At 58.1% G+C, this 48,384-nt stretch carries 41 protein-coding genes and 2 pseudogenes; 18 read left to right on the top strand and 25 right to left on the bottom strand.

Annotation, left to right across the window (positions count from 1 at the left end; genetic code table 11):
* Window positions 1-196: hypothetical protein (locus A477_RS23820; RefSeq protein ID WP_237715843.1), on the top strand; the 196-nt coding region annotated here is incomplete at its 5' end.
* A 170-nt stretch (window positions 197-366) separates the two neighbouring features.
* On the opposite strand, the gene A477_RS0119430 is transcribed toward A477_RS23820, so the two are convergent.
* From A477_RS0119430 to A477_RS0119415, 4 genes are all read right to left on the bottom strand, one after another.
* Window positions 367-1,518, bottom strand: a complete 1,152-nt coding sequence (locus A477_RS0119430) for a GGDEF domain-containing protein (protein ID WP_017200545.1) — start codon at window positions 1,516-1,518, stop codon at window positions 367-369.
* Between the two features lie 85 nt (window positions 1,519-1,603).
* Window positions 1,604-1,840 carry a hypothetical protein gene (locus A477_RS0119425; protein WP_017200544.1) on the bottom strand — a complete coding sequence of 79 codons (237 nt, stop codon included), beginning with the start codon at window positions 1,838-1,840 and terminating at the stop codon, window positions 1,604-1,606.
* Window positions 1,841-2,195: 355 nt separating this feature from the next.
* Window positions 2,196-3,371 (bottom strand): ATP-binding protein, encoded by a 1,176-nt coding sequence (locus tag A477_RS0119420; RefSeq protein WP_017200543.1) that lies wholly within the window; start codon window positions 3,369-3,371, stop codon window positions 2,196-2,198.
* A gap of 969 nt (window positions 3,372-4,340) precedes the next feature.
* Window positions 4,341-4,907 carry a recombinase family protein gene (locus tag A477_RS0119415; RefSeq protein ID WP_017200542.1) on the bottom strand — a complete coding sequence of 189 codons (567 nt, stop codon included), beginning with the start codon at window positions 4,905-4,907 and terminating at the stop codon, window positions 4,341-4,343.
* Between the two features lie 1,354 nt (window positions 4,908-6,261).
* On the opposite strand from A477_RS0119415, the gene A477_RS22575 reads away from it, so the two are divergent.
* The 6 genes and pseudogenes from A477_RS22575 (at window position 6,262) to A477_RS0119385 (ending at window position 11,590) form a co-directional block, all read left to right on the top strand.
* On the top strand, window positions 6,262-7,281 hold the full coding sequence (locus tag A477_RS22575; protein ID WP_017200541.1) for a tyrosine-type recombinase/integrase: 1,020 nt from the start codon (window positions 6,262-6,264) through the stop codon (window positions 7,279-7,281).
* A pseudogene (locus A477_RS22570) lies at window positions 7,241-8,347 on the top strand (tyrosine-type recombinase/integrase). The gene A477_RS22575 and the pseudogene A477_RS22570 overlap by 41 nt, the downstream one beginning before the upstream one ends.
* Window positions 8,344-10,545 (top strand): tyrosine-type recombinase/integrase, encoded by a 2,202-nt coding sequence (locus A477_RS0119400; protein ID WP_017200538.1) that lies wholly within the window; start codon window positions 8,344-8,346, stop codon window positions 10,543-10,545. Before A477_RS22570 ends, A477_RS0119400 begins: the two are co-directional and overlap by 4 nt.
* Window positions 10,546-10,558: 13 nt before the next feature.
* Window positions 10,559-10,996, top strand: coding sequence for a DUF6262 family protein (locus A477_RS23115; RefSeq protein ID WP_237715842.1), 438 nt, complete (start codon window positions 10,559-10,561; stop codon window positions 10,994-10,996).
* Window positions 10,997-11,108: 112 nt separating this feature from the next.
* A complete protein-coding gene (locus A477_RS23925) occupies window positions 11,109-11,243 on the top strand; it encodes a hypothetical protein (RefSeq protein ID WP_017200536.1) in 135 nt (44 codons plus the stop codon).
* Window positions 11,244-11,284: 41 nt separating this feature from the next.
* On the top strand, window positions 11,285-11,590 hold the full coding sequence (locus A477_RS0119385; protein ID WP_026005781.1) for a helix-turn-helix domain-containing protein: 306 nt from the start codon (window positions 11,285-11,287) through the stop codon (window positions 11,588-11,590).
* A 514-nt stretch (window positions 11,591-12,104) separates the two neighbouring features.
* Here A477_RS0119385 and A477_RS0119380 read toward each other — a convergent pair.
* From A477_RS0119380 to A477_RS0119375, 3 genes are all read right to left on the bottom strand, one after another.
* The gene (locus A477_RS0119380) at window positions 12,105-12,719 is read right to left on the bottom strand and encodes an NADPH-dependent FMN reductase (RefSeq protein ID WP_016359423.1); all 615 of its coding nucleotides are present in this window, start codon (window positions 12,717-12,719) and stop codon (window positions 12,105-12,107) included.
* Between the two features lie 381 nt (window positions 12,720-13,100).
* A complete protein-coding gene (locus A477_RS23105; protein WP_082038920.1) occupies window positions 13,101-13,445 on the bottom strand; it encodes a cupin domain-containing protein in 345 nt (114 codons plus the stop codon).
* A complete protein-coding gene (locus tag A477_RS0119375; RefSeq protein WP_017200535.1) occupies window positions 13,442-14,707 on the bottom strand; it encodes a flavin monoamine oxidase family protein in 1,266 nt (421 codons plus the stop codon). Before A477_RS0119375 ends, A477_RS23105 begins: the two co-directional genes overlap by 4 nt.
* Before the next feature lie 216 nt (window positions 14,708-14,923).
* Here A477_RS0119375 and A477_RS23920 point away from each other — a divergent pair, with 216 nt between their 5' ends.
* The 3 genes from A477_RS23920 to A477_RS0119360 all read left to right on the top strand — a co-directional run bounded on the left by A477_RS23920 (window position 14,924) and on the right by A477_RS0119360 (window position 17,918).
* Entirely contained in the window at window positions 14,924-15,049 is a 126-nt protein-coding gene (locus A477_RS23920) for a hypothetical protein (RefSeq protein WP_017200534.1), read from the top strand.
* A 584-nt stretch (window positions 15,050-15,633) separates the two neighbouring features.
* Window positions 15,634-17,139, top strand: a complete 1,506-nt coding sequence (locus tag A477_RS0119365) for an NAD-dependent succinate-semialdehyde dehydrogenase (protein ID WP_017200533.1) — start codon at window positions 15,634-15,636, stop codon at window positions 17,137-17,139.
* Between the two features lie 41 nt (window positions 17,140-17,180).
* Window positions 17,181-17,918 (top strand): fumarylacetoacetate hydrolase family protein, encoded by a 738-nt coding sequence (locus A477_RS0119360; protein ID WP_020372854.1) that lies wholly within the window; start codon window positions 17,181-17,183, stop codon window positions 17,916-17,918.
* A gap of 199 nt (window positions 17,919-18,117) precedes the next feature.
* Here A477_RS0119360 and A477_RS24040 read toward each other — a convergent pair whose 3' ends face one another.
* From A477_RS24040 to A477_RS0119330, 6 genes are all read right to left on the bottom strand, one after another.
* On the bottom strand, window positions 18,118-18,618 hold the full coding sequence (locus A477_RS24040) for a DMT family transporter (protein ID WP_353579778.1): 501 nt from the start codon (window positions 18,616-18,618) through the stop codon (window positions 18,118-18,120).
* Between the two features lie 49 nt (window positions 18,619-18,667).
* The gene (locus tag A477_RS0119350; protein ID WP_237715841.1) at window positions 18,668-19,018 is read right to left on the bottom strand and encodes a DMT family transporter; all 351 of its coding nucleotides are present in this window, start codon (window positions 19,016-19,018) and stop codon (window positions 18,668-18,670) included.
* A gap of 27 nt (window positions 19,019-19,045) precedes the next feature.
* A complete protein-coding gene (locus A477_RS0119345) occupies window positions 19,046-19,972 on the bottom strand; it encodes a bifunctional methylenetetrahydrofolate dehydrogenase/methenyltetrahydrofolate cyclohydrolase (RefSeq protein ID WP_016359431.1) in 927 nt (308 codons plus the stop codon).
* Between the two features lie 96 nt (window positions 19,973-20,068).
* Complete coding sequence (locus tag A477_RS0119340) at window positions 20,069-22,507, bottom strand: GcvT family protein (protein ID WP_044569276.1); 2,439 nt, start codon at window positions 22,505-22,507, stop codon at window positions 20,069-20,071.
* A gap of 91 nt (window positions 22,508-22,598) precedes the next feature.
* Window positions 22,599-23,462: a formyltetrahydrofolate deformylase gene (purU, locus tag A477_RS0119335; protein WP_016359433.1), complete on the bottom strand. Its 864-nt coding sequence runs from the start codon at window positions 23,460-23,462 to the stop codon at window positions 22,599-22,601.
* 821 nt (window positions 23,463-24,283) lie between these two features.
* Window positions 24,284-25,729, bottom strand: coding sequence for an APC family permease (locus tag A477_RS0119330; protein ID WP_225740119.1), 1,446 nt, complete (start codon window positions 25,727-25,729; stop codon window positions 24,284-24,286).
* 481 nt (window positions 25,730-26,210) lie between these two features.
* On the opposite strand from A477_RS0119330, the gene pmfR reads away from it, so the two are divergent.
* The 3 genes and pseudogenes from pmfR to A477_RS23095 all read left to right on the top strand — a co-directional run.
* On the top strand, window positions 26,211-27,623 hold the full coding sequence (gene pmfR, locus A477_RS0119325; protein ID WP_020372852.1) for a transcciptional activator PmfR: 1,413 nt from the start codon (window positions 26,211-26,213) through the stop codon (window positions 27,621-27,623).
* 1,243 nt (window positions 27,624-28,866) lie between these two features.
* On the top strand, window positions 28,867-29,553 hold the full coding sequence (locus tag A477_RS0119320) for a hypothetical protein (RefSeq protein ID WP_020372851.1): 687 nt from the start codon (window positions 28,867-28,869) through the stop codon (window positions 29,551-29,553).
* Between the two features lie 167 nt (window positions 29,554-29,720).
* Window positions 29,721-29,924 (top strand): annotated as a pseudogene (locus A477_RS23095) (DUF4193 domain-containing protein); the annotation flags it as partial.
* 807 nt (window positions 29,925-30,731) lie between these two features.
* On the opposite strand, the gene nboR reads toward A477_RS23095, so the two are convergent.
* From nboR to kdhC, 11 genes are all read right to left on the bottom strand, one after another.
* Entirely contained in the window at window positions 30,732-31,346 is a 615-nt protein-coding gene (nboR, locus tag A477_RS22560; RefSeq protein ID WP_017200526.1) for a nicotine blue oxidoreductase, read from the bottom strand.
* Window positions 31,339-31,716 (bottom strand): hypothetical protein, encoded by a 378-nt coding sequence (locus A477_RS0119310; protein WP_043426458.1) that lies wholly within the window; start codon window positions 31,714-31,716, stop codon window positions 31,339-31,341. Before A477_RS0119310 ends, nboR begins: the two co-directional genes overlap by 8 nt.
* A 2-nt stretch (window positions 31,717-31,718) precedes the next feature.
* Window positions 31,719-32,852, bottom strand: a complete 1,134-nt coding sequence (locus A477_RS0119305; protein WP_016359443.1) for an XdhC family protein — start codon at window positions 32,850-32,852, stop codon at window positions 31,719-31,721.
* Window positions 32,845-33,936, bottom strand: a complete 1,092-nt coding sequence (locus A477_RS0119300; protein ID WP_031217298.1) for a vWA domain-containing protein — start codon at window positions 33,934-33,936, stop codon at window positions 32,845-32,847. The genes A477_RS0119305 and A477_RS0119300 overlap by 8 nt, the downstream gene beginning before the upstream one ends.
* A 17-nt stretch (window positions 33,937-33,953) precedes the next feature.
* Window positions 33,954-34,847: an AAA family ATPase gene (locus A477_RS0119295; RefSeq protein ID WP_016359445.1), complete on the bottom strand. Its 894-nt coding sequence runs from the start codon at window positions 34,845-34,847 to the stop codon at window positions 33,954-33,956.
* A 202-nt stretch (window positions 34,848-35,049) separates the two neighbouring features.
* Window positions 35,050-35,925 carry a carbon-nitrogen family hydrolase gene (locus A477_RS0119290; protein WP_021474599.1) on the bottom strand — a complete coding sequence of 292 codons (876 nt, stop codon included), beginning with the start codon at window positions 35,923-35,925 and terminating at the stop codon, window positions 35,050-35,052.
* 5 nt (window positions 35,926-35,930) lie between these two features.
* Window positions 35,931-36,638, bottom strand: a complete 708-nt coding sequence (locus A477_RS0119285) for an SRPBCC family protein (protein ID WP_016359447.1) — start codon at window positions 36,636-36,638, stop codon at window positions 35,931-35,933.
* A 15-nt stretch (window positions 36,639-36,653) separates the two neighbouring features.
* Window positions 36,654-37,847, bottom strand: coding sequence for a 2,6-dihydroxypyridine 3-monooxygenase (gene dhpH, locus A477_RS0119280; protein ID WP_016359448.1), 1,194 nt, complete (start codon window positions 37,845-37,847; stop codon window positions 36,654-36,656).
* Window positions 37,844-38,776, bottom strand: a complete 933-nt coding sequence (locus tag A477_RS0119275; protein ID WP_016359449.1) for a cyclase family protein — start codon at window positions 38,774-38,776, stop codon at window positions 37,844-37,846. The genes dhpH and A477_RS0119275 overlap by 4 nt, the downstream gene beginning before the upstream one ends.
* Window positions 38,776-39,081, bottom strand: a complete 306-nt coding sequence (locus tag A477_RS0119270; RefSeq protein WP_017200523.1) for a Dabb family protein — start codon at window positions 39,079-39,081, stop codon at window positions 38,776-38,778. Before A477_RS0119270 ends, A477_RS0119275 begins: the two co-directional genes overlap by 1 nt.
* A 97-nt stretch (window positions 39,082-39,178) precedes the next feature.
* Window positions 39,179-41,563: a 6-hydroxypseudooxynicotine dehydrogenase complex subunit gamma gene (kdhC, locus tag A477_RS0119265; RefSeq protein ID WP_017200522.1), complete on the bottom strand. Its 2,385-nt coding sequence runs from the start codon at window positions 41,561-41,563 to the stop codon at window positions 39,179-39,181.
* A 167-nt stretch (window positions 41,564-41,730) separates the two neighbouring features.
* Between kdhC and A477_RS0119260 the strand changes: the two genes are divergently transcribed.
* Window positions 41,731-42,834 carry a 2,6-dihydropseudooxynicotine hydrolase gene (locus A477_RS0119260; RefSeq protein ID WP_016359452.1) on the top strand — a complete coding sequence of 368 codons (1,104 nt, stop codon included), beginning with the start codon at window positions 41,731-41,733 and terminating at the stop codon, window positions 42,832-42,834.
* On the top strand, window positions 42,827-43,177 hold the full coding sequence (locus tag A477_RS0119255) for a cupin domain-containing protein (protein WP_016359453.1): 351 nt from the start codon (window positions 42,827-42,829) through the stop codon (window positions 43,175-43,177). The genes A477_RS0119260 and A477_RS0119255 overlap by 8 nt, the downstream gene beginning before the upstream one ends.
* 34 nt (window positions 43,178-43,211) lie before the next feature.
* On the opposite strand, the gene A477_RS0119250 is transcribed toward A477_RS0119255, so the two are convergent.
* On the bottom strand, window positions 43,212-44,435 hold the full coding sequence (locus A477_RS0119250) for a PucR family transcriptional regulator (protein WP_017200521.1): 1,224 nt from the start codon (window positions 44,433-44,435) through the stop codon (window positions 43,212-43,214).
* A 63-nt stretch (window positions 44,436-44,498) separates the two neighbouring features.
* On the opposite strand from A477_RS0119250, the gene A477_RS0119245 reads away from it, so the two are divergent.
* The 3 genes from A477_RS0119245 (at window position 44,499) to kdhB (ending at window position 47,204) form a co-directional block, all read left to right on the top strand.
* Window positions 44,499-45,683, top strand: a complete 1,185-nt coding sequence (locus A477_RS0119245; RefSeq protein WP_017200520.1) for a PucR family transcriptional regulator — start codon at window positions 44,499-44,501, stop codon at window positions 45,681-45,683.
* 148 nt (window positions 45,684-45,831) lie between these two features.
* The gene (gene kdhA / locus A477_RS0119240) at window positions 45,832-46,722 is read left to right on the top strand and encodes a 6-hydroxypseudooxynicotine dehydrogenase complex subunit alpha (RefSeq protein WP_017200519.1); all 891 of its coding nucleotides are present in this window, start codon (window positions 45,832-45,834) and stop codon (window positions 46,720-46,722) included.
* The gene (kdhB, locus tag A477_RS0119235; protein ID WP_016359457.1) at window positions 46,722-47,204 is read left to right on the top strand and encodes a 6-hydroxypseudooxynicotine dehydrogenase complex subunit beta; all 483 of its coding nucleotides are present in this window, start codon (window positions 46,722-46,724) and stop codon (window positions 47,202-47,204) included. The genes kdhA and kdhB overlap by 1 nt, the downstream gene beginning before the upstream one ends.
* The last annotated feature ends 1,180 nt before the right edge of the window (window positions 47,205-48,384 follow it).

The raw sequence follows: 48,384 nt of genomic DNA, 5'->3' as shown, positions 1-48,384 counted from the left end.
ACCTGCGCAAACGTTGGGTACATCGCGGGACGGTAGTTCTCGCAGCTACTTCTACTCCCGTTGTTTCAACGCCGATAACGGAGATTCCGTAAAGCTGGGGGAGCGGTGCGCTTCTGCTGTGTTGGAAAAGCTCGGGATTGCGGAGCGTCGTCTGTTCAGCCACCGCCTTACGGCGCCATGGCCCGACCCACGATGACGAACTGGACCTGGTCCGCGTCTACCCGGAGCTGAGGATGGTCGTCCGTTCGTGGACCGTGATGCCATCACAGGGGCTGCCGCCCGCGCCCGGTAATGACCGGAAGTGTTCCTGAGGCGGGCGGGCGGCTTGTGCCTGTTCCTCTCGGGGCTGGCTGATAGGGACTGTTTCTAGTTCGCGGGTTGGCTGTGCGCGACGCGGTTTCTGCCGAGTGCTTTGGCCTCGTACATGGCTTGGTCGGCGGCCGCGATGACGTCCGTGATTTGGGACGTTCCGACGTGGTACTGGGTGATCCCGTAGCTAACGGTCGGCATCAGTACTCCGTCCGTTGTCGGGGCGGCCGCCAGTTGTTTGCTGATGTCGTTGGCGATCGCTTCGGCACGTGCCGGTCCAGCGCCGGGAAGCAGGAGGACGAATTCCTCCCCACCGTAGCGTGCAATCAGGTCGGTCGGGCGGACAGTGTTGTTGCAAGCATCGGCGAAGGCCCGCAGTGCCCTGTCACCGGCGGCATGACCGTGGGTGTCATTGATGGTTTTGAAATGGTCCAAATCCGCCAGGATCAGCGTCCCGGTGTTCGGGGTAACCGTGTGGTCGGCCAGATGTTCGGCCGCCAGCTCCAGGAAGGCCTTGCGGTTGAGCAGGTTCGTCAGGTCATCACGTGAGGCCAACACACGCAGGGCACGGGTTTGTTGCTCGCTGCTCAAGGCGGACATGCTGAAGGACACCACCACCAGCAGAACCATGGTCACCATCGTCGTCGCGGCAGATCCGAAGACCGTGACGAAAACCAAGCCGGTCTGCCCCTCGGCTAGGAACGCGATCCAGCGCAGGAAGTAAAAGATAGCCAACGCTCCAGAGGCCATGGCCATGGGTATCCGGACCCTGGAATACCCCGGTTCGAGACGCCAGAGTTCGTATGACGACAGCCCCAGGCCAAGGCCCATGGCTGCAAGAAACACCGGCCCGCCGGACCACGTGTTGGTGGCAGGGCTATCCAGCAGGGAAGCGATCAGTGTCAGGGCGGGCAGTACCGCGGCAGCCCATGCCGGAAGCGTCAACGACCGCAGTGACCGGGCACCTGCCCACACCGCCACCGCCCCATAGACCAGCAGGGTATTACCCAGAGGGTTGGCCCACACCTGGTGCCCGCTTCCGTCCAGAAGGAAGCACCCCGCGCCGGTAAGAAAGGAGACCAGTGCCACGCACCACCAACCGCTGTAGGGGGAGCGGGTGGGCCGGTACGCGGAGAAGTAGAACAACACCGTCAGAACCAGCGCGAGAAGACCGAACGCGATCCGCAGGGTTGTCGTATCCAAAACCATCGCCTGCGTTGTTCCTTCCGACTGTTGGAGATCAGCCCCAGTATCGCACCGCGTCCTCCGAACCCGGCGCCACGACTCAACCAGATCAGGCTGAAAACCTGCACTTGCCCCCGCGGGTGGTGCTGATCATCGTCACCGCCGTGGTCATGTCTTCAATCTTGGCTGGGTCCATCCAGCGGACCCGGGAGTCAGCGCCCGCGAAGGACTTGCCTTGGGATTCTTTTCTTACCGACCCGCTCAAGATCCGGCCTAGGCCCATAAGATCAGGCTGGGCAGCCCCGGTGGGTTCGTAGACGGACGGGAGTCCCGCAGCTACATCCACTCCCACTGTCTTAGCGGCGATAACCGTGATTTCGCAAAGCTGTATGGTTCTTATCGGCTTAGGCCGCAAATGCGACGAGGAGCAGTAAGAGGGCGTTGTCGGCACCCTTCCAGCAGGCCAAGATAGAGAGCCGATACTGGAGAATTCCGTAAAGCTTCGGCCGGGAAAGGTTCACTCCGGTTCGGCGTGGCGCATTGAGCAGATAACATCCCCCACGCTCAGGGCCCGACCGTCGCCAGGAACAAGTGGCGTTCCGTGGGCAAAGCTCCCAGGGTCCGCCGAGCTCGCGGCACCCGTCCCACATGCTAGAAGAGGCCTTTGGCCGCTGGTTTGATGGTCTTTAAGGAAGGCCGGGTTAGTCGTTTTGCCGGGCAATGAAGGCGCCCATTCCAGGGACGGTGTACTGGACGAGCCCATGTTCAGGGGCGAAAATGATCCCTTTTTCGATGAGGCGGGCGCGCTGGCTGGTGAGGGAGCTGTGGTCTTTCCCGAGGCGGTCGCTCAGGTCTGCCGTGGCCGAGGGGCCTTCAGAGTCCTGGCTCATTGCCCGCAGATAGTTCCGTTCGGCAGGTGTGGCCCGTTGCCAGCGCGCAACGAAGAACCCGTGGTCCAGGTCAGCGGTTCCAAGCTCTACGGCAAGCCGGGCATCACCGACGGTAATCACTTTCTCGGACGCCGTCTCCCAGAGGGTGCGCCCGTAGGCCTGGAGGAAGTAGGCGTAGCCGCCTGCGGCGTCGAGCACGGTGTCCAGGGCGTGGCCCTCGAGAACGGCGCCAAGCCGGGATATGGGAACGGTGAGTGCTTCGGCAGCTGCGTCCGGCGCGAGCTTACCGACCATGCGGTAGTGGAAGAGCCGTTCGGCGTAGGAGCGGCTCTCGCTGAGTCTTCCTGGTAGGGACGGCAGGCCTCCACCGATGATGTAAAAGGGCCAACCCCGTTGTCCGGCGGCGTGCTGCACGGTTAGCAGCGCCCCCAGCAGATCGGCATCGAGGTCCTGCATCTCGTCAATGACCAGCGCGAAACCTGCCCTGGCTCGTCGCATGGCGGCCGAGACGTCTTCCACCATCTCTTCCAGGTCGATCTCAAGGTTCCGTGAGTCGGCGCGGCCAGCATCGAATTTCAGGTCAGCGGTGAGGCCCTGCAGACCAAGGGAAACGGAGATGTTTGAGATGCTACCCAAACCTTGGCTGCGAAGATGCGACCACGCGGGCGTCTGCCGGAGCCGTCGGGCGCCCAGCTGCAGTTCACGGGCAAGCTTTTTCCGCACATCCGCAGGTCCGGCGTCTCCGGGCTGCGCCTCGAACTGCACCACCAGCCACCCATTGCGGCGGGCCATTTCCGAGAACTCGTTCAAGAGAACTGTTTTGCCCACACCCCTTAGTCCGGTCAGGAGAACGCCCCGGTCACCCGCGGCATTGGCCTTGGCACGGGCAACCAGAAGGTCGAACGCGTCGATCTCCTTTTGCCTTCCTACCAAGGCCGGCGGTTTGACGCCGGAGCCGGGAGAAAAAGGGTTGAGCGCAGGTTCCATGCATCCAATCCTAACCGAACCATCTTGGAGTATTTCAGATTCTGAAATGGTCGGGTATTCTTTGGTCAAATCTTCACATTCTGGTCGCAGGCAGAGCAACGATGCCGGAAACACTGAACTTCCTAGAGCGTCTAAGTAGTCGCAGAGGAATTGATGCCCAAAATCGAGTAGAGGCCACTCGTGCGCTTGGCAGCTCTGCGGGGCTTACTTAAGCCAGCAGATAACAGCAGCCGGCACTATTTCCCCCATAGATGCCGACGCTTTGCCCCTGTATCTGCTGGCGAGGCCGGATAGCGGTACCCAGAAGCCTGTCCGGCCTTTCGCCTGCGATCTCCACGCTCTGGCGTATGCCGTGCCCGGCTCTAGGCAGTCAGGCTTGCGTGACGGACGATGGTTATCAAGTTCTTTGCGGGCCGCCCGGGGTGCAGGGCAAGCCCTTTCAGGACGGATTTCCCAGGTTGGGGCTTCGCCGAGCACATTTCGGAGTATATATTCCTACCGCGGGAGCCTCGTAGGCACATCGGCCGTTCATTGGTTTACGCCGTATCGGGTTTCTGTTGTGCAAAGGGAGCGTTCCGGTCCTTGATTACCTGCCGGATGGGGCGGTGCCCTCGAAATCCGACCAACACAATGGAAGCCGAAGTGTGAGGTCGTAAGGTTCGGTCAGGACGTCATCTATGGTGGTCTGTCCCGCCAGGTCGAGGCTGGTGAGCGGCTGCTGTACGGGGCGTTCACTCGGCATAGGTACGACAGTACTGATGGATGGGCGCCCGCGAATGATGAGACACGACCAATCCGGCTATGGGGAGTCCAGATGCCTCTGCTCTGCGCCCCCGTCGTTTTTTCGCGAAGGTGGGCCCTTCGGTCCGCCGAGCCTTGTGAGTCCCTGTGAGTCTTGTGAGTTCTTATGGGTGTCGTGTCCGGCCCTCCAGCATCATGGCGGCTTCAGATTGCCCGCCGGCTGGAGAGTCACATCCGCTTAGCCTGGCGCAGGTACTGGTACACGGTTTCCCGGCTGATGCCGTAATCGGTGGCCAGGATGGATTTGGGGGTTCCGCTGTCCGCTCGTTGCACGAGCTCGGCGGCGCGTTCCGGTGTCAGGCTCTTTTTGCGTCCGTGGTAGGCGCCTCGCTGTTTAGCGAGGGCGATGCCTTCGCGTTGGCGTTCCCTGATGAGGGAGCGTTCGAACTCGGCGAAGGCGCCCATGACCGAGAGCATGAGGTTGGCCATGGGGGAGTCCTCTCCGGTGAAGAGGAGATGTTCTTTGACGAATTCCACGCGCACTCCCTTGCGGGTGAGGCCCTGGACCAGGGACCGCAGGTCGTCAAGGTTGCGGGCGAGCCGGTCCATGCTGTGCACGACCACGGTGTCGCCGTCGCGGGCAAAGCGCAGAAGTTCAGCCAGCTGGGGCCTGGCCGTGTCCCGACCGGAGGCTCTGTCAGTGAAGACCCGGTCCAGGACTTCGCCGTCGAGCTGCCGCTTCTCGTTTTGCTCAACGGTGCTCACGCGCACATACCCGATTCGTTGACCATTCACCGGAAACCTCCCAGCAGTCGTTCCTTTGAGTGTGTGAGTCTCCGGGAAGCAACGTCAAGACATCCAGGACCTCAGGATGTCGGGCAGGGTCGGCATCAACGATCTGTTCCGGGTTCCGTGTCGGTGCCTAAACAGTCCCGGCAACAAGTCGCGATCTGTCTATGCCTTTTTCCGGCCTCAATATTGCCATCGTTCGTGCCGACGCTTACGGGTCAATTGCGCAGCAAGTTGTTGCGCAATTTCCGCGCGTCCGGTGCATGCATGGTCAAGGTGGCGAATCGAGGGGAGCCAAAGGGTACGATATAGAACATCAAATCAGGCTTTAGTTGAACCTTCAACTTATTAACGCGACATAACGTCGGTTATGTTCCGCCAGACTGAGGCTGTTGAGCGGCTGCTGTACAGGGCTTTCACTCGGCATGGGGATGACACTACTGATGGACGGGTGCTTGCTAATGACTAGACATTAACAACCTGCCCTTGGGGGGTCCAGGACCTCTAGGCCTTGCTGCGGGGGAATCTTCGTTCACGGACGCGGAGATCATTCCCGCCAGTCCTGTAGCGTGCGGTTCCGGAGGCAGCGACTAGGCGAAGGAACACCGGCAGGCACAGCCGTTGACCGACCGTACTCGGTGGCTTCGAATTGAGTGGGTGCCAGCAGCGTCCAAGACGGCTTGGCTCGTAGGGAATACCTGCGTGCGAGGGCGGCTGGCGCGCCCAGATTAAGGGTATCCGAGTTGCTGTGACTATGTCGACGTTGTTGACAACCCCGGAGGCGCGCTGACTGCAAAGCCTTGGACGACCTCTCGCAGGGCGTTTCCGCCAGGTCACAGGCTATCTATGCTTCAAGTGACGCGATGCCGGCTGGGTCATTGGCGGAGGAGGGGCGATCGTGCATCAGATGCAATAATCACTGCGTTACACGACATAATCTCCGTTATCGGCCTTTGAGTGGGACGAATAGAAGTAGATGAGATAACTCGTTGTCCGCTCTCATTCCAGTTGTCACTTTTCGCATCCAAGATGTCATTCGACGGATTCTGGACGTTTCTCAATCAAGTCGTCAGTTGGCTGTGGCCCTTGCTGTGGCTGGCCAACGCTCTGGCCGGGCGGGCGCCAGACACTGCGTAGATCTACGGAACTGACAACTTCAATGCGAGAGAATTCGCCAGATTTGTCTCATGCAATCTGTCAGTTCCCACGTCACGACTGACAACTACATTGAGAACGGACACTCGTCCAAAGTTGTCATGCTGCGTTTTCCCACGTCAGTGCCGGGTAGGCGCCTGATTGCCTCGAATGATGGTCTGCGGTGCTTTCGCGTCATCGCGGGCTCTAGCGGCGTAATCAGCAGTTGAGCCGGAACCTGGCATTTGGCACCATCGAGGGCCGGGAACGGCTGGTGACGCGGTTTCAGGAGTCCACAAACGAGTATCCATGGCAATGGACGCCGGCCCACGTGGATGAGTTCTTCGGTGATCTGCGCAGCATGAAACACTCCGCCCAATCCACGATCCGAAGCTATCAGGCGGCGCTTCGGGCATTCTGCTCGTACGTCGCTTCGCCCGATTATGGCTGGGGCCGGGTCTGCGAGCAGTATTTCGGATCGCACCCTTCACAGGTCTGTTTCGATTGGAACACGGCGGTCCACGCCCAGACCAACGAATCGAATCCCAAGCGGCGCCCCTTCACCCGGCAAGAGCTGCAGGCCTTCTTTGACCGGGCCGATGACGAGGTCGACCGGATCGCGACGCTGGGCCGCAAGGGCTGGCTGCCGGCCTACCGCGACGCTGTCCTATTCAAGGTTGCTTACTCCTGGGGTCTGCGGCGCAATGAGGTCAGGCACCTGCAGACCGTCGATTTTGCCCGGAACCCGCACGCGCGGGAATTCGGCAAGTACGGGGTCCTGCAGGTCCGCTACGGCAAAGCCATGAAGGGTTCACCACCCAAACGCCGCAGCGTCCTGACCGTCTTCGACTGGTCCACGGAAATCGTTGCCGACTGGCTCGAACGCGGCCACCCGCACATGACCGACGGCCTGGACCTGTTCCCTTCAGAACGGGGCACCCTTGTTTCGGAGACAGCGCTGAACCGAAGGTTCAACCGGTACTGCGAGGACCTGGGCCTCTCCCCCGGCCTGGACATCCACTCGCTACGCCGCTCCTACGTCACCCACCTGATCGAATCAGGCATGGACGCTTTGTTCGTCCAGCTTATCTGGGGCCGGAACCGGGGTGTCTTTGACGTGCAGCACGGGGCCCGTAACCGCACAGTTCCGCGTGATGGAGGTGCTTATCTGAAGCTGTCCATCACACGGGATCGCGGGAGGGTTCATGCAGGTTCAACGAGTTTTGGTGTCCGGTTCGCCGCTTGAGTCGTGGACTGTGCTTGATGATCATGGTGTCGTCGAGCCGGTGGAGCGGTTCCTGGCTTACCTGACCGACGTCGAGAGGTCACCGAACACGCTCAAGGCGTATGCGCATGATCTCAAGGATTGGTTCGTCTTTCTTCGCCACCGCGGCATTGATTGGCGCCAGGTGAGGCTGGAGAACGTCGGCGAGTTCGTGGCCTGGCTGCGGCTTCCGCCTGCCGGGCGCGCCGCTGACGTGACGTTGCTACCGTCGGCTTCCCATCACTGCGGGCCGGGCACGTTGAACCGCAAGCTCGCGGCCGTGAGCGGCTTCTACGTGTTCCACTCCCGTCACGGGGTCCCACTCGGCGACCTTGTCACCGAGTTCGAAACGGTCCGGTACCGAAGAACGGGATGGAGACCGTTCCTTGCTCACCTTGCCGGGGACAGACCGCAGCGGCGCCGGATCGTGAAACTGCGTGAGCCCAAGAGACTGCCCACGGTCCTGCCTGCGGCGAAGGCACAAACAGTGCTGGATGCCTGCACGCGACTTAGGGACCGATTCCTGTTCGTCCTGCTGTGGGAATCGGGAATCCGCATCGGCGAAGCACTCGGACTAAGGCATGAGGACATTGCAGTCGCCGAGGGCGAACTGACGATCCGCCGGCGTGTAAACGCCAACCGCGCCCGGGCGAAGTCCGTTTCGCCACGCACGATACCGATCGGCGCGGACGTCGTGCGGCTCTACGGCGACTAACTTCACGAGGAATACGGAGATCTGGACAGCGACTACGTGTTCGTGAATCTGTGGGCCGGCGCCCGCGGCCGCCCGATGGGCTACGCGGCATTCTATGACCTGGTGAAGCGGCTGCGCCGTAACACCGGAGTGGATTTTGACCCGCACTGGTTCCGCCACACCTATGCCACCCGCTTGCTACGGGCCGGGACACCCATCGAAGTGATCAGCAGCCTGCTTGGCCACGCATCGGTCGCAACCACCATCGACGTCTACGGCCACCTCACTGTTGAGGACGCCCGCCGCGCCCTCGAAAAGGCAGGGCTGCTGACCGGAAAAGAGGTCACCTGGTGAGCTCCCTCGCATTGAATGAAAACGAGGACGGTCGCGGTCTGTTGGCTAAGCTCATGGCCACCGTCCGGCCCGAATTCAGACCCGAAATCGTGATCCCGGCCCCAGGCTCCCTCGTCTTCAACACCGAGCCCTGCCGGATCGACAAGTGTGAACGGCAACGTACGGTGAAAGGGTTCTGCAAAAGCCACTACAAGCGCTGGCTGGACCAAGGACGCCCCGAATTGGAGTCATTCCTCGCCAGCCCCGGCCCATTACCCGTAGGCGACGGCCCCTTGGCGGCATGCACCGTCACCTGGTGCCGCTTCGGTTCGGCCAGACGCGGCCTCTGCATCAGCCATCACGGGTTCTTCAGTCGTTCCAGCGAGACCGACGTGAATAAGTGGCTCGCTACCCTCTCCCCCGAGCCAGCCACCGAACGGCCCGAATGCAGGCTCGCGTTCTGCGACCTCTGGGCCCAAGGCAACTCGCCGTTGTGTCTGAACCACAAGTCCCGCTGGCACGCCATTGGCACACCGGATATCGACGAGTTCGTCGCCCGGTGCGAAAGCGTGGGCCTGGACCGGTTCGATTTCCGATGCCTGGCAGATCGTCCCCAGCTGCGGCTTGAGCTCCAGCACGCCCTGCAATGCCGCCACGATGAACGCCGGGCCAGTACCCGCTCCTCCGTTGTGACGCCCGTGATCCGGCTCCTCACCGACAGCGGCGTCACCTCGCTGCTGGAGTGGAATCTTGGCCAGTGGGCAGCGTTCTATAGCGCCGGCCGGGTGGGCCGCAGTCACCGCCACAACGGGCAACTCGCATTCCTGCGATTTGCCTACACCCGGCTCGAAGACCTCGCCGCCGGCACCGGCTGGGAGTCAGAGTATTCCCGCGACGTCTGGGCCCTGCACCGCCTCGGCTACACCGACACCCGCGGCACCCTCCGCTTCGACAAGATCCCGCAACCGTGGCTGCGCACCATGGCAAAACGCTTCATCCGATGGCGGCTGACCAGCGGCAGGGAAATCATCCAAGCCCGCATCGACCTCCTCGCCCTGAACCGATTCGCCGCGTTCCTCGCCCACACCATCCCCCACTCCGACGGCCCGGACTGCATCGACCGCGGCATCCTGGAACGCTTCCTCGCCGAACTCGCCCGGGATAAACGGGCCGTGACTTCCCGTGGCCGCGACATCAGCTCCCTGAACGCCTTCTTCGCCGCGATCCGCCGCCACGACCGGGCCAAGGACCTGCCGGCATCGGCGAACTTCTACCCCGAAGACTTCCCACGACCAGCCAAACGACTGCCCAGAGCCCTGGCCGATCACATCATGGCGCAACTCGACCAACCCGAAAACCTCGGCAAATGGACCAGCCCCGACAGTCGGCTACTCACACTGATACTGATGCGCTGCGGACTGCGCGTCGGGGACGCCTGCAACCTGGTATCAGACGGCGTGGTCCGTGACGGTGACGGCGCCCCATACCTTCGCTATATGAACCGGAAGATGAAACGCGAAGCCCTCGTACCCCTCGACGAGGAAGTCCATACCGCCATCCTCGATCAGCAACGACGCGTCCGCGAACGATTCCCCGAAGGCAGCAACTGGCTGTTCCCGGCCCCGAAGATGAACCCCGACGGAGCAAAACCGCTCACCACACACTCCTACCGCGGACAGCTTGAAGACTGGCTGGAACGCTGCGACATTCGCGACGAACACGGGCAAGAGGTGCGCCTGACTCCGCATCAGTGGCGCCACACCTTCGGGACAACACTGATCAACCGCGACGTTCCTCAGGAAGTTGTCCGGGTCCTCCTCGATCACACCTCGGCGGAGATGACCGCCCATTACGCCCGGCTGCATGACACGACCGTGCGTCGCCACTGGGAGAAAGCCCGCAAGGTCAACATCAACGGCGACACCATCACCATTGACCCGCAGGGACCACTCGCCGAAGCCAGCTGGGCCAAACAACGCCTCGGCCGCGCGACGCAGAGCTTGCCGAACGGATTCTGCGGGCTGCCGGTTCAGAAAACCTGCCCGCACGCCAACGCCTGCCTGACCTGTCCCATGTTTGTCACCACCGCCGAATTCCTCCCCCAGCACCAAGAGCAGCGCCGCCAGACCGTCCAGATCCTCTTGATCAGGTGCCGGCTGTTGTCGGGGCGGTTCATCCGGCGGCCTCGGCTGGTGCGGTGTCGTCGAGGGAGTCGATGATGCGGTCCAGGTTGTGCAGCACGGCCTGGTTCATCTCGATGAGCCGGGTCTGTCCGCGGGCCTCGGCCGCAAAGCTGCACAGCAGCGCGCCGCTCTCACCCGGTCCAAAGCCGTCCAAGCGCTGCGCACGCTGCACGCGGAAGGCCGACCGGTCACCTTCGACGCCGTCGCCAAATACGCCCGAGTCTCCCGGTCCTGGCTCTACACCCAGCCCGACCTCCGCGCCGAAATCGAACGCCTCCGCCAAAACCACGCCTCAGCGGAGCCCACACCGGCATCACAGCCACAGCGGGCAAGCGAGGCCTCGCTACGGCAACGACTCGAAGCGGCCAACGACAGAATCCGACGACTCAACGACGAGAACCAACGACTGCGACAGCAACTCGCACACGCCCTCGGACAACGCCGCCAAAGTCCATCACCAGACCCCGCGACCATCCCGAATCCATAACAGATCCACGAGAATGAAAGGACACCCAATGCCACCGTCATGCACGTCCCGGACACACCCACCAACCCAAAACCGCAGGCCAGAGGCACAGGAGCCCGACGGGCTCAAGATAATGCAGACGCAGGTTGGCCACTCCTATGCGTCGACTACCGGCCTCTATACCTCGGTATCGTCGGACTTCAAGCAGAAAACCGTGCAGCAGATGATTGCACGCCGCATCGCGAACTTGGAGGACCCAGATGCCTGAACAGCGCCGGATCGGCTACCGCTGGAAACCTGCGAGCCCTGATGACAAAGCAGAACCTCTGGAAGACCACCGAACTGATGCCGCTCCTGAAATCCCGTGGCATCAACCTCTCCGAAAGCCAGGTCTACAGGCTGGTCACCTCCACGCCTGAGCGCATTCCGGCAAGAACATTCGCCGCGCTCTGCGACGTCCTGGACTGCACCCCGAACGACCTTTTCGAACCTTTCGTGGAAATGCGCGCCGCAGCGACAGCGAACGCCCCGAAACGCAGCGAAGACCTCGGCATCCAACCAGGAAACCCGATCGCACGACGCGTCCGGCTCGTCGCTCCCGAAGACGGTGAGTAGGCCACGCAAAACAGAGGACCCCGTTCGCTGGCCGGTCCCCTGCGGCCGCTGCGGCCAGCACCACCAAACGGTTGCGCGTTGGCCCGACGGCGGAGTCTGCGGCTACTGCTATCAGCAGGCAAAACGCACCTGCGAGGTCTGCGCCTGCGGCCATGACCGGGCCGCCGCCATCCTCATCCTCGTCTTCGGACAACAAGCTGAAAACATCGCACGTCTAACCTGGGACGACATCAGCGTCACCGGCGGCGTGGACCAACGGCCGACTAACGGTCGTGAGCAGTTTCCTTGCTCCGCAGCTTTTTGCCCTTGCCACGGTGTTTCGCTGAGTTGCTAGCCTTGCCGACATCTGCAGCCGTGAAGGTTAGGGCCATCGCTCGGTGGCAACCCTAGCTATGACTTTTCGCAAATTCTGCAGCCGCGGACCAGACAGACCCATCTACAACCGCAACATCACAGTTACGTCAGTGTGGTGTCCTCGACAGGGACAGTTTGCTGTCGTGGCGCGTTGTCCTTTTTAGCGGGATAGCTTCTCCCTGTCCGGCTCCATATCACCGATGTGTCCGGCGGTGTTGGCTGCTAGGACTCGGGCAACGAAGGCGCTGTACTCGTCCATGTAGTGGCGCAGGAATTTCGCGGTGCGTTCATCCTTGACTTCGCCCCCTTCCCCAAACACGTCCGCGTCGTAGTGAACGTATGCTTCAGGCGAATTCAGCTGGGGTGCGTCTAGGAAGCTAAGGATGCTGCGGAAGGATGACTGCATCACGGCGGTGCCGATACTACCCGGGGAGGTCCCGATGATGCCGGTGGGTTTACGGGCGAACGAATTCGATCCCCAAGGACGAGAGCCCCAGTCGATAGCGTTTTTAAGGGCACCCGGAATGGAACGGTTGTACTCGGGAGACACGAAGAGAATACCGTCCGACGCTTCAATGGCACGCTTGAGCGCCCGGCCTTCCGGCGGGAAATCCGCGTCGTAGTCATAGCTATAAAGCGGGAGATCCCTAATCGGAATTTCGCTGAACTCGAGGTCCTCTGGTGCAAGATTTATCAAAGCTTGCGAGAGAACCCGGTTGATAGAGCCGGTTGCCAAGCTCCCCACGAAATATCCGATCCTGTATTTTGCTGCCAAAGTCTCAATCCTTTCTTTTCCGATTTACGGCGGCCGCAGGCTAACTTGTGCGTTGCTGCCGGTTTATGTGGTCAGCCAGCCGAGCCAGGGAAGAAGATCCTGTACTTCGGGATTGCGATTTTCAACGGGAGTCCTCAATGCCTGAGAAGGAAGGGCAGCCTTGCTAAATTTTTCGACGAACGTGCAGTTACCGAGTGGTGTCCGATCTTGGAGGTGGCGCGCACCATGGTTAGTTGACCGCACATGGCAAAACCCGGGGCGGAACAGGTGGAACGAGTGCTTGTTCACGTCTAGACCTTTTGTAGAGCTATGGATACAGCGACTTTCGCTACGATGAAGGGTAGAAAACTTTTACGGCACAGGTGCTTGTCCCGTTTCAGTTCAAAGGCGAACTATTGCGTAGGACTTAACGAGGGTGCTTTTGATACTCCACCGACCGCTCCAGCCGTTCTCAAGGATTAGGACTGTTCCGGGCTTGAGGGTGATGCGTGAGCCGTCATCATGAATCAGTTCACCTTCTCCTTCTAACACGCTAATAAATTCCTCGTATCCCTGATGGACTGTACTAAATTCACCAGGACTCACCCGCCACAGACCAAGTTCCGTTTTGCCGTCCGTAAAAAGCACGTGGGTACTCGCGGCGGGTGTGCCCTGAATGACTCGTTCGGAAGTAATCGAAACCGGTTTTGGCCAGTGTATGGAAGATGCGTGAAGTACGGTGCTCATGCTTTGCTTCTTTCAGAGTCAGAGTTACCAGACTTAGTTTCAAGGCGCTGCATTACACGTCCGGCGGCTCGCTCGCCGCTGCGTATAGCTCCTTCCATTAGGCCTACAAATTCGGGTTCGCTGTATTCGCCGGCCCAGAAAACATCTCCTACCGGCTTTTCCAAAAGAGCTGTCCCCGCTGCCGTTACGCCTGGGGCATGGGCGGCGTAAGCGCCACCTGCCAGTTGGTCCTCGGACCATACAGTGGTCAGCGCGGCAGCGTCCTGTGGGATGGCGAGATCCGTGCGAAGTGCTCGTGCTTTGGCAACCCATTCCGCTGGGCGCTGTTTAAGGCTGGCACGGGTAATGGCTGATGGTGAGCCCATGAAGGCGTTCAGCACCGGGGCCACGGCCCCGGATTCGTCCGTGGCTGTCCAGGTCCAGTAGCGGCCTTCGACGGACATGACAGCACTTGTGGCGGGCTGGGTTTCCAATGGGAGGTGTAGTTTTGCCGCATGTCCTTGAAGAACGTGCTTTAGGGCTGCGTCACGTGCCTCGGTTGTCGGAAGGTTCAGTTGCGAGTCACGGATTACAGCCAACGGAAGAGCAACAACGACGGTGTCGAAAACGGACGTGTCGGTGTCGGTGGTAACAAGAACACCGCCGTCACTAATGTTTTCAACCGCCCCCACGGTTTCGCCGTAACGAACAGCAGAACCAAGTGCAGCTGCCATCGCGTCGGGCAGCCGCTGATTGCCGCCAGCCACCCGCCAGCTGGGTTTGGGTTCGAACGAGGCGATATGTTGTAAGGATCTCGCCGTGACCTCTGATGCGCTCACAGCCGTAGAGATTTCGATTCGGGCACGAAGGGCGTCGACCAGTTCCGGTTCGTCGGGCAACTTGGCAAGCAACTCTTCGGCGGTCCCCTGAAGGCCACTGCCACTGGCTAATTCCAGTGCTTCCCGTCCGGTACGGATAATGTCATCACAAGTGATTCCAGTCGTGTCGCCGGGTTCCCGAACGTAATAGCTCATGCCAGTGTCAACCAAGCTAAGCCCAAACTGGGAAAGCAGCCGCCGCATGGAAGTGTAGCCATCTAGAACGAATTCTGCACCTCGTTCTATCACATAGCTGCCTTTTGGTGTGTCAAGCGTTTCGGACCACACACGACCACCGGGGCGGTTGCGGGCTTCGAATACCGTGACGTTTTCACCGGCTTCGGCGAGTTTTGTAGCAGCTGCAAGGCCAGCCAAGCCGGCACCAAGAATTCCTATGCGGCCCACACAGCCACCTCCGTTTCGTTTTGTTCAGGGGCGAAGACAGTAGAAGACGCTGTTCCCACCCCAGATTAGGTCGCTAGGAGTGCTAACAAAATCATACGAGTATGATAAATCTCTCCTCGTTTTTGTACTTCTGAATAGTCGTTGCGGTGTCTGCCGGGTGGCGCGTGGCCGAGTGGATTGTTGCCCTAAAAGCCTCGGCGAGGGAAAGTTCCGGATGTGCTTACCCCCAAGCGACAGGCCGCTGGAGACGTCCAGCCTGACCTCGTGGAGGATTTTCCCGGTTTCATAGCCGGGTTCGTTTTCGGACTCAAGTACGGAATTAGTACAGAAATCATCCTCTAGAACTGTTTGGGACCACCGCGGGGCGCTTCATACTGACTGCTTAGACGTGAGACCGTAACCGCCTTTGCGTTCGCTTCGAAGCAACAGAGCACTTTTATGTCTGAAACATAGCGCGGTAGAGACTCGCGCACCGCCTCGGAAGGAGCCACCGGCATGCCACAGCACACGGGCATATTTAGCAAGGTCATCACAGTTGATCACCGCTGCGAGGTGGATGAACGACTCACCGCCGTGGTCACCGAGGCAATGGCGCATGCGTTACGGACGTCAACCCATGGAATTGTTGTCACGCGTCACGACCAAAGAACGTTCAGTGTCCGCCTTTCGCCGGACATATCCCCAGGGACGACAGTGGAGCGCGATCTCTGGAGAAGCAATGTTGGATGTCGACCGAATATCTAATGTTGGACTCCGTGCTCCTAACATAAGAGTCAATTTCGCCGGCACTCATGCGACGCCTACCGTCACAACTTTGTCTCACCATGGTCCGCGTCTTGCGCTTTCCTTAGCGGAAACTTACTCACCCCCAATGTGCCCACCCACCACAATCAGTCGCTTACAAAACAATCTTCTGAGGACTACAAATGACAGTTGAATCGGCTGTGTTCCCCGCCGCTCCCCTAGAGCGCGAGGCCCCTCTGCTCGCGTCTGTGCCCACCGGCTTGCTTGTTGGCGGCCAGTGGCGGGATGCATCAGACGGCGGAACGTTTGATGTGCGTGATCCTGCTACGGGGGAGGTGCTCGCTACTCTAGCTTCGGCCACTAGCGAAGATGCCGTCGCCGCTCTGGAGGCTGCTTGCGCGGCGCAGACCTCGTGGGCGCGGACCGCTCCGCGGGTGCGAGCCGAGATTTTGCGCCGTGCCTTCGACCTGGTAACAGCGCGATCGGAGGACTTCGCGCTTTTGATGACGTTGGAGATGGGCAAGCCATTGGCTGAAGCCCGGGGCGAGGTTGCCTACGGCGCCGAGTTTCTGCGTTGGTTCTCGGAAGAAACTGTTCGGGACTACGGCCGATACCTCACCACCCCCGAAGGTAAGAACAAGATCCTGGTCCAGCACAAACCCGTAGGTCCCTGCCTGCTGATAACGCCGTGGAATTTCCCGTTGGCCATGGCTACTCGCAAGGTTGCTCCCGCGGTCGCCGCTGGTTGCACGATGGTTCTTAAACCAGCAAAGCTGACGCCGCTAACTTCGCAGCTATTCGCCCAAACGATGATGGAGGCCGGCCTTCCTGCAGGAGTTCTCAATGTCGTTTCTTCCTCCTCGGCGTCGGGGATATCCGGGCCACTCCTGAAAGATTCCCGGCTGCGTAAGGTTTCCTTCACAGGGTCCACTCCGGTCGGCAAGCGCCTGATGTCAGACGCTTCCCGACATGTCCTGCGGACTTCCATGGAATTGGGTGGAAATGCTCCGTTCGTCGTGTTCGAAGATGCAGACCTGGACAAAGCTGTAGAAGGGGCAATGGCGGCCAAGATGCGGAACATGGGCGAGGCCTGCACAGCAGCCAACCGGTTCCTCGTTCAAGAATCCGTGGCGCAGGAATTCACCCGGAAGTTCGCAGCCGCGATGGGTGCCCTCTCCACCGGCCGAGGTACGGACCCTGCCAGTCAGGTCGGCCCGCTGATCAATAACGGTGCTCGCGACGACATCCATGCCCTAGTCACTGCTGCGGTGGACGCCGGCGCTGTCGCTGTCACCGGCGGGGCCCCCGTGGACGGACCAGGCTACTTCTATCAGCCCACCGTCCTCGCCGACGTTCCCAACAATGCGGCGATCCTCGGCCAGGAAATCTTCGGACCCGTCGCTCCTGTCACCACCTTCACTACTGAACAGGACGCAATCAAACTGGCTAACGCCTCGGAATACGGGCTCGCGGCCTACCTTTACAGCCGCGACCTTAACCGGCTCCTGCGGGTGGCGGAGCAGATCGAGTTTGGCATGGTTGGCTTCAACGCGGGCATCATCTCCAACGCCGCCGCCCCCTTTGGTGGCGTTAAACAATCAGGGCTAGGCCGCGAAGGCGGGTCCGAAGGTATCGCCGAATACACCACCACCCAATACATCGGCATCGCCGATCCCTACGAGAACTGAACGACTGGTAGGGGCTTACATGCCGTCTGAACCAGTGAATAATGCGACTTGCTAGGATACAAACGAGCGCAGGCCCACGGCATGCAGTATTTCGGAACGGTGAGTGGCACCATCTGGAAGACCCCTTTGCCGAAGTCATATCCTTCACTGGGCAAGTCACACCGGCGGATGGTGCGAAGCTACTCGCCCCGGTACGTCCGTCCGTCCTCATAGGAATGAGCCATAACCGCCCTACCAATAAGCATCCGCTTCCCGTACAGGCATGGCACAAATCCGTACATACCCTGGCCAACCCGGGTGATCAGATAAAGACGGCTCGGGACGCTGGGGCAGTCCACGTGGAGGGCGAGTTGGCAGTTGTTATTCGTAAACGCGCTGCCGGTCTCACCACGGAAGAGGCGATGGACCATGTGCTGGGGTACACGATCGCGAATGATGTCACGAACGCCGACCAAGGACTTATCGACGAAAAACTCTTCCAAGCCAAAGCCGGTATCAATTGCACACCTCTTGGACATTGGATTGAGACCGACATTAGGGATCCTGAAAAGGTCAACATCACCGTGCGAGTGAACGGCGAGGTTAGGGCCAATTCCGGGACATTCAATCTACCCACGAGCGTCGTGGACTGCCTGGTGTATGTCACTCGCTGGACGACTCTGAAGCCTGGTGACATCGTGATGACGGGGGCGCCGGGTACCTTCGCAGCTGTTAACCCCGGAGACTGCGTACAAATCAGTCTCGAGGGAATTGGTACGTTGACCAGCACAGTCGTCTAAATACTGCAAATAAAGGACCCCTTCCGAGAGGGGTCAGGCACAATCCTTCGCAAGTCCATGATCTGACCCTTGGCGCCGTTCTTCAAGCGGCCCGGATAGTCCGATGTGCTTCGTCACCTAGCCCGACTTCCTTGAGTTCGCCGAGCGCCGGCTCTCCCGAGCTATGAGAAGACGCGGAACATCGGCTGTACCCAACCTCTTAGACGTCTTTGCGTCGTGCCGAGTGTTGGCGCGTGGTGGCAAGGTTCAATATAACGATGCCCCCGATCACTGCAGTAATGGCTGTTATCCTTCCCAAAGTGACTGCCTCTCCGTGGATAATCGCGCCAGCAAAGGCAACGGCTACTGTGCCTAGACCAGACCACGTAGCATAAGCGACGCTTAGTGGTACTGCCCTAAGCGCGCGGGTTAGCAGAAAGAAGGAAAAGGCGTATAGTGCCATGGCCGCGGTTGTCTGTGCCGGGAGTTGAAAGCCTTCGGAAAAGTCGAGAATTACTGTGCCAGTCACCTCGGTGGCTATGGCACTTCCAAGATACAACCAAGCATGAAGGCGATGTCTATGAAGTAACGGCGCACGTTTCTGCCCCCTGTTACCTTTGTCAGCCGCCACGCTTCCTGCCTTTCCTGTGATGATCTGCCGAATCGCTGTGCAAAAGTTCAAGACCGTCCTGACTGGAGTTCGTCGTGCATAGCTACTCATGCCCCGATTATCAGCCTTCATGGTCTGAACTCGGGAGGCAGAGTTTGAGTCATTGACCGGCTTGGAGGTTGAGGGTGACCACGCCCGTGACCACAAGAGCCAGTCCGATGGCATGTTTCCAGCTGAAGCGTTCATTTCTGAACAGGACGCCAATAACTGCTACAGACGCAGTTCCCAGGCCGGCCCAAAATGCGTAAGCAATTCCGATGTCGGTGAACTTGAGGATCTGAGCCAAGAGGGCGAAGGCAACCGTGTATAGGCAGGCGACTGCCACAGTCGGCTTGAGTTTCCTGAATCCGTTTGTTTGAGGGAGCAGACTGGTAGCTGCTACTTCCGCAGCGATCGCCAGTAAAAGAAGGGGCCAGATGGTTAATGCCCTCCTTCCATACCTGGTCTGCAAACGAAGGGTGGTCCTGGCGGGGCGTTTCTACGCATACGAAAGATCCCGTTCGGCCGCCTCAACGACGTTTACAAGAAGCATCGCCCGGGTCATAGGACCAACTCCGCCGGGGTTGGGTGAGATCCAGGCGGCGACCTGCATAGTGTCGGCATCGACGTCTCCTTGGAGGGCGGCTTTGCCGGTGCTGGCGTCAAGGATCCGTGACACTCCTACGTCTAAGACTATTGACCCCGGCTTCAGGTGTTTACCTTGCACGATCCCCGGTACACCGGCAGCGGCCACGACAACATCTGCGCGCTTTAGCAGCTTGGGGAGATCAGCCGAACCGGTATGCGCTGAAGTGACGGTTGCGTTGATAGCGCGCCGTGTAAGCAGTAGCCCCAGGGGCCGGCCCACTGTCACTCCTCGACCGATGACAAGCACTTCCAAACCGTTGAGAGCGATCCCGTGTCGGGATAAGAGCTCCACGATGGCGTTTGGAGTGCAGGGTAGAGGAGAGGTGAGGTCGCCGCTAACGTTGAGTGCAAGCTTTCCAAGGTTGATCGGATGTAGTCCGTCTGCATCCTTTTGAGGGGAAATTTTTTCCAAGACAGCATTTTGGTCGATATGTGGGGGCAGTGGTAGCTGAACTATGTAGCCTGTGGTTCTGGCATCTTTATTCAGCTCATCAAGAACGCTCTCTAATTCCCTCTGAGAGATTGTCGACGGTAAGTCCCGACGAATGGATTCAATCCCCACTTCCGCACAGTCTCTATGCTTCCCCGCTACATAGGAATGGCTTGCAGGATCATCACCAACGAGGATCGTTCCCAAGCCAACCGTCTTGCCGTGGTCCTTCAATGCTGCAATTCGACCCGCGAGTTCGGTTTTCACGGCACGAGCGGTTGCCCTGCCGTCCAGGATGTTGCCGACGTTCTCCAACGGGTTCGGTTCGTGCATGACGTTCTTGGCCATAGGCCTTCCTTTGTAGTGGTCCCGTGAGGCTTTCATCTGTCCAGAGGCCGAACCATGCGATATCTGGGCCAAGGGGGGTCGAGGGGAATGTCGCTCCTAACCGCGGAGCCGTTCGCCCTTTGGATCGTAGAACGGCCGCCGGGAGACCTTCGCGGGGTAAAGCCGTCCCTTGCACTGGACCTCGAAGTCACCGGAGAGATCTGCATCAGGTTCAAGAGCGGCAATTCCGACTGCGCGTCCCAGCGTGTGGCCATAGCTGCCGCTCGTCATGCGTCCGACTGGAAGGCCGTTACAGTATACGGTCTCGTCATGTACGAACACCGGATCGGGGTCTTCCAGTGCTACATACACCGTTCGATGATCGGGCGCTGTGGGGTCGAGCTTGAGGAGGGCGTCTTTGCCTAGGAAGCCTCCCGGTTTGTCCATCGAGATAGTGAAACGAAGGCCTGCCGAATAGGGATCGTCAATGGGCCCGATGTCGTGACCCAGGTGCCTGAATCCCTTCTCGCTGCGCAGTGAATCCAAGGCGTGGTATCCGGCCAATTTGAGTCCAAGATCCTGCCCTGCTTCCCACAGCGCGTCCAGGACGTTGACTGCCATGTCGGCACTTGGGTACAACTCGTAGCCCAATTCGCCTACGAAGCTCACGCGCAAACTGTACGCATAGCCGTCTGCAATTTCTACCATGCGTCCGTGGGTGTATCTCTGTGCTTCGTCGGACCAGTCTTCCGGCGAAATCCTGCTAAGAAGTTCTCGGCTTTTCGGTCCCATGACTCCGATTGTGGCCAGAGCCGCCGTGCAGTCAAATACCGCGGCCGCTTTACCCCGAGCGATTCGTTTGAGGTATGCTGCCGTCTTTTGCTGGGTAAATGACGGGGTAACGACCAAGAACCGGTCAAGGCCAAGACGAGTGATGGTTCCGTCTAGTTCGATCCCCGCTCGGTCATTTAAGAAGAGGGTATAGACCGCTTTATCGGTCTCGACGTCGATGTCTGCTGTTGCGGCCATCTGACACACCTCAAGAGCATCAGGACCAGCAACTTCGAATTTTGCAAAAGGACTCAGATCGAAAAGGACCACGCCCTCACGCGCCGCTTTATGTTCTTCGGCGACACGGTCGAACCAGTTCGGGCGTCCATAGCTGTAGTCGTAGGTGGGAGAGGTTCCCGGGGCCCCGTACCAGTTTGCCCGCTCCCCACCGTTAACTTCACCAAAGCAGGCCCCGAGCTCAGCGAGGCGCGCGTGAAGGGGCGTTCGACGGACGTTGCGGCCAGTTTCCATCTGCAAGTTCGGCCAGTGCATTGCATAAAGTCGACCGAGGCCCTCCTTAGTTCGGGCCTTGAGATAGTTTCGGTTGTTTTGGTGTCCCGAAAAGCGCTGCACGTCCACCGCGGATGAGTCAAAACCGGGCGTACCTGAAATGACCCACTCCGCCAGCTCCTTACCTATGCCGGGAGCAAAGATAATCCCCTGAGAATTGAAGCCTGCTGCCACGAAGAGATTGGAAAGTTCGGAGGTTTCACCCACGGCAAAGTTGGCGTCTGGGGTGAAGCTTTCGGGAGCGTTCAGGAATCGGTCGAATCCCGCCGAAGCAAGTGCCGGCACTACCCCTTCGGCCTTCGCTCTGATCGGAGCGAAGTGTTCCCACTCCGGTCCGAACTCGGCGAAGCCGTTGGAGGGAATCTCCTCAACGGGGCGTGGAAGCCCGTCAGGCTCGAATGCGCCAACCAAGAGCCTCCCGGCCTCGTGACGGATGTAGTAGCTGTTGTCTAGATCCCTATATACGGGCAGCTCAGGGACAGCCCCGTCAATTTCTGCAGATCGGACGTGGATGTGTTCGGCGGCGTACAAGGGGACCTTCACCCCGGCGGTGGCCGCGAGATCACGAGTCCACAAACCGCACGCCAAAATCACCCGATCGCAGTGCACGATTCCTTGATCCGTGAGTACGCCGACGACGAGATCGCCCTGACGAAGTACCTTGTGTACGGCAACGTTTTCGCGTATTTGGGTCCCAAGGCTATGGGCGAGTTTAGCGAGAGCCACTGTTGCGTGACCCGGGTTGATGTGACCATCGTCAGGCAGCAGGAGCGCTCCGGCAACCCCTGAGTAGGTTGCGAGAGGCCACAATTCCTTGTATCGGTCCTCAGTTAGCCATTCAGTTCTTACGCCCTGCTGGTCGGCCACGTCCTTTGCATAAAGAAGCTCGTCAACGCGACCGGCGGTTCGCGCAACACTGAGGGACCCGCAACGCTGAAATGAGACGTCCAGCCCGGACATCTGCTCGAGCCGGCTATAAAAGTCCAAGCCGTACTTGGCCAGCTTTGTCATAGTCGTGGTCCCGCGCGCTCCAGTGACCAAGCCTGCGGCGTGCCAAGAGGTGCCGCTGCCCAGGACGTTGCTCTCCAAAAGTAGGGTGTCGTTCTCACCCGCAGCTGAAAGGTGGTAGGCAATGCTGGCACCGATAATGCCGCCACCGACCACGACTGTACGGACGTGGGTCGGCAACGGGTCATGGGAAGTAGCTGTAAACATGCTGGCGCTTATGTCGCGGTCGACAAGCCTGTCCATCAGGGTCTCATTTCTACTCAGGTCGATGTACGACTCTGGGCAAGGGTAGTTGTGCTTAGTTGAAGACGACGGTGCGGTGGCCGTTCAGCAGGATCCGCTGTTCCGCGTGCCATTGAACGGCACGGGACAGTGCAAGTCGCTCAGCATCCTGCCCTGCCACTGCGAGTTGAGCTGGACTGTAGTCATGTCCAACTCGAAGAACTTCCTGTTCGATGATTGGTCCTTCGTCCAGTTCGGCGGTGACGTAGTGTGCTGTCGCCCCAACGAGTTTCACCCCGCGGTCAAATGCTTGGTGGTAGGGTTTGGCGCCCTTAAACCCTGGAAGGAATGAGTGGTGGATATTGATGGCCTTGCCAGCAAGTTCGCGGCAAAGATTGTCGCTAAGGACCTGCATATACCGGGCTAGAACGGTCAGTTCCACTTCATGTTCTGCAAGGAGAGCCAGCAGATGTTCCTCTGCTTCCTGCTTGGTTTCCGGCGTTACCGGAATGTGAAAGAAGGGGATTCCATGGGCATCTGCAACTGGCTGAAGAGTCGCATGGTTCGAGGCGATGAATGGAAAATCCACTTTGAGTTGTCCTGAGCGCCAACGGAAGAGCAGGTCGTTGAGGCAATGCTCGGCTTTGGAAACCAGCAGTGCAACCTTGGGTCGATCAGAGGCGTCGACCAAGGTCCACTCCATCTCGTATGTGGAGGCCACCGCTAGAAACGCGCTTTTCAGATCGCCAATGGATACAGTTGCTGGGCAGGAGATGTGCACGCGCATGAAGAATCTGCGTTCCGCGGCATCGTCGAACTGCTGACTGGCAAGAATATTGCAGCCATGGGATACCAAGAAGCCTGAGACAGCGTGAACGATTCCAATCCTGTCTCTGCAGCTGAGTGAAAGAATTACTTGGCGGAATTGGGCGTTTTCCATGGGGCTCCTAGGGGGGAGGTTCGTACGTGGGGTGCCCTTGCGAGGAGGGACGGTTCGGGCAGTGCCTATAGATAGGCCTACGCCTGCCAGCTGCACCTGCATCGTGTGTTGACCATACGCGCCAGAACGGGCCCCTTCCATGCGGTGTTTGTCTGAAAAGACCATGGTTTTGGTACTAAGGTCTAAACTGCGACTTTGATACGTCACAGTGGTGGGGCGGCTTGCGTTGCAGCCTGCCGAGCGGAGCGTGGCCTGGGCTGGGGACGCAAAACCTTCGAGCGAGTCGTTTTGCCACTGCCCCTCACCTTCGCGCCAGCGCCGGAAGAAATGCATGAAGCCAGCGACCGGAGGTGGCATCGCTGGCAGCTATACCCAGGTGATCAGCTCGGCAAAAAGGAGGCCTGGCCTCAAGCTCATGGACCGCCTACATCGTGCTGGTCTTAGACCCTCAACCGCTGTCACATGGCTTGCTCAATCAGTACCTGTCGACGTGCTGCTGCTTCCCGGGCCCAAACTCAGCGGGTACCACCCACCTTCAACGGCCCGTTGGATTCAGCCCCGGTGAAGTTCCCAATTTCACAATGGGTCCTTGTTGGATGTTCCCCGCATCTGTTCGGACAGATGCGGGGAACGAAGCATGGCTCCCTTCAGCTCACTGTCCTCGTGGGTCTCTTTTAGAAGGTTCATTGTGGTAGCAGGAGGCTCCCGGCCGGGGTTGGACGGGAGCCTCCTAATTGCGCGCTATTTGGGAGCGGGCGCTACTCGCCGGTGCAGTTTATGCAACCTGCGCCTTGACTCCTAGGGAGATCATGCAATGCGCCCTAGGCGGAAATCGAGGTCCTCCTTTTGCTGCGGACAGATGCCACAAAGCCGACGAGGAACACCGCGACTGTTCCGATCATTACATAGGGTAATGCGCTCAGGGGCCCCGGCGCTGGGTACAAGATTCCGTTTACATAGAGCCACAGAACAGTTGCCGACGCCAGAGCAGCGCCTATGTTTACCAGAACCGATTTCCGCGGACTGAGGCGATTTAGCAACACCGCACCGCCGATGCAGATGAGGAAGTATGGAATTACCCAGAAGTAGACCAACAGGGTGGCAATGTATCCGTAAATTTCCAGGGGGGTGGATGATGTCAGCCAGAGCATTACAGGGGGGCCAACGAGCGAGGGAACTCCAAGGAAGGCAATGGCTGCCAGCGGACTCTTGTAACGCTTGCTGACTTTGGTTAAGGCAGAAGGCAGGAGGCCGTCAGAAGCCGCGCTGACAACGACTCGCGACCCGTAGTTGAAGAATCCAATCAGGCTGGCAAAGACGGCAGCAGCCAGAACCAGGTCGCTGATGTTCGATAGAAAACCTACCCCTGCTGCTTCAGCAAGCACCGCATTCGGTGAGACACCAAGGGCAAGCTGGTCAGCAGAATCGACAAGAGTCGGCACCTGGATAACTGTGGCAGCAAGGAAGGCCATACCGAGGACGACGGGGATCACCATGATTGCCCGAGGAATCGCGCGGGTAGGGTTTCTGGTTTCTGCGCCAAGGGCCGCGCTGCTTTCGAAACCGATGAAGAACGTCGAGCCTATTGCTAGACCTTGCAGGAAACTGTTGAAGGTGAAGTCGCTGAGACTAAGCTGGCTCGCCAGGTCAACATTTCCGCCGAATGCCGTTGCCACGGTAATGACCAACATAACGGGCACAGAAACGACCGTGAGGATGACGCTGGAACGGACTGATACGTCCAATCCTCGATAGGCGATCCCCATAGCTACCAGCGCCGCTAAGACGTAAATTACCAGTTGTATCTCTGGTCCTGCTGCGCTAGAAACGCCCACGGACATGAGGAAACTTCCGACATAGAGACCCAGTGAGACGACTAGGACCATGACTACAACGATGTAACCTGGGACCATCGCCGCCGCGATGACGAGCGGGCTCCACGAGCCAAACACGTGCCGAATATAGGAGTAGAGCGACCCAGTTCCTATAAACCGTCGGGCGAACGCAGTAACGAATAACCCAATGATGGTGAATGCCACAACGGAGGCAGCCATAGCCAGCCACGACGAGCGCCCTGTGTAGGCGGCGAGGAAAGCGGGGACTGCTGAAAGACCGACGGCGGGAATAAAAGAAGATATTGAAAGCCCCATCACCTGCGGGCCGGTGAGGTGTCCCAACTGTAGATCTGCATGGGCTATATCTTGAGGAGGTGGTGCTTGGCCACCGTCCGCCGATGTTCCTGTGATATCAGAAGAAGAAGATTGCAAAGGTGTACGCCTTTCAGGTGAGTCGCGGTCACACGACCACGACGCTTAAGCGGCTTCTTCGAACCTGTCGAAGAAGTCGGTTGGGAAGATGCGCCCTTGCACCTACCAGATGGCGACTTGGGTTCGGATTGTGGTTGCGACCAATTCAGTCTTGTATGCTCACCGAGCCAGTTCGCCAGCAATGTTTTCGGCTGTTCAAGCTGTTTAGCCTTCTAACAGCGTTCGATACCAGCGGGAGGGGTTGAGTCGAGCTGGTCTCACAAATGACGGCCACGCTCCGATGCTGTGGGAATACTTGTGTGGCCGGTGTCAGGTCAGTGCACGGTGCCTACAAAGCTCCCTAAGGGTCATGGCTGCCTGCGTGTGACACACCTTACGCATCCGTTCCGTGAGCCAAAACTCGACAAAAGACCAAAGTTTGCGAAATATTCGTGTTGGCGTACTAGAGAGTTACCTCATACACGAGTACTAAGATGCCCGTATGGAACAGCAAGTGCTGACGGTCAGGGACCTCGTTACCGCTCAAAGCCTGGGTATGAAGGTACTTTCTGGCGCCGGCGGCCTTGACCGGCAGGTTCTATGGGCGCACAGCTGCGAGTTGAGTGATCCCGACCGCTGGCTTGGTCCGCACGAGTTACTCATGACAGTGGGCCTGTGTGTTCCGCATAGTGCCGTGGAACAACGGAACTTCATTGTCAAACTCGACGAGGCCGGCCTTTCCGGTGTTGCCTTGGGGGATCACAACAGCCTCCCCCCACTCACTCGGGAACTATACGAAGAAGCAGACAGACGTTCTTTTCCTGTACTTCTCACGAACCAGGCCACTCCCTTCGCAGCAATTGGGAGAACAGTTGCCGCTGCTACCGCAACCACCCAAACCATGCAAGTACTCAAGCTGAGCAAGCTCTATCAGTTGTCCACGTACGCCCGTACTGACCCGTTACGGATGATGAACGACTTACAGGCTCTTCTAAGGGCGGGTCTCAGCGTCTTCGATGTGCAAACCGGCCTAACGATTGTAGAAGGGGCACCGCTAGAATTTATGCCCACGTCCGTCCGGGAACGTACCTATGCGCTCCCGGGGGACAGCGACTCCAGGCTCATGATTTCCGAATATCCCGGCGAAGAGGTGAGCAGCTTCCTGCTAATCCATGTCCTGCAGGTGATAGATGTCGCGTTGAGCCAACTTCTACGGTCACTTCGCCGCCGTTCCGAACGGTCGACTCAAATGCTTGCGTCCATTTTTGAAGGGCGTAGCCCTGATGGGTTGGGGAGCATTCTGGGTCCGAGCGGTACTTCGTCAGGCTATCAATTCGTTGCAGTGGCATTGGAAGATAGCGAAAAGGTAGCCCGGGCCGCGTCCATCAAGTCACTGCCAGTTCTGGCCGGGCCCGGAAGCAGCTCGTTTTTTATCCTGATGCCTGAGCAGAGTCGAAATGACGTCCGGAACTTGCTCCACGGCCTCGACGTCCGGGCCGGGGTATCGTCAACCTACCTCGACTTGCGGGATGCTAAAGCTGCTGCGGATGAAGCCGCAAAGATCTTTTCATCTGGTGGGACGAACGGTCTATGGACGGACTTCACCGGGGTCCCGGTATCGCTACTAACCCGCTCTAGAAAGGAAGCCTCGGCCATAGTCCAACAGGTATTAGGTAGACTCGCGGGTACGGATCCTAAAATAGCTGTTCTGCGTGAAACGCTGTTTGCTTTCCTTGCCAATGACCGTCGCTGGAATGAAACGGCAGCCGCTCTTGGCATCCACCGGCAGACCTTGTCCTATAGACTCACCCGGATCAAAGAGATCACCGGGCGGGATATCGCGTCGTCAGCGGATCTGTCTGCCTTCTGGCTTGCGTTTCAAGCCTGGCCCTCCTTCTCGGACAGATCCGACTGAAGACTTCCGTCATTCACGAGTTCCTCGTTCCAGGCTGTCGTAGTGACGGACATTGTCAAGGGCACCGCTCATACACCCTGCGAAGGGCGTCTTCCAAAGAGCAGGTTCTACTTGCGATCCAAGGAATCAGACAAAAGGGTTTCTTGTTTTTGGCTTTCCCTATCATGACTGCCGCTTCCCGAACGTCTAATGTCGAAGAACAGGGCTTGTTGTTGAGTGCACCCGTGAGCAGCAAAATCGGCTGACGCGACTCGCCCCGGTTCCTGCTCCGGTTATCCCTGCTCTTACATAGGAGCCTTCCGTATCAGCAGTCGAGCTCCCTTTGTCCCTCAACACCCTCGTCCACCAACGCGTGGCCTCGAGGAACAGAAAGGTTACCCCATGATGACAGCCGCCGTTCCGGACGGGCACACTTTAGATCCCCGCTTACGCACCCTCACCCCAGGACAGCACCCGCGTCTTGCCCTTGAACCTGCCGGTTCTGGTTGCGAAGAGCACCCCTGCAGATTCTGCAACTTGCCGGAAACGGATTGAGCAGCCAACGAAAGCAAGTTAGCGGTGCTGCTGTCACGGACAATGGCTTCCCCAGAACCCGCCTCATCCCGTCGGTGTTCTTAGGACTACTTGTGCAAGCGAAATCGAGAAGTGAGGGTGTGCAATTAGGCGGTCTTGTTTTTCGCTGGTCGTCGATGTGTCAAACGTGTCGGCGCCGCCGCACAAAAATCGGTTTTGACCGCGGTGGATGTCGCGGACGCTGCGGACGTTCTTGGCGTCGGAGGTGACGCCCTTCCCACAGTTTTACCGCTCAGATGTTCCCTTCTTCGCCTTACCACCAGTGACGGCAGCCCGCTGCTCCGGCCCACAGCAACAGGTGTACGATCTTGGGCCGTTGGGACGTGGAGAGAAAGCTGGCGAAAGCACCATCGGCCTCTGATGCGAGATGGGGGCATATCGCAGGCCTTCAAGCTGTGTGGAGTCAGTGGGCTGGTTGTTTGTTTGGTTCGGGAAGGTTGATTCCTACGTAGGTTTGCGGTGCTGGTGTGGTGGGTCGGTCTCGGAATCTGTGCGGGTACTGGTCGTAGTAGCGTTGCAGGGTTTGGTCGCGTTCCTTCCGAATGCTTTTCCATGTGCCGTCGTGGACTTGCGCTGAGGAGAACAGGGCGATGCCGGAGTGTTCGTGCTTGGTGTTGTACCAAACCCAATTCCCATTTACAGGCGCCCTCGTGTGGTTCATCGTCGAGGTATGCGAGTGGCCGGAATTCTCCCCTCAGACGCTCCTGACCCGCGGGCCGGATGGGCCGAGCGCCTGAAGCTGATGCCCATTCCGGTGATGGGGCTCGCGCCTCAACCATCGTTGGAGGACACCGACAGCGTTGGTGTGACCTATGGCCAAGATGATCGTGGGTACAACGAGATGACGGCGAGCATCACCTATACGCTCTGGCGAAACCCGGATGACCGCTCAGACCCGGTAAACCTCGCGGACCTCAACGAGAAGACACGCAGATCGATCGAGGAAGTTCCGCCATGGCCGCAGCCCCCTTGGCTGATCGAGTACGTGGAGCGCCTGCGTTACCCGCAACTTGAGGAGGCCGTGCGAACCACCTGGCACCGCGATCCATCCGAGCGTTCTTCGGTTCGAAGCCTGTTGGTTGACCATGTCAACCACATCCTCATGAACCAATATCGGCAAGAGCTCTGGCCGGGCAGCAACCCGTGGGACCAGCACGCCCCCACAGTTACCGGCCGGATGGTCAACAGCCAGGCCAGGACCGTCATCAACGGAGTCGATATGCCCGGTGCAGAGGTCGATACGGACCCGTTCGTCTACGGTATCGGAGCCCAACTGGCAGGCGGCGGCGTGGTGACCGCTGTGCTTCCCCGCACTGAGCTCAAGCACATCCAAGTCCAATTCATGCCCCGGACCTAACGGTTCCATTCCAAACACAGCAACACCAAGCTTGACGTCGCCCCCTAGGGGAACCTCGTCCGTAAGCCGATCCCCAACCGGGTCAGCGATCCAGTCCATTGGCGGGGCCGGGACGAAGGATGCATGGTCGTTGGCGGTAACGGGTGGCCAGTGTCGCCCCGAAAGGGGCCGTCATCGACATCGATGAGACCGATCTCGCCGAGGCTTTCTAACTGCCCGGCGCTGACCTTTCCAACGAAGAACTGCTGGTCCAGGTCATTCCGATCCAGTCTGACGAATTCACGTTTATGTCCTGTTTCCTTGTCCACCACCGCAGCCAGCTCGCCAAGGAAAGGGACGGAAACAAGTATTGCACCGAATGCGAAGGCTGAACCATTTCACCTGCTCGAAGGGCGACGGCTGACCCTGGGAAATATGTGGACAGGGCTGCAGCGCAACAGCAGTCCCAGCGTCTCCTCGACCTCACGAACCCGACGCGCCGGCCCCGGACTAAGCTTCACCACCTGGATGGGAAACAACGCATTCCGCAGCTTCCAAACCTGTCACAGTCAGCCCTTTCTAACGCGGACCACTCGCCATTCGTGCGGGCCATGTTCCCATGCTCTCGTGGAATCAGATTCGGTCGAGGTCACCCTCCTGGATCATCCGCCGCCACTTCCGGAACGTCCACCGTGTCCCGTAGCGCCACACATTGCCCGATATATGGCTGATGTCCACAACCGGCACGCTGCGCGATTGCCATGCACAGTTTCACCAACTGCTCATATCGAGCATCGGAGGCACTGGACTTCCTAGACACATATTAGGTCTACCGATGAAACTCCTAAGTCGCTGAGGTTAACTCCAAGCCGTAGGAAAGGTTCAATTTTGGCCCGTCACCGACAATGGCTTTTATTCACGCAAAGACACCTTCCGCCCTTTGTGTCCGCTGCCTGGCAGAGACCAAGACCGGAAGGCGGCAGGTCGGTCATTCTTCCCAGCCAAGTCCATTGGTCGTTGCGAGAGGGGTGCTTGCATTCGGCACATTCTGTCTGTCCGCTGCCAAATAGTGCCGTACGTAGTCGATCCATCCGGAATAGGAAAGCCATAGTGGAACGTCCTTCTGTTCAGAGAATCAACCTAAACGTGCTTTTGAGACCCACGAGAAATAGGTGGGGTGCAGGCTGCGGGGCATCGTCCTACAGGAGGCGATACATCTGCTCCACGGTGTCTACGTCCTCACCGGTAGATTCATCACTGCAATCGATAAGATCTACGAGCCACGGTTTCTGGCGTAAGAAAACCCTGGCTCCGGCATCACCGGAAACGGTACTGGCCACTGCTGGCCGAAGTCCTGCATCGATGACCATTGGATGACCTCTTCGGAGCACCCGAGGGCTGTCTAACGATGAGTACGCAGCCGAACTGATGCGCCCCGGCCGGTGGGAGACGAGTAGCCGGCCAACAGTGGTGACGCTGAGCCCTGGTTGATCTACCAGAGCCACGAGGATGTGGTTCTTTGTATGTGCAGCAGCATCACCGGCAAGGTAGGAACTTCCCATACCTGAGGACCAGTCATGGTTCACCACTATCCGATAGGGCTCAAGGTTTGCACGGGCGCACACCGCTTGTGCATTCGCTCCAAGAACAATTACTACCTCATGACAGCCGCCGACAAGCATTGTCTCGGCGGCGTCCTCAACGAGGTTTCGTCCGCGGTATGGCAGGAGCGCCTTCGGACCACGCCCAAGACGTTTTCCGGCGCCGGCGGCCAGCAACACTCCCGTCACACACGGCAAATCCGTGTCACCCACCGTGAGGTTCCTGTTCGCAAGATGGAAGGACTGTCAGATCCCATTGCTTGGTGCGATCCCGACGCAGTCGATAGTCAGTACAAAAGATTAGTCTTCTCTCCCCAAGCCCTTCTAGGCGAATCCAGATGATGCCAAGGGAAGGAGCGCTCGTGTCCACGACGCCGGAGTAGGGTAACGTGCCATCTTCACACACCTGGATCTGGTCACCCTGCGCCAACATTTGCAGATCAAATAGCTGGCTTTCGTCGAAGTTGCCGGGTGCGGGATTTTCTACTGACTTTGAAACTGCCATGGTCTTGTTGTCCACCGGGTTTTGCCAACTTCGGCTGTCTTCAGAAGGTTGCATTGCTAGCTCTTTAAGGTTGGACATTGCTAGGCCGGGTCCGAGTGCACAGCGCCAGTGGAGTCGCGCAGAGGGCGGCCACTCCCCTGCCAACGCTTGGCTATTATTTCGGCCACAACTGACACTGCTGTTTCCTCCGGTGTCCGGCCGCCGAGATCAAGTCCGATGGGACTATGAAGCTCGGCAATTTGCCGCTCTATCACTCCAGCCTCCAGAAGGCGGTTTAGCCGATCTTCATGGGTCTTTCGTGAGCCCATAGCGCCTATGTAGGAGGGCCTGCATGCCCCCTCCAGCCGCAGGGCGATTTCCAAGACAGGAACGTCGAACTTGGGATCATGGGTAAGAACGCAGATGACCGTGCGGTTGTCCACCTTTCCCTGTGTCACTTCCTGCTGAAGGTAAACGTGAGGCCAAGATACGATCACCTCGTCCGCACCAGGAAAGCGCGCGGTGGTCGCAAATACAGGGCGAGCATCGCAGACGGTCACATGAAAGCCCACCATTGACCCAGCCCGCGCGACTGCTGCTGCAAAATCGATGGCACCAAAAATGATCATTCTGGGCTTGGGCTGATAGGAAGAAACAAAGACCTTTGTTCCGGTTTCCATCCGTTCCCCGCTGGGACCGTACGTGAGCACCTTGGATTCACCCGAAGCCAGCAGGCCTCTCGCATCGTCGGCAATCGCATGGTCCAGCATGTTATTGCCGAGGGTCCCGCCAGTATGGGCTGGCCAGACTATTAGCCGCTTACCCAGCATTTCTGGCTGGTCATGTTCGACCACGGTAGCGGTGGCAACGGGGTTGCCCTTCTGAACGTCCTGAATGATCGTTCGTAATTCTGGGTAACTTTCTTTGGTGACTCGTTCAACGAAGACGTCGATTGTTCCGCCACAGGTCAGTCCTACGGCTACAGCGTCATCGTCGCTATATCCAAACCGTTGCAGAACAGGAGTACCGTCTTCAATGACCTCCTGCGCAATTTGGTAAACAGCTCCTTCGACGCAACCCCCGGAGACTGAGCCGACGGCCTCCCCCGGGGTGCTTACGGCCATCGCAGCGCCCGCTGGCCGGGGGGCCGATTTAGACGTGCTGACGACTGTGGCGAGGGCGAAGGTTTCTCCGTGCGTCGTCCATTCTGCCAGTGCTTCAATAACGTCACGCATGTGCTATCCGATCTGCTAGGTCCCTAAAAGCTGCCATGGTGTGGCCGGCGACCAGGGCATCAACGTGCGGGAGAACGGCCTTAATGCCGCTCTGTATAGGTTCGTATCCAGACTTTCCGCGGTGGGGGTTGGCCCAGATAACACGATGAGCCAAACCATGGAGGCGGGAAACCTGACGGGCAAGATCCCTGGGATCCCCACGTTCCCATCCGTCACTGGCGATCACCAGCACAGAACCTCTGAGCATTGCGTGTTGTCCCCACAGGGTAATGAAGGCCGCTAGGGCTTCGCCCAGTCGCGTGCCTCCGGACCAATCGGGAACGACGAGTCCAGCGTCCAACAGTGCGACCTCCGGATCCGGGTGCTGCAATGCCGAGGTCACTCTGGTTAGGCGTGTGCCGATAGAAAATACTTCTGTTGTGTCGGACGCGCCAGCTAAAAGGCGGTGACCGAAGCGGAAAAAGCTGTCAGCATAGGCTTCCATAGATCCTGAAACATCTACGATCAAGACGACTCGTCGGGGCTTTTTCGTTCGGAAGCGATATTGCAGGCGCCCTGGTTCGCCGCCTCTCCTCAGATTGTCTCGGACAGTGTGTGCCGGATCGATGCGCTTGTGGCGATGGGTCCGCTTGTAACGCGCCCTTCTCAGCGGTTCTCTAACAGGTAGAGCAGCAAAGGCCTCCGCAAGATAACTCTTTTCCTCCGCTGACATGAGTGCCACATCTCGGTGTTGCAGGGATTCATCTTTGCTAGCCAGTGCAATCTGCTGCTCCAATTCCGGCTGAGGGCTGTCGCCGTCTGCTGCGTCGGGAAGGCTTGCTTCCTGTCCCTCCGAAAGGGGCACAGGAATCGGCGATTCCGATGAAAACCACAGGCGGAACGTCCGGTCGTAGGGCCCGAAGTCAGACCTGCTCCTACATAACGTCGCGCGTCCGGCCCAGAAGACCTCGTCGCGACGCTGAAGATCCAAAACGCTCAGAGCCTCGAGGTAAAGCTGGGCCTGTTCGGCCCCTATGGTCATCCCCTCATCTCTGAGAGCACCTACGAAACCATAAAAAATTTTCAGACCTACTTGTGAAGACATCGCCAGTACCGTTCACGTTAGGTAGGAAAGACGGTTCTTAGGGCGTTCAAGATAAGCTCCTGGTCGTCTTGGTCTTTGCAGAGGGCGCCAATTGTCAGGCTGGCACTGTCGGCGTCGATGTCACTTCCGCCAAGGCGGTTCAAAGCCTGGGCCCAGTCAAGCGCTTCGGCTACCCCAGGGGAGCGTCGCAAACGTCCCTGATTGCGCAAGGACTGGACTACGTCCACCACCTGCTGCGCTAGCTTCTCATCCACGCCGGGCAGCCGTGTCTTGATGATCTCCAACTCACGGGCCGGTTCTGGGTGGTCTATCCAATGAAAGTAGCATCGCCGTTTCAGAGCCTCGTGTAACTCTCGGGTCCGGTTGGAGGTCAGGATCACGATGGGTGGAACTTTGGCGGTGATAGTACCCAACTCGGGTATAGATATTTGGTTTGATGCGAGCACTTCCAGGAGGAACGCTTCAAATTCATCGTCAGCTCGGTCAACCTCGTCGATGAGGAGAACGGCCGGTCCACTTTGTAAGGCCCGAAGAATCGGACGAGGCAGCAGGAAACGTTCGGTATATAGGGACTGCTCTAGTTCCTCCGCACTCGTTGTCGAATTTGCTGCCTCCAGTGAGCGTAAGTAAAGAATCTGACGTGAGAAATCCCAGTCATAGAGCGCTTGGGTGGACTCGATGCCCTCGTAGCACTGCAGTCGGATCAACGGGATTGCCAGCATCTTAGCTATTGCTTCGGCCAAGGACGTTTTTCCCGTGCCTGGAGCACCTTCAACAAGCAGCGGCTTGTTCATCGCAACAGATAGAAAGACGGTGGTGGATAGACCCTCGTCAGCCAAATAGTTGACAGCCTTGAGCCGCGCAGCCATCTCACCGGGACTTTCCGGTTTGGTCACTTTGTCGTTACTCATTGTCTCGCCTTGCTAGTCGGTTTTCGAGGTGTGGCATTGCGGCTTTTTGCGGTGTCTACTTATGCAGGTGCTGAATACCGCCAGTAGAAGGGCGTCCACCGGCCGTACCAACCGTAAGAACAGCCGATTCCGGGATGCCCCGCCCTACCCGAATCGGCAGGACATCCCGGCCGAGTCTGCTCGGATTAGACCCTTACTATTCCTACAAGTGGCTTGCGATCACGGTCTTGCCCTTAGCAGCCCAGATATCTGCCCGCCGGTCGTTCAGCACCGGGAACGAACTTCGCAGTTCGTTCAGTGAATCGAAATTGAGAGTTGCACGGAGAACGGCTTCCTCTTTGTCTGCCTGAGCGAGGATATCTCCGTTGCCATCCACAATCTGACTGTGACCACCCAGCTCCACCTCCTGGTCAACCCCCGTCATGTTGCATTGCACGACAAAGGATTGGTTTTCGATTGCTCGAGCGCGACCCAGAGTCTGCCAATGCTGAATTCGCGTAAGTGGCCAGCATGCTGGTATCACATTGAGCGCCGTACCTTCTGCTGAGATGTGTCGATATAGTTCGGGGAAGCGAAGATCGTAGCATGTGCTGAGCCCAGTGATGGCAGTGGCTCGTTCTGTCTGCAGCTCCACCACCCTGGGTTCATCTCCCGCTGCTATCAGCTTTGGCTCTCCGTCGGAAAAGCCGAAGCGGTGGATCTTTTTATAGGTCGCCCGGAGGGATCCGGTCGGGTCAAAAAGAACCGATGTATTCCACATGTCAGAAGCAGCGCTGCTTGGTTCCGTGACCATGAAAGAGCCGGCGTGAAACCAGGCCTTCTTGTCCCTGGCCACTTCGGACAGGAAAGTGAACACTTCACTTTCCAGCGAAATGGCGTTCTTTCGCCAGCTGTCGTAGGAGAACCCGCCATGAAGCCAGAGTTCAGGCAGGACGATCAGGTCCGCTTTGCCGACGCCAGAAACCAAGTCCTGGATACGCGAAATCCTGTCCTCGAGCAGCTCTGTTGAGTCAAATTTCACCTGAACAGCTGCTACGTCAAGTTGCCCTCTACTTGGTGCTAGTTCGCGCACTTCCATCAGGTTCAAGACCTTCGGTTGCTTCCTGCGGCAACACCGGCCGAGAAGACCGCAATCAGCGCAGCTACGATGGAAACGATTGCGGGCAGCCACTGTCCAACTGCGGGAACTTCGACCTGAGTGCCAGGGCCCTTTTTGGCGGCCCGCGTGTCTTTTGCCAGCTTGATGAGGTCCAGTACTTCGGATTCTGCCTGAAGAGGTTGCTTTACTTCTCTTCCGAGGGCTGCTTCAGTTTTTGAGAGCTCAGATGCTTCGCTGCTGCTCTCGCTTCCTGAAGTCATCTCTACAGCCAACCGTTGGGCGAATACTCCGAGGATGGCCGTGGCCGCTTCATTGATTACACCTCGCCCGAACTGAGCGATTTTACCTGTCATGTCCAGCTCGGTCTGAACAATGACGGTGGCGCCGTTTGCTTCCGGCTCAAGTCGGGCGGTGATAGTTGCGGACATATTTCCTTGCCCGCGAGCATCCTTCGCACGGGCCTGAATTACCGCGCGGCGGCCCTTTTCATCGACCTCAATGAATCGGGCAACGCCGACATACTCGGCCGTGATGGGCCCAACCTTGATTTTTGCCTTGCCCTCGTACTCGTCACCGTCAACACTGGTGATGGATGCTCCGGGAAGCATGGGGGCGATGCGCTGCAAGTCCAGCAAAACCGGCCACGCCTCGTCCGGGGGTACGGGCACGGTAAAAGTGTTGGTCATCTCCATGATGGTTTTTCCTTATTAAGAATTAGTGACGACGGATGGTTCATCCACTTTAGGGAGCCCAAAAGCAAACGCGGGGTTTCCGGGCTCAAAGCTTCCCCCGTGCTGCAGACGGGACGCCATCTTTTTCACTTTGTTGAGATAAGCGTGTCCCTGCTGCAGCTGTCTGGTTTCCCAACTCTGCAGGGACCCCCGCAGATCATGGTTCTTTGTGAAGACTTCGGCAAGGGTTCGTGCGTCATCACAAGCTTTAGCACCCCCCGCAGCGGCGTGGGGCCTTGGAGTCACCGCCGCGTCTCCGATCAACAGGACACGGCCATGAACCATGCGGTCGACGGTGGCATCTGCAACAACAGTCACGAATGGGGAGGAGGCGTTGAGTACGAGGTCCCTGAAGGGCTTGAAGAGGCTCTCGCCCTTACTGTGGAACTGACGGAGATTGTGGGGATTCAGCGAGTTGTTATGCACCGATGTCGGGAGCCTGATGCCGCGAACGTCTGTCATAAGTTCGTCGAGGTCCGGTCCTTCAGCGACGTTCCAGTACCACTGAAAATTCAGACGCGGGGACTCGGCGTTTTCCCGTCCTGGAATCGGGTAAGCGATGAGGTGGCCATCGTCCAGAAGTCCATACGTGAACTTGTCGTTAAAGTAGTTCCACACGTCGTCGGCAACTTCGCCCGGCTGAAGCACGCCTCGCCAGGTGACGTAGCCCGCGTATGTGGGCTCAATACCCAGCAGGCGCTTGCGAACTACCGAGGCTCCGCCGTCCGCGCCGATCACCCAGTTCGCTTCGGCCTTTGTGCCATCTGAGAAGCGCATCTGCACTGTTTCGGAATCTTGGCTTAGGCCGACCAGGCATTTACTGGTGTGGTATCGCTCGGGTCCGAACAGCTCGTAGAGCCCCCCGTATATCGAGTCGTAGCTAGTGAAGCGCCAGTCTGCAGGAACGGATCCGACTCTTTCTCCAGTCAGTGCGTCCACATATTCCATGGATGATGACGGCACGCTGATGGAGTCCAGCTCAACGCCTTGCTCCAGCAAGTAATGAACAAGCTCCGGCTGGACGACAATGCCTGTGCCGAAGCCTGAGAGGGGCTGAGGTGATCGCTCATAGACATCGACGTCAACGCCAGCATCTCGAAGCATCAGCGCTGCTGTCAGCCCAGATATCGAACCACCAACTACCGCGATACGGTCGGTCGTGGGACTCATGCGTTATTCCTTAGTGCCATGGCGAGCGGGCGCATCGGGGCACCGCTCGCTCCCCGAAGACGGATAGGAGCAGCGATTAGGCAAAATTCCTTTACTCCATCCGCTGCCAGTTCCTCCAGATTCAACAGTTCCACCATGGGCACACCGGCTTCGGCAAGGAAGTGGGTATGCCCGGGAAGCCAGTTGTCCTCATGCTCCGACGGACCTACCTCTACGCACTCCTGGTCAGCACCGATTGCGGAAATGTTTTGGCTGGTGAGCCATCGGGCAGCATCCAGGCTTAGGCCTGGAGGGTTTCCAAGAGTCTTGGTTCCGTCCGGCCAGTAACGCATACGTCCGGTACGGACCAAGGGCACATCCCCCGTCTGCAGTACGAGGCCGGCTTTATCCAGTGCCTCTTCGATGTCTGCAACAGTGATCGCGTAGGAATCAGGGAGGCAGTCAACGTTCTTGAGACCAGCAATATCCAACAATACGCCGCGGGTGATGATTGGCGGGATCGTCTCCGCCCCGCCCTTGGTCCAGGTCCGGCTGCCCAGATTCTCTTCCGGCTTATACCCATTGTAGATCTGTCCGTCGACACCGAAGTGGTTCAACGAGTCAATATGCGTCCCGGTGTGGGTATACATGAAGACGACGTCACCCGAGTAGCACACGTGCCTGTTGACATCCTCGCCGACGCCGTTGAGGTTATCCACCACCGTGCCTTGAGGGGTGTGGCTCATGAAAATTTGGTAGCTAGGGTCACCGGCTCCCTGAAAGCTGGGCATGCCTACGAAGTAGTCAACACTGAGGTCATAGACCCGAGACGGGTCGGCCCGGTGAAGGACGTCGGCGCGTACAGACTCGTCAAGGAGGTTTAGTGCGCCCCGCTCGTCATCGGCGCCCCACGGGCTCATCCCGACCTTTACGTCTGCAGTCTGGCTCATCAGACGGCCTCGACTTCGTAATCAACCACAGCCCTGTCCGCGAACATCGGCATAAGTGTGGCGACTACCTCGAGGTGGAAGGGATCCGTGGAGTACTTGTCCAGATCAGCCCAGCTTGCAAAGTCAGAAATCAGAACTCCGTCCCACGGCGCACCGTTATCCCCGGGGTCGCCAGAGTGAGTGCCAATCTCCCAGCCCTGAATGAAACCTAGGCGCGGGGGAAGAGTGTTGAGAATTTCAACAATTTCCTCCTGGCTGCTGCCTTCAGCTACGCGCCATGCAAATACGTGTCGAACCTTAGTCATCAGTAGACCTCTCATGTGTGTCTTGGATTACCCGCCGGGTTGTGTCTGTTCAGTTTGGTAAGAGCAGCGAAGTTGTCCCACTGGCGGATTGCACAAGTTACCGTTCTGCTTTGTTCAAACCTTGACAGCGGCTGAAGATCTGCTCGGGGGTGACTGGCAAACGGTCAGTATGTACGCCATCGGCGATGGCATCATCGATAGCTGAAGCGATTGCCGCGCCGGCCGCAATGATGCCAATTTCCCCAAGGCCCTTGGCGCCAAAGGGGTTGTCCGGTGACTTGGCATCTTCAGTTACAAAACAGTCGACGTTCGGCATCTCCTGAGCGCTTGGCAACAAGTAGTCCATGAACGACGTCGTAATCGGCTGTCCATCCTCTTCGTAGAGGAACTCCTCGTACAGGGCGCCTCCAATGCCTTGAACCGCCGCACCTATGATCTGGCCCCTCGTGGTCAGGGGGTTGATTACCCTTCCTGCTTCCGTGGAAGTGGAAAAGCGAAGAATCCTATGACCGCCTGTGTCAGGATCTAGTTCGATTTGTACGAGTGTTACCCCGTATGGATAGTTCATGGCGTTGTTCATGTAGACCGCGTCCGCTGCTAGGCCGGGTTCATCATTGTCGGCCCTCGCCGTGAAGGGGTCCCTCGCCGCTGCGATCTCGTACAGCGAGATTTGCTGATCAGTGCCCTTGACCTTAAAACTGCCTGCAGTTAATTCGAGGTCGTCCGGATCAGCTTCCAGCATCTCACTGGCCAAGCGTCTGGCTTTTTCCACAACTGCAAGCGCAGCTTTGCGGGCAGCACCTCCAGCAAGAACAGTTGAACGGCTGGACCAGGAACCCACACCGTCCGGAATAAGCTCTGTATCGCTATGGACGATGTCAATGTTTTCGGGAGCGATCTGTAGCTCTTCGGCGACAATCTGGGCCAGAACCGTTTCGATTCCCTGCCCGACCGAGGAACCTCCGGTTTTGACCGTAACGCGGCCGGCACGGCTGACTTCAACGCCGCCGGTTTCGAAAAGCCCCAGACCTGCCTTATCCATCAGCACGCCGAGGCCTACGCCGACTTTTCGGCCATCCGCCCGTAGTCGTTTGGATTCCTCAAGCCACTCCGAGAAGTTTGCTGCCTCCAGAGCTTCGTTGAAATGCTTAACTACGTCTCCCGAGTCGAAGTGGTAGGGCTCGTGGACGATGTCAAGACCCGGTGTCCAAGGGAGGTCTTCAGCCGTAAGAAGGTTTCGTCGGCGAAATTCCGTCTTGCTGAGACCGATTTCTTCACACGCCAGATCAAAGATCCGCTCTCGAGCGAAAGTGGACTCGTAGCGTCCAGGCGCGCGGTAAGCTCCGACAGGTGTTTTGTTGGTGAAGACGGCGTGCAGAGTAGCATCGTAGGCAGGGACCCGATAGGGGCCGAACACAATGCCGGCAGTAATGTCGCTGACTAGCGGCTCCGCTTGCCTGAAATAGGCACCATGGTTGTGGAAAATTTCGTCCTTCATACCCAGGATTCTGCCCTCAGCATCGAGCGCGAGTTCGAGCTTATGCACCATTTCCCGGGCATGGGACGTGGAAGTCATGTGCTCGACTCGGTCCTCAGTCCATTTGATCGGGACTCCCAACGTACGGGCTGCCCATGCTGCAACAACGTTTTCTGGGAAGACTCCGCCCTTCACGCCAAAACTGCCGCCGATCTCTACGTGTTTCATCCGTACGTTGACCTCGGGAAGATTCAGCATCTTGGCGATGATCCTCCGGTTGTCATGCACATGCACGGTGCCCCAGATGAACAGCGTGTCCCTTGCTGGGTCGGGCTGTACCACTACGGCCCGCGGTTCCATAGGTACACCGGAATGGCGGTTCGTGACGTACTTGTGGCGAATGACGTGCTCTGCTTCGGCGAAGGCGCGATCAATATCGCCGTAGGCCTTTTTGATGCGCGCACCTTCATTGCCGCGCCCCGGAAAGAGCTCGACCTTACCGGTCAATGCTTCTTCCGGATCCAAGAGGACCGGGAGCGGCTCATACTCGATAGAGACAAGCTCAGCTGCGTCTTCGGCAAGATAAGGATCAACAGCAAGTACAGCAACCACCGGCTGCCCCACATATAGCACCTTGTCTACTGCTAGGACGGGGTGACTGAAGTCCTCAATGTTTTCATAAATTTCGTGATATCCCAGCTCTTCCAAGAGAACCGAACCCAGGTGCCGCGTGTGCTCAGACGTGATAACCATTCGTACGCCTGGAGTCTTTTCAGCTTCAGTGGCGTCTATGGACACGATCCGGGCATGAGCCTGTGTTGAACGGACAATGCGCATATGCAATTGCCCGGGCACTCCCAGATCGCCAGCAAATGTTGCTGTTCCAGTGAGTAGCCGGCGGTCCTCCCGCCGCAGAACCTCCTGGCCTATCCATGCCTGTCTGTTGCCCTCGTCCGCGCCGGCTCTACCGTTGTCAGGGATGAGCGCTTTAGCCTTTGCCATCATGCGCTCAGTATGTCATCGGGCCGTCCAGCCTGGATGTTCAGGCATTGACAAAAACGCGGCCTAAGTCTCCGCAGTTAGTAGGCGCCCTCGCGCAGCTTCCATAGCATGATCATTTCGCAGACCCCTTGCGCGGGGTCACGGAAGTCTGACTATAGGGAGATAACGGTATGACTGTAACTTCGCAGGTGAAACCTGAAGATGAAATGCTGAACTGGGGGCGTCTTATCCTTGACGGCGTTTCCTACTCAGACATGGTGGGTGCTCGCGATAGGCCCAAGGAAATCACCTGGTTTGACTACTGGATGAGTCTCGCAAATGAGTATGAGCAGGAAGCGGAAAGGAAAGTGGCACTGGGCCATGACCTGTCCGCCGGTGAACTCCTGATGTCAGCCGCACTCTGTGCCCAGTACGCTCAGTTCCTCTGGTTCGACGAGCGCCGGCAGAAGGGCCAAGCTCGGAAAGTTGAGCTGTATCAGAAGGCAGCTCCACTGTTGTCCCCGCCTGCAGAGCGTCACGAGCTAGTCGTCGACGGTATCCCGATGCCTGTCTATGTGCGCATTCCGGAGGGACCGGGACCACACCCCGCTGTGATCATGCTTGGTGGTCTTGAGAGCACAAAAGAGGAAAGTTTCCAGATGGAAAATCTTGTGCTCGATCGGGGAATGGCTACTGCCACATTTGACGGTCCCGGCCAGGGCGAGATGTTTGAGTACAAGCGGATTGCGGGTGATTACGAAAAGTACACGTCCGCGGTAGTGGATCTGCTCACCAAACTTGAAGCGATTCGGAATGATGCTATCGGAGTGCTGGGGCGGAGCCTGGGCGGTAATTACGCTCTCAAATCTGCCGCCTGTGAACCGCGTTTGGCCGCATGCATTTCTTGGGGCGGATTCTCAGACCTGGACTACTGGGACCTCGAAACTCCCCTGACAAAGGAAAGCTGGAAGTACGTCTCCAAGGTTGACACTTTGGAGGAAGCAAGGCTGCACGTCCATGCGGCTTTGGAGACCCGGGACGTCCTTTCCCAGATCGCATGCCCGACGTACATCCTGCACGGGGTGCACGACGAGGTTCCACTGTCCTTCGTGGATACCGTCCTCGAATTGGTGCCGGCAGAACACCTGAACCTAGTGGTTGAAAAGGACGGTGATCACTGCTGCCACAACCTTGGAATCCGTCCCCGGCTTGAAATGGCAGACTGGCTCTATGATGTTCTGGTTGCCGGAAAGAAGGTCGCCCCAACAATGAAAGGGTGGCCCCTCAATGGATAAGATCAGGAAGATCAGTACCGCGACCGCGCCGCTTGAATCCTGGCAGCCGGACGGTGTAACCGTCCATGAGGGAAATCCCAATGGTCATGGGTTCACGCTTTTCGAACGCACTTCCTCTCCCCAGTTCGGCACGGGTATCTTCACTTCGCAGCCGAGCACAACAACCTATGAACTCACTGACAACGAGATTATCTACGTTGTCGAAGGCTCAGCAACGCTCACACTTGCATCCCAAGAGCCGGTTTCCGTGACTGCCGGCGATTTGGTATTTCTGCCGAAGGGGCACACATCTACCTGGGAGTTTCACGAGCCATTCAAGGAAATCTGGTTCTTGGTGGAATAGGAGATGTTAGCAGCGACGCCGTGAGCAGGTTCATTTACGGTGCAGGTTGCGGGAGGCCGGGAGATTCCTCCAACCCAGTAAGCTCGAGCTTCATGGCCTCGACCATCCGCGAAAGTCTGATGGCAACGGGCAATTCATCTCGCAGCACTCCCCTTGAACCAATTTTGCCCTCGATGAGTTTCAGTCGATAGGCGATAGTTCGGCTGTGCACTCCGAGGCGCTGTGCCGCGGACGCCGCATTCTGACCCGAAGCAAAATAGGCTTCGAGGGTTTCCACTAACCTGCTTGGGGGGTCTAGGTGCAATCCGAGACCCCCCAGTTCGTCGGAGATGAATGTGGTTACGGCAGCGAGATCGCGCATAGCCAACGCCTCGAGCATGACATCTTCATACCAAGTGACCTGAGTGCCCAGTTTTTGGGCAACCGAATCGGCCTCCAACGCCCGTCTATGGGAAACTATAAATCCGTCCACACCTTCGCTCAGAGTCCCAAACGAAATTCTGGTGTCCTTCGGCAAGGCGTTTGCGAGGACAACTTGCGGTGAGGGCAGCCGATTCGACCACTCCGCCCAAATATAGCCGGTCTCATCCTCGGCCGTGATAACAAGGGGGCGGATCCGAGAGGCAGTGCCCAGTGTCCGAGCAACAGCCTCCGTGCTTTCGCCAGGTACCACGGCTGCCAGGTGCCGGCCGGAAAGGTTATAAGAAAAAACCGTCGAATCGATTGGCAGCCCAGCGAGGAGAGCCCTCAGCGTCGATAGCTTCCTCCGGTTCTGGCTCTGCCTTGAAAATGCGGTGCTCTCCATTTGGTACGTCTCAATAATGGAAGCGGAAACTTTATCGTTCCAAGCGAAATGGCTTGCACTGGCGTGCCGCAGAACCTTTGACCGTCGGACGGGATCGGCGATGATTCGATGCGCCTCTTCCAAGACAAACTCCCACAAAGTGGCTTGGGCCGCCCTGGATCCCCTGAGCAGATGATGAAGGTCGACGCCCGCCCGCGCAGCCAGCCTCACCTCGCGAAGAGTTTCGTTGGAAGCCCTAGTGGCTCCTACGCGCCCCTGACCGATGTATTCGAGGACATCGCGCAAGGAAGCCGTGATGGTTTCCGATTCCGCCTCGGTAAGAGAGGCGTTACGTGTCGCGGTCGAATAGTCTTCGTACGCATACTGCAGTCTCGCCCGTATACAGTCATAGATTTCGGGAATCCTTGCCTTCACGGCAACGGAAAGTTCATCCAGTCCTTCCTCAATGGTCATACACTGAGACTATCAACAGAGCTCGCCTGCGCCGAGACTCAGGCGGCGCATGAATTTAGGAACATGATCCAGACACAACATCTATCGGCAATATCGGTCGCCATTACATCGGACATAAATCAACTGTCCGACTCTATGGTCCGTCGACTCCATGATGATGTTCAGGCTGGTGTGGGCTTAGACCCTGCACTGGCGCAGCGGAGATCTGAGCGGCTGGCCGCGGCCCTTCTATCTATCAGCAGGGCCTTGTCCGGGTCAGAGGAACCAGACGACAAGTTTCTTGCCGAGGCCACCTTGGAGGCTCGCGAGACAGCCCAGGCCGGCGTGGATCTACTCGAGCTCATCCATACCTATCGAGTGCTGCAGTCTGCGACCTGGGATGTGCTCCTGGACCTTACAACTACTCTTATCCCGGATGCATCACAGCAATTGGAAATTCAAAAATGGGTCTCTCAGTTGCAGCATCGGTGGCATGACGTTGTAGTTGCCAACGTCATCGACGCGTATCGTTCAGAACAGCATCGGTTCTTTTACAAGTCGGAGGATCACCGGCTTAGAAATGAGTTGCGGGATTTCATTGCAGGACGGCGCACTGCCCGACCAAACACGGGGTACCCCTTTGAAGGACAACATTTATCCGTGGTGGCCTGGGGAAATGATCCAAAGGGTACCATCGACCTCGCCGCCACGCTGATCAACAGCGAAGTGCCTTTGGTACTCGAAAGCACCGGCGGAGCCTTTCTGGGCTGGTTGGCGGTAAAGGATGGACAGAATGCCGACGCGCAAGTCATTGAAGGGGACTTTCCGGACGGTGCACATTTGGCTCTAGGGTCCATTGATAAGGGGTTCTCCGGTTTCCGGCGCAGTCACCAGCGTGCTTGGAGGGCTTATAAAGTTGGCCGCTTGACCGGCGCACGGATAACCCGGTACACGGACGTGGCTCTCGAAGCTGTCTTCGCTACAAATATGCAGGCGGTGCGTGACTTGGTCTTGCAGCAGTTGGGCCCTTTGCTTGCTGACCCCCGCAAAGACATACTTTGCGACACTCTCCGGGCCTATTTCTCTGCTGGTTGCAATGCCGTAGCGGCTGCAGCAGCACTCCAGGTTCATGAGCGCACCGTTGCCTACCGGCTCAGATCCATTGAAGAACGGCTTGGCATAAGCGTTGCAGAACGTCATGTCGAGCTCCTCGTAGCCCTACGACTTTATGGCTTGCTGAAGTCAATCGCCGAGACCGACATCCTGTAGCGAACGGGAGGGTCAGGGCTGGTTCGTCGCGGGATTGTCTGTTCTAGATAGGTCGGGGTGTTGATTTGTCCCATGACGCAGAGCGCAAAGTCATACCAAAGGGGCAAAGTGGTGACATGAACAATGAGCGCGGCCGGCGGTACTGCCCGTGAAGCCACCTTCCTTCGATTACGTTGTTGCCGATTCGGTTGAGCATGCGCTCCGCCTGCTGGCGGACGGGGGCGATGACGCTAAAATCATCGCCGGCGGTCAGAGTTTAGTCCCGCTCCTAAATTTCCGGATGTCCCGCCCGTCCCTTTTGGTTGATATAAACCGCGTTCCCGGTTTGGCAAACATCAGGAAATCAGATCAAACCATTGCGATTGGCGCGCTGACACGTCATGCGAAGCTAACAACCTCCAAAACCATTTCGCAAAACCTTCCAATCCTGTCGGAAGCGGCGGCGTGGATCGCGCACCCTCAAATTCGTAACCGAGGAACGATCGGTGGCTCCCTTGCACACGCTGATGCTGCCGCAGAGCTGCCCGTAGTCCTGCTAGCCCTTGACGCCTACGTCACCGCACAGTCTTTGCAAGGTGAGCGGAAGATTCCTCTCAAGGAACTATTGGTCTCACATTTCGTCTCAAGCATCCTTCCCGGCGAGCTCATTGTGGAGGTAAACGTACCTCAATTGCCTCACGGGAGCGGTGCTGCATTTGATGAATTTTCTCGTCGGCATGGGGACTACGCCATAGGTGGCGCTGCGTCCATCGTTACCTTGGATGAGCAGGGCAAGTGTTCGCGGGCGAGGATTACTGTCCTGGGTGGAGGGTCCACCGCCATCCGCTGCCTGGAGGCGGAGAACATCCTAATTGATAGCACTCTCTCCAGCCATGATATTGCCGCAGCTGCGCACGCCGCGGTACAGGGGCTTGACCCCGTGCCCACGGTGCATGGAAGTGCCCAATATCGCGCGCAAGTTATTCGGACAATGGTCGAACGAACCCTCGCCAAAGCACTGCACCGGGCGAGACCGACAAAGGAAAGCATGGATTACTGATGAACGCCTTTCGCCTCACGGTTGAAGTAAACGGAGTCACCCACGCAACGGACGTCGAGCCTCGTAGGCTCCTTGCGGACTTCCTACGAGACGACCTGCACCTCAGGGGTACACGAGTAGGCTGCGAACACGGCGTATGCGGTTCCTGTACTGTCCTATTGGATGGTCAGCCCGTTCGATCCTGCACCGTGCTGGCCGTACAGGCCAATAATTCCAGGATTGAAACGGTCGAAAGCCTGCAGAAGGACGGACAGCTTCACCCGCTGCAGAGGTCGTTTTCCAAGTGCCATGCCCTGCAGTGCGGATTTTGCACGTCAGGGTTCTTGATGACGCTCAAGCCTCTTTACGATGACGAAGACGTCACCCTCGATGCGACATCTGCTCGTGAAGCTATCTCGGGAAATATTTGCCGATGTACCGGATACCAGCAAATTGTGGAAGCGACAGTCGATGCCTTCCATTGCAGAGATCACAACGACTGACGAGGATCTGGGCCCCTTCGCTGCTCTACTTGTAGACCGCCAGCCTTAACCATGGCAATTCCCGCGCCGATCGCGCGAGTATTTTGCGATTGACCTTCAGAAATCCCATGGGGGGTCTGTATGAATACAGAATTTCGAAAGTGATGATGCAACAGCACTTGATGAAGCGCGATGACGACACGGCCGGACCGAACCAACCGAGCGAGGGGCGCTGGCAAGCAGCTTCTTTGCAGAAGATACTTGTCAGCGCGGCGTCCGCATATCGAGATCCTGAGCATGTCTCGATGTGGGAATCCTGGCCTCATGGCTGAGTGTCTATAGAAGGGTACAAGAACGAAAATGAGCTGAAGCTGGTTATCCGGCACCCGCCAACACGAGCGCCAGGCTAAACAGCACTATTTGGCCTTCATGTTTCCGGGCCAGACACGACTCCTCCTGGCTCGGAATTCACCGTCCATGAAAGGCTGCGGGGAATGCAGCATCTGCATTCCCCGCAGCCTTCTTACAGTGACACTACTCCGGACAGATTGGATGTCTGCCGCGGCGCCCTCACCGGTCAAGCGAACTTGGCCCCGGGGGTCTCTATCGCGTGATGATTCTCGTCTTGAGCCCGATGACCGCATTACGCGGTTTGCAGGGTGTAATCCTGCGCACTGTCGACAAAACCACGTACCGCTGTGCAGGTGGGTCAAGACGGGCCTGCAAGATATTCTTTGATGCTTGAGCTCACATATCCTCGCCGGGTTGCATCCGCAGGCCGCCACCGTGGACGAAACCGGCAGCGGCGCCGTAGAGATCGTCCGAAACTGTCAGTCAACAAGGCGAGAAACATTTCCGCGGTCGCCTGCCGGCATTATGGGTGGCGCAGCAAGACAGTCGAACGAAGTTGTGAAGCCTGCGGTCTGCCTTGTCGCAGGTACTCATGCGTCCCAGAGGGCGGGAGTGGTGGAGCTGACCCTGCTCCCAGAGGGCGGGGGATGAGTCCAATGGGCAAACCAGTTCCCGTAGACCTCGTTCCTGCGGCGTAGTGTTTTATTCCAGCGGAGATTTAACGCCAGGTAGGGCACTGGATTCCGACGGCCAATGTCCGGCCAGTCATCCGGTGAGGCATACGGCCGACGATTTGAGCAAGATGCTGTCAGGTGCGCTATACCGAGGCTGTCGCCCCAGTTCCACTCCA

The sequence above is a fragment of the Arthrobacter sp. M2012083 genome, from assembly GCF_000281065.1.
GTDB lineage: Bacteria > Actinomycetota > Actinomycetes > Actinomycetales > Micrococcaceae > Arthrobacter.
This window is presented reverse-complemented; position numbering and strand designations above follow the sequence as displayed.

Excerpts from the sequence above, each read along its gene's own strand:
- A477_RS0119255 (WP_016359453.1), top strand. The coding sequence starts at position 42,827 with ATGGATAAGATCAGGAAGATCAGTACCGCGACCGCGCCGCTTGAATCC.
- A477_RS0119270 (WP_017200523.1), bottom strand. The coding sequence starts at position 39,081 with ATGACTAAGGTTCGACACGTATTTGCATGGCGCGTAGCTGAAGGCAGC.
- kdhC (WP_017200522.1), bottom strand. The coding sequence starts at position 41,563 with ATGATGGCAAAGGCTAAAGCGCTCATCCCTGACAACGGTAGAGCCGGC.
- A477_RS0119290 (WP_021474599.1), bottom strand. The coding sequence starts at position 35,925 with ATGGAAGTGCGCGAACTAGCACCAAGTAGAGGGCAACTTGACGTAGCA.
- kdhB (WP_016359457.1), top strand. The coding sequence starts at position 46,722 with ATGAACGCCTTTCGCCTCACGGTTGAAGTAAACGGAGTCACCCACGCA.
- A477_RS24040 (WP_353579778.1), bottom strand. The coding sequence starts at position 18,618 with ATGAGTAGCTATGCACGACGAACTCCAGTCAGGACGGTCTTGAACTTT.
- A477_RS0119340 (WP_044569276.1), bottom strand. The coding sequence starts at position 22,507 with ATGTTTACAGCTACTTCCCATGACCCGTTGCCGACCCACGTCCGTACA.
- A477_RS0119275 (WP_016359449.1), bottom strand. The coding sequence starts at position 38,776 with ATGAGCCAGACTGCAGACGTAAAGGTCGGGATGAGCCCGTGGGGCGCC.
- A477_RS0119310 (WP_043426458.1), bottom strand. The coding sequence starts at position 31,716 with ATGTCCAACCTTAAAGAGCTAGCAATGCAACCTTCTGAAGACAGCCGA.
- A477_RS23925 (WP_017200536.1), top strand. The coding sequence starts at position 11,109 with ATGCAGACGCAGGTTGGCCACTCCTATGCGTCGACTACCGGCCTCTAT.
- A477_RS0119295 (WP_016359445.1), bottom strand. The coding sequence starts at position 34,847 with ATGAGTAACGACAAAGTGACCAAACCGGAAAGTCCCGGTGAGATGGCT.
- A477_RS0119360 (WP_020372854.1), top strand. The coding sequence starts at position 17,181 with ATGCGACTTGCTAGGATACAAACGAGCGCAGGCCCACGGCATGCAGTA.
- A477_RS0119300 (WP_031217298.1), bottom strand. The coding sequence starts at position 33,936 with ATGTCTTCACAAGTAGGTCTGAAAATTTTTTATGGTTTCGTAGGTGCT.
- A477_RS23105 (WP_082038920.1), bottom strand. The coding sequence starts at position 13,445 with ATGAGCACCGTACTTCACGCATCTTCCATACACTGGCCAAAACCGGTT.
- A477_RS0119245 (WP_017200520.1), top strand. The coding sequence starts at position 44,499 with ATGATCCAGACACAACATCTATCGGCAATATCGGTCGCCATTACATCG.
- A477_RS0119320 (WP_020372851.1), top strand. The coding sequence starts at position 28,867 with ATGCGAGTGGCCGGAATTCTCCCCTCAGACGCTCCTGACCCGCGGGCC.
- A477_RS0119305 (WP_016359443.1), bottom strand. The coding sequence starts at position 32,852 with ATGCGTGACGTTATTGAAGCACTGGCAGAATGGACGACGCACGGAGAA.
- purU (WP_016359433.1), bottom strand. The coding sequence starts at position 23,462 with ATGGAAAACGCCCAATTCCGCCAAGTAATTCTTTCACTCAGCTGCAGA.
- A477_RS0119430 (WP_017200545.1), bottom strand. The coding sequence starts at position 1,518 with ATGGTTTTGGATACGACAACCCTGCGGATCGCGTTCGGTCTTCTCGCG.
- A477_RS0119260 (WP_016359452.1), top strand. The coding sequence starts at position 41,731 with ATGACTGTAACTTCGCAGGTGAAACCTGAAGATGAAATGCTGAACTGG.
- A477_RS0119285 (WP_016359447.1), bottom strand. The coding sequence starts at position 36,638 with ATGGAGATGACCAACACTTTTACCGTGCCCGTACCCCCGGACGAGGCG.
- pmfR (WP_020372852.1), top strand. The coding sequence starts at position 26,211 with ATGGAACAGCAAGTGCTGACGGTCAGGGACCTCGTTACCGCTCAAAGC.
- A477_RS0119365 (WP_017200533.1), top strand. The coding sequence starts at position 15,634 with ATGACAGTTGAATCGGCTGTGTTCCCCGCCGCTCCCCTAGAGCGCGAG.
- A477_RS0119420 (WP_017200543.1), bottom strand. The coding sequence starts at position 3,371 with ATGGAACCTGCGCTCAACCCTTTTTCTCCCGGCTCCGGCGTCAAACCG.
- A477_RS0119385 (WP_026005781.1), top strand. The coding sequence starts at position 11,285 with ATGACAAAGCAGAACCTCTGGAAGACCACCGAACTGATGCCGCTCCTG.
- dhpH (WP_016359448.1), bottom strand. The coding sequence starts at position 37,847 with ATGAGTCCCACGACCGACCGTATCGCGGTAGTTGGTGGTTCGATATCT.
- A477_RS0119250 (WP_017200521.1), bottom strand. The coding sequence starts at position 44,435 with ATGACCATTGAGGAAGGACTGGATGAACTTTCCGTTGCCGTGAAGGCA.
- A477_RS0119345 (WP_016359431.1), bottom strand. The coding sequence starts at position 19,972 with ATGGCCAAGAACGTCATGCACGAACCGAACCCGTTGGAGAACGTCGGC.